This is a genomic window from Amycolatopsis sp. PSD-21, from assembly GCF_055561455.1.
This window is the reverse complement of the sequence record NZ_CM145712.1, coordinates 167488-221348: the sequence shown is the minus strand read 5'-3', so window position 1 is coordinate 221348 and position 53861 is coordinate 167488. Positions and strand designations below refer to the sequence as shown.

Genomic DNA, 53861 nt, shown 5'->3' with positions numbered 1-53861 from the left:
AGCCGGAGGCCCAGACGTTCGTGCGGAACGTCGAGCAGGCCATCGTCCACTACGGCGACAACACGCTGACCTTCCTGACGAACCTGCAGAAGGCCGACGACCGCGGCGCCGCGATGTCGTACATCTCGGCGGTGACGGTCGAGGAGAACTCGCTCGTCGGCTACAACCAGGGCAATCCCACCAACGACCCGGCGAAACGCGGGCAGCACGCACCGCCGAAGGTGCCGCTCGTCGGGATCTACCCGAGCGACGGCACGCTCAACTCCGATCACCCGTTCACCGTGCTGAACTGGGCCGACGACCTCCGCAAGCAGGTCGCGGCGGACTTCCTCGCGCATCTGCGCGGCGCCGAAGCACAACAGAAGTTCAGCGACATCGGTTTCCGCACGTTCGACGGCAAACCCGGCTCGCAGACCACGAAGGAGAACGGCGCCGAGCCGGATTCGAAGCTGAACCTCATCCGCCCGCCGAGCCCGCCGGTGCTGACCGAGGTGCTGAAGTCGTGGAAGGACCTGCGGAAGAAGGCGAACGTGCTGCTGGTCGTCGACGTCTCCGGATCGATGGGCGACGGCGTCGACGGGACCGGGAAGAACAAGATGGATCTCGCGAAACAGGCGGCCGTGGCGTCGTTGCCGCAGTTCAGCGACGTGGACAAGGTCGGGCTGTGGATGTTCTCTACGAAACTCGACGGCGACAGGGATTACGTCGAGCTGCGGCCGGTGTCGCCGATCGGCGGCGAGCCGGGCAGGCAGGAGCTGGCGTCGCGGCTGAACGGGCTGACCCCGCAGAACGGGACGGGGCTTTACGATTCGTCGCTCGCCGCCTACGAATTCATGAAGCAGCGGCTGGATCCGGACGCGATCAACGCCGTCGTCGTGCTCACCGACGGCCGGAACGAGGATCCGGGCGGAATCGATCTGCCGAATCTCGTCGGCCGGTTGCGGACGGAGGGCGGCGGTGAGGCGGTGCGGATGTTCACCATCGCCTATGGCTCCGACGCGGATTTGGACATCCTCAAGGAGATCGCCGAGGCCACCCAGGGCGTCGGGTACGACTCGTCCAAACCGGACTCGATCGACCAGGTCTTCACCGCCGTGATCTCGAATTTCTGAGATCCTGGGATATGCGCTTCGTCCGTGAGCTGACCGAACCGTGGGGACTGCTCCTCGCGGCGACGTCGGCGGGTGCGGCCTGGGCGGTGCAGCTGCCGGTGCTCGCCGCGCTCGGCGTCGGCGTGACCGTGCTGGCCGCCCGGGCGGGCGTCGCCGCCGCCACGCGGCCGAAACCCTTGCCAGAACCCGAAGAACGACCGCTCCCGGACGTCGAGCCCGGTTCGCCGGAGGCGGATTGGCTACGGCGCGCGGAAGCCGCGGCCGACGGTTTCGGGTCGATTTCCGCTTCGCTCGACACCGGACCGCTCGCCGACCGGGTGGCCGACATGGAGCCGGTGGTGCGGGAGACCGTCGACACCCTCCGGCGGCTGGCCGCCCGGGCGTCCGCCACCGGAAAGGCGCTGGCGCGAGTGGATCTCGGCGCGGTGTCCGCCGAGAAAGCCCGGCTGCGAAAGGATCTCGAGTCCGCCGACGACGACATCCGCGGCGACCTGATCCAGTCGCTCGAAGCCGTGCAGGCACAGGAGGACGTGCACGCGCGCCTGTCGAGCGCGCAGCGGAAACTGCTGGCACAGCTGCGATCCGGGGCGCTCGGCCTCGACGGACTGGTCGCCAGGGCCGCCGAATTGTCGGCCGCCACCGGCGATTCGCTGCTCGACACCACGACCATCGGCGAGCTGAGTGAACAACTGGAAGGGATCCGGCGAGGCGTCGTGGAGACCGAAGAAGCGACGCGGCGCTCCCTCGGCTGACGTCACCGGCCGAATCGGACCGGCCCGAAAACGGCGTGACCGGGCATTCCGGCCTTCGCCGTCTTCCCGGCGACGGGCACGCCGAGCACCCACAACCGCCCGGTCGCGGCGATGTTCGCGGCCAGCGACGGATCCGAACCACCGGCGGTGACGGTGACCTCGCGGCCGTCTGGGAGGACGGTCCGGCCCTTGACGGTGACCATGCCGAAGAAGCTGATCGACGCCGGCCCGGACACGACGGCGAGTTCGGTCCATCGCGGCTCGGGCAGCTTCCTGAGCAGCACCAGCGCGACGACGGCGAGGCCGAGCGCGCCCGCCGCGCAGCCGTAGCCGAAGTAACCCGAATACCGCACCACGACGCTGTCCCGCTTCGGATAGTCCGCCGACGTCCAGAAGGCGAACGCGCTCATGACGAGCAGCATCACGACACTGATCAAGTAGTACGCCGAAAGCAGTCGCCGCTGCGTCGCGAGCATCCGGCCCGGTGACACCGGCTCGAAGGCGAACGGGACGGAGCCCTTCACCGGAGCGTCGCGGAAGGCGCCCCGGCGCGGGACGACGACGCCGGGCAGCATGACGAACGGGCCCAGCACCCAGAGCCGTCGCTGTGCCGCGAGTTGCGTCCGGAGCGGGATCGGGAGCCGCACGACGAGCCACCGCCCGTCCAGGGGAACGCTCACCCGTGCACCCGCGACGACAGCGTCGTCCAGCCCGCTCACCAGGCGGAACGGCTTGCCGGTGAGCTTCCTCATCGAGGACGATCCGGCAAGGGCGGAGTAGCCGAAGAAGAGCGAAGACGGTGTCATGAAGACCAGAAGGGCCAAGGGCACGGCGATCCCGTGTCCCCCGGACACCGCGAGCACGACGCCCAGCGCCACGAGCAGTCCGGTCGCGACGGCCATCGTCCCGGCGGTGACGGTGTTGCGATCGAGAAGAGGGGTCAGGACCGGCATGTTCGTCGCCGGAATCCCTTCGGGTGGTTCGAGCACCCGGATTCTGTGGGCTTCCACCTGGTCAACCTATACGGGCGCGGTGAGACGTGATCCAGGCTACTTCCGCTCGGCGGCCAGATCAGGTTAGGCTCACCTAACTAGGAGGTGAGCCGTGACCACACCGACGTCCATCCGCCGCCCGCCGGCGCCGAACCCCGCCGAACGCGCGAAGACGATCGCCACCCGCAATGGGCCGGCGACGCTGATGCCGACCGCGGAGCAGCGTGACCAGCCAGGACAGTGCGGCCGGGTCGTCCCCGTGCTGCACCACGTGCACACGAGCGGCAGCGTCAGCATCCTGCTGCCGGACGAGCACCACCTGGTGAAACGCGCGCACGAGGCCCAGCGCGGCGAGCTCGCGGTGATGGTCGAACTGACCGATCAGGCGCCGGTCGACCTGCGGGAACCCATCCGCGGGCTGCTGTGGATCACGGGCTGGCTCCGCCCGCTGTCGGAGGTTTCGGCGCGGGCCCGGGCGGTCTCCATCGCCGAGACCAGGCCGGACGAGCGGCTGCTGGACGTCGGGCACGGCGTGACGTTGCTGCGGCTGACCCCGGCGTCGCTGGTGCTCGCCGACGCCGAGGGCACGCATTCGCTCCGGCCGCATATGTTCAGCGCCGCGCCGCCGGATCCGTTCCACGACTACGAGGCCGCGTGGCTGCGGCATCTGGAGACCGACCACGCCGACGTCGTCCAGCAGCTCGCCAAACACGTGCCCGCCGAACTGCGCGGCGGCTGGATCCGGCCGCTCGGGCTGGACCGCTACGGGCTGCGGCTGCGGGTCGAGGCCGACTCCGGCGACCACGACGTCCGGCTCGCGTTCTCGCGTCCGGTCGAAGGGCCGCAGCAGCTGAGCGGGGAGATCCGCCGTCTCGTCGGCTGCCCGTACTTCCCGCAGGGTTAGGCGAGTTCCGCCGGGAAACCGCCCTTGGCGACCGGGCCCCACGACTCGATGGTGACGCGGATGATGCTCTTGCCCTGTTTGACCATCGCTTCGCGGTATTCGTCCCAGTCGGGGTGCTCGCCGGAGATCGCGCGGAAGTAGTCGACCAGCGGCTCGACCGAGTCGGGCAGGTCGAGCACCTCGGCGGTGCCGTTCAGCTGGACCCACTGGTCGTTCCACTCGTCGGAGAGGACACAGGCGGACACCTTCGGCTCGCGCCGGATGTTGACCACCTTCGCGCGCTTCGGGTACGTCGAGATGACCAGCCGGCCTTCTCCGTCGACACCGCAGGTCACCGGGGAGAGCTGGGGGCCGCCGTCGGCCTTGGTGGTCATCAGGATGGCGCGGTGGCGGGTGGACAGGAAGTCGACGAGCGCGGCGCGGTCGACGGTTTCGTTGGTCGCGATGCTCCTTGGCATGACTCGACGGTAACGTGCGGCCGATGAGCTGGCTGCGTCCCGAACGCCCGGCGCTGCCGGAATTCGTGGAAGATCCGGCGCGCCGCCGCGCGATCGTCATCGAACTGGTCGTCGTCTTCGGCATCACCCTCGGCCTGTCCGGGTTGCGCAGCCTGCTGTCCCTTGTGGACTCGCTGCTGCAGCCGGTGCCGCTGGCGCAGCAGCAGGCCCAGCTGAACGTCCCGCAGGCGACACTGAGCCTGGTCGACCTCCTCAAGCAGCTCCTGAGCGCCGGCCAGCTGGTCGGCTGGGGCGCGCTCGGGCTGTACCTGTTGTGGCGCGGCGGGATGAAGCTCGCCGAGATCGGCCTCGACAAACAGCGCCCGGGCCGCGACGTCGTCCACGGGCTGCTGCTCGCCGCCGTGATCGGGATTCCGGGACTGGGGCTGTACTTCCTGTCCTACGGCCTCGGGTTCAGCCTGTCGGTGCAACCGTCCACTTTGGGCGAGACGTGGTGGCGCCCGATCACGCTGACGTTGTCGGCCTTCGGGAACGCGTTCGCCGAAGAAGTGCTCGTCGTCGCGTACCTGCTGACCAGGCTGCGGCAGCTCGGCTGGCGTGAGAACACCGCGCTGGTCGCGTCTTCGGTGCTGCGCGGGTCGTATCACCTGTATCAGGGTTTCGGCGGTTTCGTCGGCAATGTGGTGATGGGCCTGGTGTTCGGCAGGCTGTGGCAGAAGACGAACCGGCTGTGGCCGCTGATCGCCGCGCACACCGCGCTGGATTTCGTTTCCTTCGTCGGATACGCGCTGCTCAAAGGGCGAGTTTCCTGGTTGCCCTAGCTAGGGTGAACCAGTGATTGACGAGACGACTCCACCCCGAGTTGACAGCGAAGTCGGCCCCCTGCGTGCGGTGCTGCTGCACAGGCCCGGCAACGAGCTCAAAAGGCTCACGCCTCGCAACAACGACCAGCTCCTGTTCGATTCCATCCCCTGGGTGGACCGCGCGCAGGAGGAGCACGACGCGTTCGCCGAGGTGCTGCGCGGCCGAGGTGTCGAGGTGCTGCTGCTGGCCGACGCGCTGCGCACGGCGCTCGCCGACCCCCGCGCCCACACGGCGGGCGTGCACGCGGCCGTCGACGAGCGGCGGCTCGGGCCCGACCTCGCCGATTCGCTCCGCTCCCATCTGTCGAGCGTCACCCCGGCGACACTGGCCGAGGTCCTGATGGCGGGGATGACCTTCGAGGAACTGCCCGCCGCCGAGGGCGCCTCGCTGGTCCGGCTGATGAACCATCCGAACGACTTCGCCGTCGATCCGCTGCCGAACCTGCTGTTCACCCGTGACTCGTCGGCGTGGATCGGCGACCGGGTCGCGGTCTCCTCGCTGACCATGCCCGCCCGGGTCCGCGAGACCGCCGTGCTGGACCTCATCTACGCCTACCACCCGTGGTTCCGCCACGCGTCCCGCGCGTACGGCGCGCATTCGGCGCCGATCGAGGGCGGCGACGTCATGCTGCTCTCGCCGGGTGTGCTGGCCATCGGCGTCGGCGAGCGGACGACCGCGGCGGGCGCGGAGTCGCTGGCGCGGTCGGTGTTCGCCGACGGGATCGCGCACACCGTGCTCGCCGTGCCCATCCAGCAGACCCGCGCGACCATGCATCTGGACACCGTCTGCACGATGGTCGACGCCGACGCCGTCGTCATGTATCCGCTTTCCCGCGATTCACTGACCGCGTTCACGATGCGGCCGACCGACGACGGTTCCGTGAAGGTGGAAGGCCCGGCCCCATTCCTCACCGCGGCCGCCGAGGCAATGGGAATCGACCGGCTCCGGGTCATCGACACCGGGCTCGATCCGGTCACCGCGGAACGCGAGCAATGGGACGACGGGAACAACACCCTCGCCCTCGCGCCCGGCGTCGTCGTCGGGTACGAACGAAATGTGGAAACCAACGCGCGCCTGGCCGAAGCCGGTATCGAAGTACTGGCCATCACCGGCTCCGAGCTGGGCTCCGGCCGCGGCGGGCCGCGCTGCATGTCGTGCCCCATCCGGCGCGAAAGCATCTGACCCGGAAATTAAGTAAGCCTTCCCTAATCGATTTCAAATGATTAGGGAAGGCTTACTTAATTGAGGTGAACCTATTATCGGTAATACTAACCTAATAGGGGGCAGATCACCAGATAAAAGTGGAAATCGGATAAGAGGATGGCGTATCGTCGAACACATGGCCCTCCTCAAGAAGCAACCGCGCTCGAAGTTCTACGAACTGCTGCAGGCGCAGATCCACAACGAGTTCAACGCCTCCCAGCAGTACATCGCGCTGGCGGTCTGGTTCGACGCCGAGGACCTGCCGCAGCTCGCGAAGCATTTCTACAAGCAGTCCGTCGAGGAGCGGAACCACGCGATGGCGCTGGTCCAGTACATGCTGGACACCGACCATCACGTGGAGATCCCCGGCACCGGCGACGTGCGCAACGACTTCTCCGACGTCACCGAGCTCATCGAGCTCGCGCTGCAGCAGGAGAAGGACGTCGCGACCGACATCCAGCAGCTGGCCAAGGCCGCCCGCGCCGAAGAGGACTACATCGGCGAGCAGTTCACGCAGTGGTTCCTCAAGGAGCAGGTCGAGGAGATCTCCCAGATGTCCACGCTGCTCAACATCGTCAAACGCGCGAACGGCAACCTGTTCGAGGTGGAGAACCACCTGCACCGTGAATCCGTCGGGGACGGCGGCGCCGACTCGGGGATGCCCCCGGTCGCCGGCGGCGCGCTCTGACGCACCGACCAACGCTCCCACCACGGGAAAACCCGGGCTCTCCCCCTTGGAGAAGCCCGGGTTTTCTCGTTCCCGTCAGCTGAACTGACAGCTCTGGTCGACGCGGGTCAGCAGGATGCCGATGGCCGAGCCGTCGTCGGCGAGGGCGATCCGATACGCGCTCCCCGCGCCGGCGGGCGCGAAGTAGGCGCTGCCGTCCTTCGTGCTGCCGGGGTACGCGGCGAGGATGTCCGACTCGGTCGAACCGACGCCGATCCCCTCCGGGGTGTGCACCGTCCCGGACGGGTTGATGACGGTGATCCCGTCGGCTTCGGTCAGCGACACCGAAGCCGGCCCCGGAACGGCGGTTCCCTCCACATAGCCGTAGACGCAGGATGCCCGGTAGTCCTTCGCGCGCAGCGGGCCGACGGCGGCCTCCGCCTCCTCCTCGCTCATCCCGAGCCGGAGCTTGCCGAACCCGGCGGGAGTCAGCAGCGCGCCGGTGGTCACCTTGCGCTGTGTCGGCGGCTTCGTGGAAGCGGTGCTCTTCGGCGGCGGGGCGGGCTCGTCGTGGGATGTCGACTGCGGTTGCCCGGACGTGGGATTCGGCGGGGCGGCCTGGGACGAGACCGGCGGCGCCGAGCTCCCCGGCGCGGGCTGCGCCAGGCTCGACGAGGCTGCCCCGATGGTGAGCTGGTCGCCCCCGGGGAAGGCCGCGCCGTTGTCCCTGTCGTGGATCGTGAAGACCGTGAGCCCTCCGCCGAGCAGGACCACCGCGGCGGCCATCCCGCTGGTGGTCTGCATCAGCTGACGGCGGCGTCGGCGACGGCGGGCGCCCGCGACGATCGTCTCGGGATTCAGCGTGGGTCCCACGCCCAGCCGCTCATCAGAGAACAGGTCACGCAGCTTCCGCTGCACGTCCTCTTCGGACATGTTCATCCCGCTTCCCTCCCTTCGTCCTTGGGCGCGATCAGGGCGAGCTTCGTGCGCAGCGACGCGATCGCCTTGCTCGCCTGGCTTTTGACGGTGCCCTGGCTGACCCCGAGCGAATCCGCTATCTCGGCTTCGGACAGGCCTTCGTAGTAACGCAGGACCATCACCGCGCGTTGCCTCGGCGGCAGCGCGCGTAACGCCTGCCACAACGGCTCGTGCTCGAACGGGTCGGCCGGGCTGTACGGCTGGGTGTCCGGCGGATCGGGGACCAGGCTCTCGCGTTTGGTCCGGCGCCAGCGGCTGATATGCGCGTTGGCCATCGAACGGCGGATGTAGGCCATCGGGTCGCCGGTCTTGTGCTGGACGTACGACCAGCGGGAGCCGATCTTCTCCAGCACGGTCTGGACCAGGTCGGCGGCGTCGTGCGGGTTTCCGGTGAGGGCGTGGCCGTACCTCAGCAGGCCCGGGAGACTGGCTTTCACGAAGTCCCCGAAATCGGTGAGTTCACCCGGCACGTCACTCCTCCGGCTCTCGCCGGTCCCCCAGACGTCCGTCGCCGGCACGACCGTCGCGGCAGCGGTCACCGTATCGCCTCCTCCCGGGGTCACCCGGCCAGGTTCACCTGGCTCACCTCTCCCGAAACGCATGACCGCCCCCACAGGTTGTCTCTCGCCGCGAACCAATTCGAGGGACGCTTGCTCAGCGCCTCGACACGGAGTCGGGAATTCTGAACGAACCGTCCCCCTGAACAGGGAATTCGTGGACGGCCACCACGGCGTTACGCGGTATCGGCCCGTACACGTGGGGGAACTGGAGACCGGCCGGATGCGGCGGGTCGCCGTCCTCCCAGACGACGGGCGCGCCGACGAGCGCCGGGTCGATTTCCAGCAACAGCAGGTCGGTGCGGCCGGGGAACACGGCGTTGGCCGGGATATGCGCCGTCCCGGGGTCCGAGCAGTGGATGAAGCCATCGGAGCCGAGGGACGCGGCGGTGTAGACGCCGCCTTCGGGCACCTCGGCCCAGTCGGCCTTGGGGCAGATATGGAGGATCACGCGCCCATTGTCGCGTGAAGGCCCCCTTCCCTCGGCTGAGCCGAGGGAAGGGGGCCTTCACGCGAGTCAGCGGATGGTGAGCTGGCGGCCGATCAGGCCGTCGCGCGAGCGGCGCTCGGTGGCGTTGAGCGGCTCGGTGTCGAGGGACTTCAGCGCGGCGTCGAGCCGGACGCCGAGCTGCTCCTTCGCGTCGGCCCACTCGCGGGCGTGTGCCTCGGGGTCAAGGTCCCACACCGGGACGAGCAGCCCGTGCGCGCGGAACGAACCGGCGTAGCGGGAGCCCTCGCCGAGGCCCAGCTCACCGGCCGCGGACAGCCGCGCAAGCGCTTGCAGCAGCAGGTTCTCCGGCTCCGGACGAACCCAGCGCAGGTGCGCCTTCTCGCCGGCGAGCACCCAGTACGCGCCCGCGCCGAGGCGTTCGGTCGGCATGATCGCCGCGTTCGCGCGCTCGAGGGACAGCGCGACGTCTCCGCTCGCGTCGGCGTCCTCGGGCAGCCACCAGGCGAAGTCGTTGTAGAGCGTGACGTCGAGTTCGGCGTTCACATCGAGCAGGTCCTGGAGACGGGCCTTCTCGTCGGCCGTGGGCGGCGTCGTGGTGTCCGGCACGGACAGCACGTCACCCTCCTTGGCGTCCAGCACCCACCGCAGCGCGCGGCCGAGGTCGCGGCTGATGTCCGAAGACCGGGTCTGCACCTGCATGCCGACGTAGCGCTCGCCGTCGGACCGGACGAACGCGGCCGCCGCCATCGGCAGCACCGTGCCGAGGGTGACCTTCTCGCCGGAGCCCAGCGTGAGCGCCGCCGTCGCCGACGGGACGAACTCGCGCAGCGCGATCAGCTCCGTCTCCGCCGCGAGCCCCTCGAGGTCGAATGGCGGGTGATCAGCCTGCCGTTTCCCCCGTACCGCACCGAATACTCGATCAAGGCGCCATCCCGGCGCCGCAGTGCGGAGAAGGGAACACAGATGATCACCTCGAAGCACCGGGCCGCCTTGGCCGCGGTTCCCGTGGCACTCGGACTGATGCTGGCCGGGCCCGCGGTGGGCACGGCTTCGGCCGCGCCGGAGTCCGGCAGAGCGGAGCAGGCGCGACATTGCCTGCTGCTGTGCGTCGGCCATCACCACGGGCATCACCACCACGGCCTGCACCTGCACCTGGGGCTTTGGCTGCATCTGTAGCTCCGTGCCGCGCCGGGGCGGCCACCCCGGCGCGGGTTACAGTCGGCGAGTGTTCGACCTCGCCGACCCGGCCTTCCTCGCGAATCCGTACCCGTATTTCGCCGACCTCCGCGAACGCGGCGACGTCCACCGGCACGACGGCCTCGGCATCGCCGTGGCGGTTTCGCACGCGGCGTCGGCCGCCGTCCTGCGGCATCGGGGACTCGGCCGGATCTGGCAGGACGCGCTGCCGGTGGAGCGGTTCGCGTCGTTCAACCTGCTGCACCGCAACTCGCTGCTGGAGAACGAGCCGCCCGCCCACACGCGGCTGCGGCGGGTGATCGCGGGCGCGTTCGGGCGCGGACACGTCCAGCGGCTGCGGCCGATGGTCGCGGAACTCGCCGACGGCATGGTCGCCCGCCTCGCCGCCGAAATCGCCGAAACCGGCTCGGCCGATCTGCTGACGCATCTCGCGCAGCCGCTGCCGGTCGCGGTCATCGCGGAACTGCTGGGCGTCCCGGTCGAGGACGGCCCGCGCATGGTGACCCTTTCGAACCACATCGTCAAGATGTCACTTAAAACCACTACTACGACGGGGCAGGCTCGCGTTACGCGGCAGGCTGCCACTTCGGCACGATCTCGATGCGAGACGGTGCGTACTTCTTGTCGGCAGGGTAGACGTTTACGCACTTCAGGAGCTGTTTCAACAGGTCGCGCTTTCGCGCTACAGGGAGGATGTCCCAGTCTTTCAGCAGTTCGACCGCCACGTCGCGCGGCGGACCGACGTGCTTGCGCTGCTCGTCTTCGGCCTTGTGCAGCTTGATCTCGATCTCGCGGATTTCCGCCGTCAGGTCGTCTCGCACCTGTACGTAGGTCGCGTCCGGGATTAGATCGGCCAGGTTCTTCCGGGTCGCGGCAGCGAGTTGCTTGCGCAACTCCACAGCTTCGGCCGTGAGCATCTTGATATCCGTGCGCACGCGGACCTCGCTGCGCTCGACGACTGCGGACTCGGCCGACTTGTCGACCTCGGCAGCGAACTCCTCGAGCCATTCCAGCACAGCCCGCTCGATACGCTGGAGCGTGACACCGACGTAACGAACTGCCTTCGTGCGCTTCCACTGCCCGCAGACGAGGGAGACCTCGCCGGTCTTTTTCTTCGAGCTGATCACCAACGTGTACTTGCTGTCGCAATCACCGCACCGGGCGACACCAATAAGCGGGTAGCGGGGCTCCCGGTTGCGGTTTGGCTCCCTGGTGCGCGCTGCTCGAGCACGGAGGTACTCCGGCCAGGTGGTTTCCGGATCGATGATGTGTTTGTGAGCGCCCTTGTCCCACGTCCGCCGAGCCAACGGGACGTAACGCGAGTTGGAGTCTGAGCCCTCCGTGCGGTTGAGCAAGCCGGCCGCGAACCCGCTGTCGAGCAGTACGCGTACCGACATGTCCGCCCAGGCCCCGCCTCGCGAAGTCGGGACGCCCCGCCGATTCAGCTCTTGCGCGATCCACGGGAAGCCGTGTCCGTCGAGGTACTGCTCGTACATCCATCGGACGACCTTGGCCTCTTTCTTCTGGATCTCGTACCGTTCGTCTTCGCCCTTCTTCCGGATGTGCCGATACCCGTAGCGTTTCCCGCCAGTCGCTGGGAGGCCGCGGTCGCGGCGGTTCTGGTGAGCTTCGCTCCACCCTTCGCCGATCCGATCCGACTCGAACTCGGCCATGTCGACCAGGACGTTCCGCGAAAACCGGCCCGATGCCGTGGTGACGTCGGTCGGCTCGGTTGCCGAGTGGATCTCGCCGCCGAGCTTCTCGACTTTGTCCTCGGCGACGGCCCAGTGCAGCCGACGACGCGAGAGGCGAGACCACTTCCACAAGAGGATGATGTCGGCTTCGCCAGCCTCGATCATGCCCATGGCCTTGAGGACACCCTTGCGCTTGTGCCAGATACGGCCGGTCTGCTGCTCCCAGATCTCGCCGACAATCTCGATCCCGTGGCGGGCCGCATAGTCCTCGCAGGCGGCGCGCTGGATCGCGTCGGAGATCGTCTCTTCCTTCGCCGCCGATTGCCGGAGATAGAGGATGGCCCGCCTTGGTCTGTCGGGTACCGCGCGTAGCGCGCGAGCTGCCACTTACTTGCACTCCTTCCGTGTAGGCACGACATGCAGTCGCCGGCGAGGTGCGTCGGCGAGCTGGTCGAGCTGGTCAAACAACCCTTGTGCCTCGAAGACGTCGAGGCGGTCGGAGAACTCCGAGCGGATACTCTCGATTTCCTGCGTGATCGCGCTTTGACCTGCGAGAACCTTGCCGCAGCAGACCGACATGCCGTGCAAGATCCATCCGACGGCCGCGGCAACAACAACGATCCACAGCACCGGCGACGGCATGAGCGGCTGGTCGCCATCCACGATGAGCGCGGCGGCGGCGGTAGCCGCAACCGTCGTGGTCACCAAGGCGCCCGCCAGAGATGCCGACCGAAGCTGAACTGACATCAATCCCCCTACTAGCCTCTCAGAATCGAACACATGATCGATCCCCCTCGCTAGGCTCATCGGCAACATGAAAGATCTTGTTTCTCGGCCGAACGAGTGAGTCACTCGTTCTGACCTGCACGGTTACCGCTCCCCCGCATCCGGCAGCGCGCCAATCCAGCCCTGCACCTCGGCAAGGAACCCCAGCTCGCGAGCCTTTTCCGTCACCCTGCCCAACTCGGCGTAGTAGACGTCAACGCCGTAGAGACGCCTGTGCGCAGGCAACAGCTCGACAATCCGGCGAATGGCCTCGAGTTGCCCATCGCGAGTGTCAAGATCGAGCCGAGCGGGCTCGGCGACCTCGTCGTCGCCGGGCACGAACGCGTGCGGCTCACCCCCCGCGAGCAGGTGGTCGACCATGCCTCGAGGCCATTCGAGAGCAGCCTCGAGAGCGCGGCGAGTGCTCGCGCGCATCTTGGTCTGCCCAATGCGGAGAAGTCGCAACGACTCGCGCGACATCTTCATGCGCGCGGCTACCTCGTTCCAGGTCAGCTCGAGAGCTGCCCGGCGTTCGTCGAGCTGATCGGCGAAACGCTGCTGTCCGGGGTCCATGCGCGCCATCCTTGTAGGCAAAAGTTGGCATGTCTAGGCACGGTATGCCAAATCACCCGACTGGACACCTGTTGAAGCGCCAACGTAAGCAAACTGTTGCGACCTCAGCCGCCAAGTTGTGACAAAAACTGGTCAAATCAAGGTCGATAAGTTGGCATCGCTTGGCATATGTTGGCTAGGTGCTAACCAGGACCATCGACGGCGCCAAGCTCCGCGCCACCCGCGAGGAACACGGCCTTACCGGCTACGCGCTTGCTGCACTGACCGCTGAGCAACTGCGCCGACCCGTCCACCCGTCCACCGTCTACCAGCTCGAGAGCGGGCGCCGGCAACCCTCGGCGCCGTTGTTCGGCGCGTTGTGCCGCGCCTTGCAGTGCCCGGCCGGCGAACTGCTCGTCGAGAACACGAAAGCCGAGCGCGCAGCATGAGCCCGACCGTCACGCGCGAGCAAGCCATCGCCGGCGCCGGCCGAGTGCTGGCGCTCGCTCGGAGAGACCTGCTCGAGCGCAGTCCGCGCGAGTCCGCTTCCGCCGCCTATGTCCCGGGCGGTCCCTCTCTCGACGAACTCGAGCAGCGCATCGCCGCCCGGCTCGGCCTTAGCGAGGCCGCGTAATGGGCGCCGCGAAGCGCGTCGGCACGTTCGAGCCCGGCTCGCCGGCATGGCTCGCCGCACGTGTGTCCGCCCTCGGCGGGTCCGAGGTCACCGCAGTGCTCGGCCTCTCGCCGTGGGAATCGCGGTTTTCGCTGTGGCATCGAAAGAAGGGCTACGCCGGCCAAGCCGACGACACCGAGGTCATGCGGTGGGGCCGGTGGCTCGAGGACCCGATCGCCCGCGCGTTCGCCGAGCTGCACCCCGAGTACCGGGTGCGCCGGACCGGAACATGGGCCAGCCGGACACGGCCGTGGCAGCTCGCGACCCCCGACCGGCTGCTGTCCAGCCTCACCGGGCGCGCGCTGCTCGAGGTCAAGACCGCGCACAACGCCGACGAGTGGGGCGAGCCGGGTACCGACGAGGTGCCGATCTACTACCGGACGCAAGCCCTGTGGCAGCTTGACACGCTCGGCCTGTCCCGCGCGCACATCGCCGTGTTGATCTCCGGATCGGACTACCGCGAGTACTTCGTCGACTGGAACATCGCCGAGGTTTCCGTGCTCCGCGACGCCGCCCGCGAATTCCTCGACACCCTCGAGCGCGACGAACGCCCGGACATCGACGAGCACACCGCGACCTACCGGACGGTGCGCGCACTGCACCCGCTCATCGACGACGTCGAGATCGAGATCGCTCCAACGCTTGCCGAGCGCTACCGCACCGCGGTAGCCGAGCACAAGGCCGCCGAGAACGCCAAGCGGCGAGCGGCCGCCGAGGTGCTCGACGCGCTCGGCTCCGGCCGGCGCGCCGTAGTCGCCGGCGAGTCCATCGCTATTCGCGTACCGGGCGCTGGCGACTCGCCGCCGTCGCTGCGCCCGTCTCCCATCCGTTCGACATCGCAGAAGGTGAGCGCCGCAGCATGACCACTCAGACCGTCACGTCGGCCGTCGCGCAGCAGCGGGACAGCTCGCCGGCCGCGCTGGTGCGCAAGTACCGCACGGACTTCGCGACCGTGCTTCCCAGCCACATCAAGCCCGAGACGTGGCTGCGTATCGCTACCGGTGCCCTGCGCCGGAGTCCGCAGCTCGCGCACGCCGCGGAGAAGAACCCGACGTCGTTGCTCGTCGCGCTGCTCGATGCCGCGCGCAAGGGGCTCGAGCCGGGCACGGAGCAGTACTACCTAGTGCCGCGCAAAACCAAGCGCGGTCCCGAGGTCCTCGGCATCACCGGGTATCAGGGCGAGGTGGAACTCATGTACCGGGCCGGGGCGGTGTCCTCGGTCAAGGTCGAAGTCGTGCGCGAACACGACACCTTCGCCTACAACCCGGGCGAGCACGACCGGCCGGTGCACGAGATCAACTGGCGCGCCGACCGCGGCGACCTGGTGCTCGCCTACGCCTACGCGAAGATGCGCGACGGGGCGACCAGCAACGTCTCGGTGCTCTCCGCCGACGACATCGCCGTCATTCTGTCCAAGGCCGAGGGCGCCGACTCGCCGTTCTCACCGTGGCAGTGGAACCCCAAGGCGATGTGGCTCAAGTCGGCCGCGCACCAGCTCGCGAAGTGGGTGCCGACCAGCGCCGAGCGCGTCTGGCAGCCCGACGGGCCGCCGCCCGAGGCGCCACCGGCCGCGCCGGTCACCCTGCCCACCGGCGACGACGTCGTCGACGCCGAAGTCGTCGAGGACTGGCCAGCCGCGCCGGCGGACACCGCGGACGGTGAACGATGACCGCGACCAGCGCGAAGGGGCTCGAGGTGATTGCCGACGAGCCCACCGAGGCGCCAATGCGCGCCAAGGGCGGCGCGCCGGTGCTCTGGCGGCAGACGCGAACGCTGCTGCTCGCCGACGGCTCGACGACGTACGGGTGCGTCCATTGCGACTACACCTCGGACAACATGCACTCGATCCGGCCGCACCTGAACAAGCACCGGACCACGCCGGCCGCCGAGGTCGAGGTCGACCCGCTCGACGGGCTCACCCTCGGCGAGATCCGACAGCAGCTAACCGCGGCAGCCGAGTGGAAGGCGCGCGCCGTGCGCGCCGAGCAACACCTGTCGATGCTGCGCTCGGCTCTGCGGGAGGTGACCGCGTGACCGCGTCCGCGCTCGTGCCGACTGGCCGCGTTGTGCTCTGCTGCGCCGAGCACCTCGGCGCCGGTTGCTGCGACCCGACCGACTGCTCGACGTGCTGCCCGGAGTGCCCAACGTGCCCGGTAGTCACCGGACGAACGCCGGGGCAGCGGATCTACGACATGTCCGGGCACCGCGAGCTACTCGCCGAACTGGCCGAGTGGGCTCGCGAGATCCGGTCACGACCGTGGGAGGGGTCCAAGCCGTGGCCGACCAGCTCGCCCTAGGGTTCGCCGACCGGCACGCCGGGCAAGAGGCCAACCTCGCCGCCGCGGTCGCCGTGAACCGCGACTACCGGGCCGCCGCCGAGGCCGCGCTCGCTGAGCTGGTCCGCGAAGGCCGGCCGTTCACCGCCGAAGACGTCCGCAAGGCCGTTCCCAAGGACGTCGAGCCGCACTCGCCGAACGTCCTTCCGTCCGTGCTCGGCACATGGGCCGCGCGTCGGCTGATCGTGCCGTGCGGTGAGTACCGCAGCCGCCGGCGAAGCCGCCGCGCGAGCCGTAACCGGGTGTGGATTGCTCGCGGGCCGGTCGTGGAAACGTTGTCGTAGAGCGGTTTCTTGTCACTTTGTTGTCACTTCACGCCCAACTTCTTCCTTAGCGTTTCGAGCCAACACAGCAACAGCAGCACGTCACCGACCAGTGGCGGGCGCGGTGGAGCGCGCCCGCGTCCGCCACTGCACCACCCCAGGGGGACCCGTGATCATCGAATTTCCCGGCACTAAGACCGCGGCCGCGCCCGTGCGCAAACTCGACGCGCTCGCCGTCGAGGCAGCGCTCAACGGCCGGCGCACGTACGACGAGTTGCACCCACGCGAGGTGTTCGAGGTCGTCCGGATCGCTCGCCGGCGCGGCGACACCCTCGACCAGGTCGCCGCACTGCTCGACGTGGATTTCTTCATGATCGCCGAAGAGTACGAAGCCGCGGCGGGGTCCTGGTGAGCGTTCAAGCCCTGCGTTGGGCCGCCGAGCAGCAGGTCGGCGGCCCCATGCCGAAACTCGTGCTCTACGCCCTGGCCGAGCACGCCAACCGCGACGGCTACGCGACGACGTCAGTTACCACGCTCGCGCGTGAAACCGAGGCGTCGCGCCGCACCGTGCAGCGGGGGCTCGACACGCTCGTCGAGCGGCGACTCATCGCCCGCACTCGACGCCAGCGAGGCACCGGTGCCGACACGTCCAGCGAGTACCGCCTCATGCTCAACCGGTCTAGCGACGGTGCCACACCGACACCCCAGGGGGAGGGACACACCGACACCCCCGAGTGTCAGAACGACACTCCCCCCGTGTCAGAGCGACACCCCGAGAGTGTCGGACAGACACCCCACGCGGGTGTCACAGCGACACCCCAAGGTGAACCGGAACTACTGAACCGAACTACGGAACCAGGCCGTCACGCGCGCCCCCGCACGCGAGGCACCACCACCGCGGCGGAACTTTCGGCGACCGCGTCTCGACCCGACGCCTACCGGCTGGTGACCTCGTGGCGTGACCAGACCGGCGCCGCCTACCGGCCGGCGACGATTCGGGCTCTCGCCAAGCAGGCTGACGGCATTTTGCGCGACGGTGGTGCGCTGGTTCCGTTGCGTGCCGCGCTCGACGAATGGGACCGCCGCCCTGACGCTCGGCCCGGTCTGCTGCCGCACCTGTACGACGACGCGGTCAAGGCCACCCGGCGCGCAGAGCGGCCGGCCGCGCGTCCACCGGTGCGCAGTGCTCGAGGCGAGAAGGTCCGCGGGTGGCTCGCGCTCGCCGCCGAGCCTGCGCCCGTCGACGCCGAGCCCGTCGAGCAGCTCGTCGAGGGGATGCGCGCATGAACCGAGCCGAAGTCGCGACCCTGCTCGGCGCCGCCGCGGCCGTCGACCCGAAGGTGCCGCAACCTGATCCGGACGTGCTCACGATGTGGGCCGGCATCCTCGACGACGTCCCGGCCGACGTCGCCGGCGCCGCGGTCCGAGCGCACTACCGGCACAACGGCGAGACCGTCATGCCGGCCGACATCGTCGAGTACTGGCGAACGATCCGTCGCGACGCCGCCGAGCGCGAGCACAACGCGCAGTTGCGAGCCCGTGCCATCGAGCGCCCGCCGAACCTGCGCGCCATCCGCAACGGGGTCGCCCGAGTTACCGCGGCGCTCGCCATCACCCGCGGAGTCGATCCCGAGTACGCCGAAGCCGAAGTCGAGGCCCGTCGCGCCTACCTCGCCGTGGCGTGCACCTGGTGCAAAGCCCGACCAGGCGCACCGTGCACCGGTCCCGGTGGCAAGCCGCTCACCAAGCAGCCCGCGCACGACGCCCGGCTCGCCGACGCGCTCGCGTCCACACGTTGAACACCAGGGGGAAACGATGAACAACCACGACGAGACCACCGCGGCGACCGGTCGCCGGCGCCTCCGCGCGCACGCGCGCGTCGACGCCGGCTCGGTGGACTCTTCCGGCGCGGGTTACCCCGGACCGGCGCCGGTCGACTCGTCGGCGCTCGACCGATTCGCCGCGTTGCTGCGCCAGGCCGGCAAGCGCGCGCCGGCCGTCGTCGAGGGCGACCTCGGCCGCCGGCTCGGCATCGCGCTCGAGGGGCTCGCGCGGCAACCGGGTACGGGGTTGCTGCCCTACCGGCTTCGTCGGCTCGCCGAGGCCGTGCTCGCCGCGCCGCTTATCGACAAGGCGCCGCAGTGACGCGCCGGCCGCCGTGGCGCGAGCGCGCAGCGTGCCGCGGGCGCCTCGACCTCGATTTCATCGACCCTGCCGACGAGCAGGTCGACCAGTGCCGGGCCGTGTGCGCCGAGTGCCCGGTGCGCGAGCTGTGCCTCGCCGACGCGCTCGCCTCCGGGGAAGCGTGGGGGATCTGGGGAGGGCTCGCTGCCGACGAGCGGGCCGCGGTCGCCGAGCAGGGCGGCCACCCCGCGCCGACGGTTCGGCCGGCGCACGGCACGAACGCGCGGTACGCGAAACACCGGTGCCGCTGCTCGGCGTGCACCGCGGCGCACGCCGAGTACGAACGCGAGCGCCGTGCCCGTCTGCGGGCTCGCCGGCGCGGCGCGGTGTCGCGCGCGTACGTGCTCGCCGAGCCGGTCCGGTCCGGCCGCACGTGGGCCGGTGCCGGTCAGTACGTGCTAGCGCTGCCCGGTCTCCCGATCCCTGCCGAGGCCGAACTCGACGAGCCGCTCGGCGCGGCCGCGTGAACGGCACCGGTCGTAGGCTGTCCCGACTCGACACGAAGGAAGGTTCGTTGAGCGCACGCGCATTCGCCCGAAGCACGCTCATCGCCGGTGACCCGGTGAACTGTCGCCACGAACACCCGCACAAGCCCGGCCGCGTGTGCCTACTGGCCAAGGCGCACGGCGGACTCGGCGCCGCGCCGCACCGCTCGGTCGAGGGCGACGAGTGGTTCGACGCCGTGTGCCGCGAGTGCCACGGCGCCGGTTCGGTCGACGGCATCGAGTGCGTGCCGTGCGCCGCGGGCGGGTGGGTGCTCGTCGACCGGGCGGCCGGCGCCGCGTAGTCGTCGCGCCCGGTCGGTGACACGGCCGGCTCGAGGCTCGAGTGCATGATCGACACGTGCGCCGCCCCGTTCTGCGCCAACGCCACCACCGGCGGCACGGTGTGCCCGTCGTGCCTCGGCCGGCTCCGTTCCGACCTGGTCGACGTCGCCGAGCTGGTCGACTACCTCGAGGACACCGTCGCCCGGCTCGCGAACACCGGGCCGCCGCGGGTCGGCTCTCGGCCGGCCGAGACCGGGCTGCCGTTCAACGTCGGCGCCGCCGAGGTCCGCGACGTCGTGCACAACGTGCTATCGACGTGGGTGCGCGACCTGTGGGAGACACACGGCCTACGCCAGCAGGTACCCAGCGGCGAGACCGCGCCGGACGGCTCACCACTCACCGTCGCCGAGCTGGAACCGCTCGACCTCGACGACACCGTGCCCGAAATGGCCGCGTGGCTGCGTCGACACCCGTCGTGGGTCGAGTACCACCCGGCCGGCGGCGAGCTGGTCGACGAGATCGGCGACGCCGTCGAGCAGGTCCGCCGGGCCGTCGACCTCCCGCCGGCGCGCTTGTACTGCGGGCCGTGCCCGGACTGCTCGGCCGACCTCTACGCCCGCCCCGACCGGGCCGTCGTCGCCTGCCGTGAGTGCGGAATGCACCACGACGTCGAGGCTCGGCGCGAGAAGCTGCTCGACGCCGCCCGGGATGTCGAGGCGACTGCGGCGGAGATCGCCCGCGCATTGCCGAAACTGCTCGGCCGCGAACTGTCGGCGAACACGCTGCGCACGTGGGCGCGCGCCGGCAAGCTCGACAAGCGCGAGCCCGACGAACACGGCCGGCCGCGGTACCGCGTCGGCGACGTCATCGAGCTTGCGCTCGTCACCCCCGCGCGAAAGCGTGTAACCCGCGAACCGGCCGGTTGTGCTTAAACTGGCGATTAGCAGCGGGTGAGCTGTACCCGCACCACGATCCGACAGCCCCGGACTACCCTCCCCCTCGGTCCGGGGCTGTCTGCTGCCCGGGGGCGAGGTGACCACCTTGCCGCGCAATCTGATCACCGACGCCGACCGGGAGCGCGTGCGCGAGCTGCACGCCGAAGGCAAGACCCGCAACGACATCGCCCGGGAGATCAACCGCTCGCCGTCCACGGTGACCGGCATCGCCCGCGCGCTCGGCCTGTCCTTCGACCGCTCGGCCACTGCCGCCGCGACGCACGCGCGCCAGGTCGACAACCGGGCTCGCCGTACCGAGATCGTCGGCCGGCTTTACGGCCGTGCCGAGCGCATTCTCGGCCGGCTCGAGGCCGATCGGTACACGTTCACCGCGACCACGATCAACGGCATTGAGTCCAAGGTGCTCGACCACGTGCCAGCACCGGACGAGAAGGCGCTCGCTTCGGCGATGTCGACGCATCTCGGCGCCGCGGCCAAGCTCGAGCAGGTCGACGCCGACACCGGCGCCGAGGGCGCTCGGTCGATGCTCGGCGGGCTCGCCGTCGCGCTCGGCATCGCGACAGGGCCGGCGAGTGGGTGAGCCCGCGCTCGACCTGCCGCTCTCGCCGGCACAGATCGAGTCGATGCGGGAGTCGCGTGCCCGGGTGAACATCTGGTCGGGCGCCATCCGGTCGGGCAAGACCATCGCGAGCTTGTTGCGTTGGTTGATCTACGTCGCGCACGCGCCCCGCGGCGGACAACTCGTCGTTGTCGGGCGCACCCGCGACTCGGTCGCGCGCAACGTTTTCGCGCCGCTGCAAGACCCGACCCTGTTCGGCGCGGTCGCCGACCACGTCCGCTACACGGCGGGCGCGCCGTCCGGCTGGATTCTCGGCCGGCAAGTGTTCGTGCTCGGCGCATCGGACAGCAAGGCCGAGAAAGTCTTGCGGGGGCTCACGTGCGCCGGCGCGTACGTCGACGAGGTGACCGTCGTTGCCCGGGAGTTCTTCAAGCAGCTACTAGGCCGGATGTCGGTTCCGGGCGCGCAGTTATTCGGTACCACCAACCCGGACAACCCCGCGCATTGGCTGAAACACGACTACCTCGACCGGCTCGCCGAGCTGCCCGACTGGCGCTCGTTCGCGTTCACCCTCGACGACAACCCCTCGTTGTCCGCCGAGTACCGCGCGAGCATCCGCCGCGAATACACCGGCTTGTGGTTCCGGCGCTTCATCCTCGGCGAGTGGGTCGCCGCCGAGGGCGCCGTGTTCGACATGTGGGACCCCGACCGGCACGTCGTGCCGTGGGCCGAGCTGCCCGACCTGCGGCGACTGCTCGCCGCCGGCGTCGACTATGGCACCACGAACGCAACCGCGGCGCTGCTGCTCGGCCTCGGCGCCGACGACCGGCTGTACCTGGTCGACGAGTGGCGCCACGACCCGGCGCACGCGCGGACCCGGCTCACCGACTCCCAGCTCGCCGCCGGACTGCGCGAGTGGCTCGGCCTCGAGCACCACCCGCGCCAGCAGGGCCGGCCCGAGTTCGTCGTCGTCGACCCGGCCGCCGCGTCGTTCCGGGTGCAACTCCAGTCCGACGGCGTGCTCACCCAAGCCGCCGACAACGACGTCGCCTACGGCATCCGGACCGTGTCGAGCCTGCTCGCCGAGGACCGGTTGCGCGTCGCCGACCGGTGCCGCGGCTTCATCGCCGAGGTACCCGGCTACTCGTGGGACGACAAAGCGACCGCCGCCGGCGAGGACAAGCCGATCAAGATCGCTGATCACTCGCTCGACGGCGGTCGCTACGCCGTAACGACTACTGAGGCGCTCTGGCGGCCTGCTCTCGCCGCCGCCTGAACAGCGGATACGCCTCCGGTCTGCCTTGCTTGTCCTGGCCGACCGACCACTCGGACAGCACCCACCCGGCGCGCTCGATCGCCTCAATCTGGATGGACCAGTCGGCGACCTCGCCAGACAAAAAGTGGTGCGTCGCCGGCCAGTTCAACCGGGCGGCGAAGAAGAAGCGGCCTTCCTCGAACGCCTTGCGCGCTTCGCCGGCGACGTTGTCCGCCTTGGCCTGCTTGATGATTCCCACGTTTCTCCCTGCTGTGGTGAAAGGGGGTGCGTCATGCCGTCTTCCTGGCCTCCCCCGCCGTTCGACGACGCGCACACGCGTATGCGCGAGTGGGATGCCTGGTACACGGGCGATCCCGAGCGGCTCGTCGAGATCTACACCGGTGAACGCCGGCGCGCTGTTACACCTCGACTCCGGCCCTCGACCTACCGCGGCGGCCTGGTGGGCGGGCTCGCCCGGTTCTTCTGGGGCCGCCCGGTCCCCGTTGGCCAGACCCGACAGCGATTGCACGTGCCGCTCGCCGCGGACATCGCGACCGCCTCGGCCGACCTTCTGTTCTCCGAACCGCCACGCATCATCGTCGACGACACCGCGGCGCAGGCTCGGCTCGACCTCGCGCTCAACTCGCCGGCGATGCACTCGCGGTTGCTCGAGGCGGCCGAGATCGCCTCGGCGCTCGGCGGCGCCTACCTGCGCGTGGTCTGGGATGCCGACGTGGCCAAGCACGCCATGCTCGACGCCGTCCACGCCGACGCCGCGGTGCCCGAATGGCGTTGGGGCGAACTGGCCGCGGTCACCTTCTACACACGGGTGCGCGTCGACGGCCCGGCCGTGTGGCGCCACCTCGAGCGCTACGAACCGGGCCGGATCGTGCACGCGTTGCACGTCGGCACCGACACCGAACTCGGTCGGGCCGTGCCGCTCACCGAGGACTCTGCGACCGAGTGGGCGGCGCCGCTGGTCGACGCCGAGGGCAGCATCGCCACCGGCACCGACCGGCTCGCCGCCGCGTACGTGCCCAACGTCCGCCCTAACCGGGTGTGGCGCGGCACGCCGCAACTCGCACCGCTGGGCCGCTCGGACTTCGACGGGGTCGAAGGTCTCTTCGACGCGCTCGACGAGGTCTACACGAGTTGGATGCGCGACGTCCGGATCGCCAAGGCCCGGCTACTGGTGCCCACCGGGTACTTGCAGGACAACGGCGCCGGCCGCGGCGCGAGCTTCGACGAAGACCGCGAGGTCTACACCGAGTTGAACGCGCTGTCGCGCGGCGGCTCGGACACCCTCACCGTCTCCGCGCACCAATTCGCCATCCGGGTAGCCGAACACCGCGACACCGCCGAAGACATCACCCGGACCGCGCTCCGCGCCGCTGGCTACTCACTGGCCACCCTCGGCGACAACGACGGCGACGCCTCGATCACCGCGACCGAGGTCACCGCCCGCGAGAAGCTGTCAAACCGCACCCGCGACAAGAAGGCCCGGTACTGGGCATCCGGGCTCGCGCACGTCTCCGCCGCGCTGGTCGAGATCGACCGGACCGTCTTCGGCGGCACGGCGACCGTGTCCGACCTGCCGAAGGTCGAGTTTCCCGACCGGACACAACCGGACCCCGAAACGCTCGCGCGCACGGTGCAGGCACTCGGCGCAGCCGAGGCCGCCTCGACCGACGTACGGGTGCGGATGATTCACCCCGACTGGGACGACGACCAGGTGCGCGACGAGGTCGCCGCCATCCTCGCCGAGTCCGGCCGAACCGTGCCCGATCCGGCGACGTTCCGCGGGCTCGACCAGTTCCCCGACCCGTCGGCACCCGGCGACGACAAGGTCGAGGGGGCCGCCGATGCCGTGGGAACCCCCGCCCGGAGTTGATCCGGCCGACGTCGTCGAGCGGCTCGCCGCGGACATCCTCGCCCTGTACACGCAGGCCGAGGCGCGGTTGCTCGGCGACATCGCCCGACGGGTCCGCGCCGGTCAGGACGTGCCCGAGTGGGCCGCGCAGAAGGCCGCCGCGGCGCGTGAGCTTCGGCTCGCCGCCGAGCGGATCGCTACGCAGGTCACCGGGCAGGCAGGCCAGGCGGCCGCCGATTCCGTGTTCGCCGCGTGGCAGGCCGGCGCCGAGCAAGGGCTCGCGCAGCTCGCCGAACTCGGCGCACTGTCGCCCGAGCAGCTCGAGCAGCTCGCCGGCGTAGTGCCCGGAATGCAGGCGGCCGCCATCCTCGCCGCGGACCTCACCAACCGACTCGAGGCCCTGCCGCTACGCGTCCTGCGCTGGCAGCAGGACGCCTATCAAACGGCGGTCGCCGCCGCAGCGCCCGATCAGTTGCTCGGTACCGGCACGATCCACTCGGCGCAGCGTGCCGCGTGGGACCGGCTCGCCGCCCAGGGCGTGACCGGGTTCGTTGACCGCGCCGGCCGCGACTGGAATCTCGCGAGCTACGTCGAGATGGCCGTGCGCACCGCGACCGGGCGCGCGTGGAACGACGGGCACCTCGCTCGCATGGCGTCCGCCGGCGTCGAGCTGGTCACGATCACTCGCTCGCGCCATGCCTGCCGGCTCTGTACTCGCTGGGAAGGGCGGGTGTTGGCGCTGTCCGGCCCGGCCGGCGAGCGCCAGGTCGAGCACACCCTCACCGACGAGACGGTCACCGTCGACGTCGCCGCGACCGTCGAGCAGGCGCGACTTGAGGGGCTCATGCACCCGAACTGTCGGCATCAGTTCGTGCCGTACCTGCCGGGGGTGACCAAGCTCGACGAGATCCGCGAGCACGATGCCAAGGCCGAGCAGGACCGCGAAGACCTGCGCGCGCTCGAGCGCAAGGTGCGCCGGAACAAGCGCAAGGCCGCGGCCGCGCTCACCGACGACGAGCGCCGGGCCGCCGAGCGTCGGGTGCGCGAGACGCAAGCCGAGATCCGCGAGCACGTGAAGCGGACCGGGCTCAACCGCAAGCGCTACCGCGAGCAAGTCAACCTCGGACACGGCGGCCTCCGGGCCGCCGAGCACCGACGCGACCAGCTCGCCGACCAGGTCGCCGAGGGCAGCGCCGAGCAGAACCGGCTCGACGCCATCGCCGCCGAGCAGGCCCGCCGGCGCGAGGCCGCACGGCTCGCCGCGGAGAAGGCCGCGGCCGACAACGCCGTCGCCGACGCGCTCGCCGCGCAGCAGCGCACGCCGGCCGAGTTGAGCGACGACGAACTCGCCGTCGCCGACCGGGTTTTCGCCGAGCGTGCCGAACTGCTCGGCAAGCCCGGTCAGGTCAGCCGGACGCACCAGGCAGTACGCGACGAGATCGAACGGCGTATCGCGCCGCTGGCCGCACCGGTGGACCTGCGGGAGCTGTCCGACGAGCAGCTCGGCGACCGGCTCGCCGAAGTCGGCGACGACGAGGACGCGGTCGCCGCGGTGCTCGCCGAGCTGGACCGGCGCGAAGCCGACCAGCAGTACGCCGACGCGGTCGCCGACGACCCGGACGCCGAGAAGTGGGCCGAGGTCGATCGGCTCGTCGAGACCGGTCTCGACTACGAACAGGCGTACGCCGAGGTGTTCGACAAGGACGTCGAGAAGATGCGTCGCGAGGACGCCATCGCCCGGCTTCGGCGCGAGGGCTACCGCGGCCGCGGGTTCGACGAACTCGCCCGCGCTGCCTACGCCGACCGCCTCGAACGCGACTACTTCGCCGCCGAGGCAGCAACCAACGGATTCCTACTTACTCCGGAAGGCCAACGCGCCGGGCTGGACCCGCGGAACCTGTGGCGCCAGAACGAGACCTACGCCCGCCGTTGGGCGTCCGACGAGCTAAAGCAGTGGTGGGACGAAAACGGTAGGGTCACGTTCGACCAATTCGTCGCCGAGCAGCTCGGCGGCGGCAACGGCGAACGGTTCCGCACCGGGGGTGAGTCGTGGCTGCAATAACCGCCGAGCAGGTCCGCGCCGCCCGCGACCAGGGCTACGCGGCCGGCTACGGGCTCGCGCCACCGACACCGAACCCGTACACGCCGGCGCACGTGCCCGAGTGGCTCGGCCCACGAACGCCGGCCGAGCGTGCCCGCCGACAGACCGCCGAGCGCGGACCCCTCGCGCTCGCGCGCGTATGGCGCCAGGGCTACCAAGACGGACAAGCCGCTTACGCCCTTCAGCAGGCATCGGCGTAGACCTCGTGTACGCAACACGATCTCATTACGTTGTGTAACAACGAGCCTGGTTTTAAGCGATCTACCTCGAGCTACGCCGTCTGCTCTAAATCGAGGGGTCATGACCACATACCAGCTGGTGCCGTACCTAATGTCGGTTGCCGTGCACGGCAGCCCGACCGATCTCCGACCGACGAAGGACATCGACGGGAACGGGACTCACGTGCTCGACGCACTTGCGAAGATCTTCGCTGCATCCCGGGGCATCCTGTTTCGTGACCCAGACGACCAGAACCGTCACTTGATCATTTCAAAGCTGCACCGGGGGAAAGAAGCGATCTTCGTAGAGATCCAACCCGGGCGGTCCGGGATCAAGAGCGAGATCCGCAAGGCGGACGGCACTCGCATGAGCCGTGACGAAGTCGATACCGAATTCACCCCGGTACGCCACTGCTACTACTGCCCACCCGGTGGCCACCACGTTATCGTGATCGCCGAGCGCGTCGGCCTGGCTGGCGCTACGACCATGTCCTACACGCTACTGAGCAAGACTTTCGATAAGTACTTCGACGGATTGAAGCTGAACAACTTGCCCGCGATGACCGAAGACCTGCTGCGAAAGTCGGTCGAGGAACAACCAGTGAAGGCACTGGTGTTCAAGCGGCCGCGGGCCAGCGAAGGTAGCGATAAGTTGATCATGGTCTCAAACGAGTCCGTCGAGGTCGAAGTGCGCCTGACTCCTCGACGTCGCAAGTTCTGGAAGTCCAAGAGCTTGCCCCAAGGAGCCGAGGACCGCCCTACCCGCGAAAGCCTCCTGGGAGCGCTCGTACCCGTACTGAGGCCCGGCGCAAGCGAGGAAGACGCCGTCAAGTCGCTGCTTGACGAAGGCTGGGAATCATCCCTTGCGGTCAAGATGCCTGGCGGGACTCAGCGGCTCGTGAACGTGCATTCGTCACGAGCAGTAAGCATGTCGTTCCCTATCGTGTCAGACGCGGACGATGGGGTGACGTCTAGTCGTCCCAGTGACGATGAGTTCAAGGCCGGCTGCGTCGAGATCCTCGAACTACTGAGCGGCCAGTATGGCTTGACCGAGCGATCTGCGGGACAATGTAAGTGGGACACACACGAGTGGAACGACGCTTCAGCCGAACCATGGGAGGTGGTCTGGGATGAGCCGAATGGGTCAACGACTTCTCGTACGTGACCAATTCACTCAGATTGCCAAGAGTCCGTTTGGAACTTCCGCCGATCCTGCCTGGTCAGAAATTTGCATCGTCGCAATCGCCTTGATCCCTGCGGCCTGCGTGTTCTTCTTCTCTGTGAGGATTCCGGCACTATCCGGCCTGCTCACAGCAACATCGATCCTAACCGGCCTAACTTTCACAATGGCATTGAGGTTCTGGGAGCGAAGCATTGATGCCAGGACCAATGTTGACACCCTAGCCGATGGCCCACGTCTTCAAGTCCTTGACAAGATGCGCGCACATCTCGTCTGGACCGTATTGGTTGGCGTTGCCGGCACTGCTTTCCTAGCGCTCGGCGTGATCTTCACGGCTACTACGCCGTCCGTGTGGCTTTCCGCAGTCGCAGCATTCCTAGTTATCTACCAAGTTCTGCTCGTCGGGGGCGCATTGCTTCGTTTTTACGAACTTGCGTACGTGCTTCGCCCCTAACTTCGAGCCTGCCCGCCTTCGAGTTCTACATAAGGCATCCGAACGCAAGCGGCCCATAAAACAGGGCCGCTTGCGTTCGTTGCATGCAACAGTCGCTCACTGAGAATTCGGGCCGCCGTCGAGCGGGTCACGCTCCCAGGTATCAAGGTCAGATACCGCAGGCGACTCACAATCTTTCAGTAGACGCACGGAAGGGCGGCCGCCTCCGGCGCCACGTCCAGGCATTCCAGCCCGCCACTGCTCAATTTCCGGCAGCCGTTCCGGCAACCAGCCCGGCACCCCTCCGTCGATTTCGGCGTCAGGTTCGGGAAATGGGTGCGCCGAGTCTGCCGGGTAGCGGCGACGCCACTTGTCGACAGCGTGGCGCGTGACGCCGAGGCGCTCGGCTAGACCGTTCATGCCGAGGTAGCGAACGGTGCTCACGAGAGCACCACTCCGCCGAACAGTTCGTCGCGCACATACAGCGGCAGAGCACCAACGGGCTCCGGCCACGCAAACGGCTCCGGAGCGATGACGGCACGCTCGGCCGCGACCTCGGCGCACGCTTCCCAGATGTCGACCTGTCCGGGGATCTGGTCGGCGATGTGCTTGCGCAGCGCTTCGGCCTCAAGCAGCGGCGCGACCTCGAAAAGTGCCTGCATCACAATCCCCTCAAAACGTCGTCTCGGAACAAGACAAAGTTAAGGCTCGCCGATAAACCTTGTCAAGAATCGAGACGAGGTTTCTGACTTGGCCAGGTGCCGAGTTTCCCCATCCCACGACCGCCCAGGAGGCAACCGTGTCCGCACCCATCACCCCGGCCGGCGCCGGCGAACCGACCGCCACGCCCGGCGAACCGAGCACGACCGGCCAGCCCTCGACCGGAGAGCAGCCGTCGGCCACCGGTCAGCCGGGCGCACCGGCGCCGGCCGAGCAGGGCGCGGCCGCGGACGATCTCGCCGCGCTGGACCCGGCGACGCTGGCGAAGATGGTGCGCGAGCTGCGCACCGAGAACGCCGCGGACCGCACGACCGCGAAGACGAAGGCGGCCGACGAGGCGCGGCAGCAGCTCGCGCAGGACATCGGCAAGGCCCTCGGCTTGGTCGCCGGCGACGACGACAAGGCGGACCCGGCCAAGCTCGCCGAGCAGGTCACCGCCGAGCAGCAGCGCGCCCGCGCCGCCGCGGTCGAGCTGGCCGTGTTCAAGTCCGCCGGCCCGCTCGGCGCCGACCCGGCCGCGCTGGTCGACTCGCGCGCGTTCCTCTCGGCGGTCGAGCAGCTCGACCCCACCGCGGCCGACTTCGCCGACAAGGTCGGCGCAGCGATCACCAAGGCCGTGACCGACAACCCGAAGTTGCGCGCCGCCGGCCAGGTGCCGCCGCGCAGCAGCGGGCAGCACGCCGGCGGGTCCGGCGAGAAGCCCGCCGCGAAGTCGCTCACGGACGCCATTTCCCGCCACTACGGCAACTGAGCATCTAGGAGAGTTCCATGCCCGTGACCTTGGCCGAGGCCAAGAACAACGCACAGACCGACTACGACCCGGCCGTGATCGACGAGTTCCGGAAAGAGTCGGCGATCCTCGACTCGCTGATCTTCGACGACGTCGTCAACCCCTCCGGTGGGGGCGCAACGCTCACCTACGGGTACCGCCGGCTGATCACGCAGCCGACCGCGGATTTCCGCGCGCTCAACTCTGAGTACGCGCCGCAGAACGTCACCACCGCACCGTTTTCGGTCAACCTGGCCGTGCTGGGTGGTGCGTTCGAGGTTGACCGGGTTATCGCCAAGGTCGGCCCGGCCGCGTCCGCCGCGGTGTCGCTGAACATGTCGCAGAAGATCAAGGCCGCGAACACCCGGTTTCAGGATGCGGTGATCAACGGTGACACCGCCGTCGAGAGCAACGGTTTCGACGGGCTCGACAAGGCGCTCGTGGGTTCCACCACGGAGTTTCGCGCCGGCCAGGTGACCGACTGGACCGACTTCGACACCAACGCGCGCGCCGAGCACAAGGCGCTCGACGCCGTCGACGAGTTCCTCTCGCTGCTCGACGGTGCGCCGTCGGTGGTCATCGGGAACGCGAAGTCGCTTGCTCGAGTCCGGGCGGCCGCGCGCCGCGCCGGCATGTACACCCGGGACCCGGTCGAGGGGCTGATCGGCGTCAACGGCCGGCCGGTGGTCCGCGAGACCTACGGCGGGGTGCTGCTCGTCGACGCCGGCGCGAAGGCCGGCACGAACAACCCGATTGTGCCGATTCTCGGCCGGACCGTGGGCGGTACCGCGGCGACCGGGCTCACCGACTTGTACGCCTACCGCGTGGGGCTCGACGGGTTCCACGGGGTCGCGACCGTCGGCACGCAGCTCGTTGAGAGCTGGCTGCCCGACTTCACCGTCGCCGGCGCGGTCAAGAAGGGCGAGGTGGAGCTCGGCCCGGTCGCCGTCGCGCTCAAGGCCACGAAGGCGGCCGCCGTCTTCCGCAACATCAAGGTGCAGTGATGCCACGACACATCATCGAAACCCCGGTCGCCGACTACACGGGCACCGTCGCCGGCGTCCGGTTCACCGCCGGCCGCGGCGAGGCCGACGACGAGAACGCGGTCGCCTACTTCCAGCGGCACGGCTACACCGTGACGCCGGTCGAGGACGACGTCGAACCCGCCGAGCCGGCCGTCGACGACCCGCCGGTCGACACCGCGCCCGCCGACGAAACGGCGGCCGAGAACGCTCCGGCCGAGCCGGAAGGGACGAAACGCACCAGCCGCCGCACGCCGGCGAAGTAGCCGCCGCGGCCGGCACCCGTGCCCCGACCGGGCGCCGGCCGCGGCTTCCACAACGAGAGGGGGTCGCCGTGGCACGCGCGTACGCGACCGCCGAGGACTACGCGAACTGGCTCGACATCACCACCCCGCCCGAGGGCATCACCCGGCAGCTCGCCCGCGCGTCACAGCTCGTCGACTGGCTGCTCGTCACCGCGGTCTACCTCACCGACCCGGCCGGCTACCCGGCCGACCCGGACGTGCGCGCCGCGGTACGCGACGCTACATGCGCCACCGTCGCATGGTGGGAAGACACCGGCGACGACTCCGGCGCAGCCGCCCGGTTCACCTCCGCCGGCATCGGGTCCGTGAACCTCACCCGGGCGACCACCGCGGCCGCCGGCACACCGAGCGGCGCGCAAGCCGCCCGGCTGTCGCCCGAGGCCATGCAGATACTCACCGCGGCCGGCTTGCTCGGCGACGGCCCGGTCGAGCAGGAGGTCGCCCGGTGGCGCTGACCATGCCCGCGTTCCTGCTCCCGCACACCGTGACCGTCAAGCCCTACACCGGCACCGGCGCGTACGGCCCGACCTTCGGCCGACCCTTCACCGTCCGCCGCGCCTACGTCGAGGACCGCCGGCGCCTGGTCCGCGCGACCGACGGCGCCGAGACCATCAGCGAAACGACCGTGGTCACCAGGCCCGGCCCCGCAGTACCGGCCGGCTCCGAGGTCACCGTGTGGCCCGGCACGCCGGCCGAGCGCACGGCGACCGTGATCACCGCGAGCACGTTCGACCACCCCAGCGCGCCGGCGCACCTCGAGATCACCCTCACGTAAGGGAGGTACCCGCCGTGCGGCTCAAGACCGAGTTTCACTGGCAAGGCGATCACGTCCTCGAGGACTTCACCCGCGGTGCCGAGAAGGGCGTCAAGCTCGCCGCCGAGCACGTCCGCAGCGTCGCCGTAAATCGGGCGCCCAAGGACACCGGCGCGCTCCGCAACACCGGCACGGCGACCACCGACGGACTCACCGGCGCCGTCTCGTTCGACACCGAGTACGCCGTGCGCCAGCACGAAGAGACCACCTGGCACCACGAAGACGGCGAAGCGAAGTACCTCGAGACCGCACTCGATGACGAGATCGACGTTGCCCGGCAGATCATCGCCGCGCAGATCCGCAAGGCCACCCGCTCATGAGGTTTGTCGTCGAGCTGGGCGACCTCATCGCCCGCCACCTCGCCGCGGCCGGCGTCGGAACCTACCGGGCCGACGCCGGCTACGCGGCCAACGAAACCGGCATCGTGTTCGGCGGCCTGCCCGCCGACCCGGCGCGCGCGGTCGCCCTGCTGCTCTACCCGCTCGCCCACGACACCGACGCCGACGCCGAGTACGGCCTGCGCATCCGCTTCCGCTCCGCCGGCCAGGACCCGCGCGACCTGTTCGACCTCGTCGACGCCGCGTTCGACGCGCTCGCCGGCGCCGGCGAGCAGCAGCTTGGGCTCGGCGTCCACCTGGTCACGCGCGAGACCTCGAACCCCAGCGGCATCGACCAGAACGGCCGCTACGTGCACACCGACACCTACCGGATTCGGGCACACCACCCGACCCGCTACCGCCAATAGGAGGCGCCGCAATGGCCCTACGTTCCATGCTCGCCAGCGATTGGGCGCTCGACGTCGACACGGCCGCGAGCGGCGCCACTACTCCGCAGTGGACGCCGGTGCGCGGCCTGTCGAACTTCTCGGAGAGCACCGACGACAACACCGAGGACGACTCGACCAATGACGCGCCCGGGTGGGGCGCGGACGTCATCACGCAGCGGAAATGGAAGATCGAAGCCGAGGGCAAGCGCAAGCGCGATACCGCGGCGACCGCCTACACCCCCGACCCCGGGCAAGAGTTCATCCGTAAGGCCGCGCGCAAGGTCGGTTTCTCGGCCGACGTGCATGTGCGGTGGTACCGCCGCGACGGTTCACCGGACGCGTCCGAGGGGTACGCGCAGGTGTCCGAGTTCACTAAGGGCGGCGAAACGACCGACCTCGAGCCGTTCAACTTCACGTTGCTGGGCCAGGGCGAGCCGCTCGAGATCACCAACCCCGTGACCACGCCGCCGGCCGGCGGTGCCTCGGTCGCCTCGACGAGCGGGGGTAAGTGATGGCGTATCGGGATCTCGACGAGCTGCTCGACGGCGGGCTCGAGCTGCCCATCGGCGGCAAGGTCTACGCCGTTCCGCCGGTCGACGCCGAGACCGGTCTGCGGTTGCAGCGCCTTCACGACTGGATGTTCGGCGTGGCGGCCGCGGTCAAGGCGCACGAGGACGACCCCGACGCCGGCGAGCTGTCGGTGCCGGAACCGGGCGGCGAGCTGCTGTCGGATGCGCAGGAAATCGACATGTACCGCAAGTCGCTCGGCACGGCCTACGACGAGATGGTCGCCGACGGGGTCGCGTGGCCGCGGTTCAAGGTCGCCGGCATGACCGCATTTCTGCACCACACGCAGAGCCCGGAGGCCGCCGAGGCGTACTGGAACGCCGGCGGCCGCCCGGAAGCCTCGGCGGGGAATCGGGCGAGCCGTCGCGCGGCGGCCCGATCGACCCCGCAACGGGCATCCGGGAGTGGTACGCCCCGGACACGGAAGGCGGCGCCGGCGACGGCCCGCGCTGGTCGGACATCTTCGCGCGCTGGTCGCTCGTCGAGCTAGACCTGCACGAGGTCTACGGCCTCGACCTCGAGGTGCCCGGCCTGCTGCGCGCCCGCTCGTGGCGCTGGCTGCGCATCCGCATCGCCGGCTTGTTCTCCACCGACGCGAGCCGGCTACGTCGCGCGCTGTACCCGGAGGCTGACCGCCCCCGCCCCTGACGAGCAGCGGGCGGGGGTGGTCGCGTGGCGCTCACCATCGGCGAGCTTGTCGGGTATCTGCGCATCGACGACAAGGGCGTCGCCGGCAAGCTCGCGCAGGCCCGCGCCCGGTTCGCCGCCGCAGCACGGGACACCGACGTCTACGACAACGCGCTCATGCGCGCGGGCAAGTCTGCGCGCGACCTGGCGCTCTCCGCGGGCGCGAGCGCGCTCAGGGTCGGCGCGCTCGCCGGTGCCGCGAACCTTGCCGGTGGCGCGCTCGGTGCCCTCGGCGGCGGCATCGTCACCGCGTCGGGCGCGCTGCTGATCCTGCCCGGTGCCGCGGTCGCCGGCGGTGCCGCGCTCGCTTCGCTCAAGGTCGGGTTGTCCGGGTTCGGCGACGCCTTGAAGGCGATTGACGATCCGGCGAAGTTCGCCGAGGCCACCGCGAAACTCGCCCCCGCCGCGCGCGACACGGCGAACGCCGTGCGCGACTTGGCGCCGGCGTGGGACGCGGTCAAACGCTCGGTACAGCAAGAGCTGTTCTCCGAGATGGGCGACGTGGTGCGCCAGCTCGGCGCGCAGTACCTCCCGATTCTCAAGCGCGGTATGACCGACGTCGCCTCGAGTTTCGGCGTCGGCGCCGCCGGCCTGGCCGCGTTCCTGCGCGAAGCGCAGACCGGGCGCGACGTGGCGACGATCTTCGACAACAGCTCGACCGCGGTGTCGAACCTGGCCGAGGTCACGCAGCCACTCGCGCAGGTCTTCCGCGACGTCGCGGCCGTCGGCTCGACCGTGTTCGCCGACCTCACCACCGGTGCCGGCTCGGCCGCCGAGCGGTTCGCCGCGTTCATCGCCGCGGCGCGCGAGTCCGGGCAGCTCGAGGCGTGGATGCGCAACGGACTCAATGCGCTACAGCAGCTCGGCCAGCTCGCCGGCAACGTTGGCGGCATCATCTCGGCCGTCTTCTCGGCGATGTCGACGAACGGCGCGTCGACCCTCGACGTGCTCGTGCAGGCAACCGGCGCCGTGCGGGACTTCCTCACCTCCGCGCAGGGCGCCACCCTGCTACAACAGGTCTTCGGCGGTATCGCCGCGGCCGGCCACGGCCTGGCCCCGGTGTTCGCCGAGATCGGGCGCGTTCTGGTCTCCGACGTCGGCCCGGCGCTAGCCACCCTCGGCCCGCAGCTCGGCGCCGCGCTCGCGTCCCTGGCCCCCGCCGTCGCGCCGCTGGGCAGCGTGCTCGCCGCCCTGGCCCCGGTGGTCGCCGCGGTCGCGCAGAGCTTGGCCGGCGGACTGGCCTCGGCCGTGACGTCGCTCGAGCCCGCCGTCGTCGCCCTGGCTCCCGGTCTGGCCACGCTCGCGAGCCAGATCGGCACCGTTCTCGCCGCCGCACTCCAGGTCGCCGGCCCGCTTCTGGCGATGCTCGCCGGTTTCCTGTCCGACAACATGACGTGGCTCGGCCCGTTGGCGATCGGGTTTGCCACCGTCGCCGTGGCCGCCGGTCCGCTCACGACGCTTATCGGTGGCCTCTCGACCGCTTTTCGTTCAGTGACAACGGTTTTTAACGCCTTGCGGGTAGCGATGATGACCAACCCGTTTATTTTGATCGCAACGGCCGTCGCGCTTCTCGCCGTGTTGATCATCTCGAATTGGGACACGATCAAGAACGCGATTGGCGCCGCGCTCGATTGGATCGGAAATTTCATTTCCGGCGCGGTCGACTTCATCGTCAATCTGTTCTTGAACTGGTCACTTCCCGGGCTGATCATCAAGCATTGGGACACCATCGTTGCCGGTGTCCGTACCGCGGTGAACTGGGTCCTTGACGCGGTCGCCTGGCTCGGCTCCCTGCCGGGGAAAGTGGCCACCTGGTTCGGAGATCTAACGCGGGCTGCGATCGGCAAGGCGGCCGAGCTGGTCAACTGGCTACGCGGCTTGCCGGGGCGCGTACTCGACGGACTCGGCAATTTCGGCTCGCTTCTCCTAAACGCGGGACGCGACTTGCTCACCGGTTTGTGGAACGGGATTCAGAATGCGGCGAGCTGGCTCAAAAACAAGGTGCTTGGGTTCTTCGGTGACTTGCTCCCGGGATGGGCTAAAGACATTTTGGGGATCAACTCGCCGTCGACGGTGTTCGCCGGAATCGGCCGGTGGATTCCGCCCGGCCTGGCCGGCGGTATCGACAAGGCGGCCGGCGTCGCGCTGCGCTCGGCGTCCGATCTCGCGACGCGCGTGTCGGACACGATGGCGGCCGGCCTGACCACGCCGGCGCTCGCGTTCGCCGGCGCGCCGAACGCCGGCACCGGTGGCGCGGCCGGCGCCTACGCGGCAACCGCGAGCCGGCCCACCGTGCACATTGACCAGTTCCACGCGACGCCGGCGCAGTCGCCGGCCGACATCGCCGGCGAGCTGGACTGGTTGAGCCGCGGGGGTGGGTAGTGGCTGCCGGAGACCTGATCACCCGCGACGGACAACTCGAGTGGCGCGGCATCCTGCTCGGCGCCGGCACGGCGTACGGATGGCGCGCCCTCGAGGGATGGCTCGACCTGCCGCAGATGCGCGGCGGCGACGTCGATCGGCCCGGACAACACGGCGCGTTCCCCGGGCAGTTGCTCGCGCAGTCGCGCACGATCACCTACTCGTTCGTGATCTCGGCGCGGCGCGCCACGCGCGAGCAGTACGCGGCCGCCGTCGAGCTGCTGCGCGCGGCCACCACGCCGACGGAGAACCCCGACGAGGAACCGCTCGTGATCCGGCTCGCCGGCCGGACCTGGCAGGCGCTCGCCCGGTGCACGCGCCGGTCGGTGCCGACCGGGCTCGCCTACGACGCTGGTTACGTGGCCGGTGCGGTGCAGTGGGTCGCCACCGATCCGCGGTTGCTTGAGCTGCCCGGCTACGCCGCCTCGACCACGCTCGGCGCGGTGGGCTCCGGCGGACTCGCCTTCCCGGTGCGGTTCCCGATGCCGTTCGGCGCGGCGGCCCGCGGCGGAGTCATCACCTGGACCAACACCGGCACGGCCGAGGCGTGGCCGGTCTGGCGCATCGCCGGCCCGGTCCGCGGTCCCTCGATCACCCGGCGCGACACCGGGCAGGCCCTCGAGTTCGATCCGGACTGGATCATTCCGGCCGGTCAAGTCGTCGAGGTCGACACGCTCGCCCGAACCGTGTTGTTCGTCGGCAGCAACGTCTCGGCCTCCGACCGCCTGTTCACCCGCGGGTGGTTCAGCTTCCCACCCGGCCGTGAGATGCAAGCCGTTTTTGCTTCTGCTGCAACGAGTTCCGACTCGCGCCTGTCGGTGACCGTGCACAACACCGCGATGTGAGACGGAGGTTTTCCCATGCCTGAAAGGAATTCGTGGGCCGTCGGTTCCGACACCGCGCCACTGATCACCACCGAAGATGCCCGGCTCGCGGTGTCCGCGCTGCTCATTCCCGGGCCGAGCGGGGTCACCGCGCGCGACGGCATCCGGCCCGGACCCGGCACCCCGGGCCGTGTGCACGCGGCCGGCACGGCAAGCGGCTCGATCGTGGTCGAGCCGTTCCAAGGCAGCATCCGCGCCTCGCGCGGCATCGGTTCGTACCTGGTGTCGCTGGACAGCCCGAAGACGCTCGACGTGCTCGCCGTACCGGCCGACCCGGCCAACGACCGTCACGACCTGGTCATCGCGCAGCAGTCCGACGAGTTCTACCTCGACACCGCGACGAAGTTCGAGGTTCGGCTCGTGCGCGGGACCGCCTCGGCGACGCCCGGCGACCCCGTCGTCGACGGCTCGCGCGACTGGTTCACCCTCGCCCGGGTCCGGGTGACTGCCGGCGCGGACAAGATCACCGACGCCATGATCGACCCGCTACCGCCCGGGTGGACGGTAGCCCTCGGCGGCCTGCTGCCCGTGGGCAGCGTCGCGGCGCGCAACGCGCTCACCGCCTACCCCGGGCAATCGGTCTACCGCATCGACAAGGGATGGACCGAGGTTTACGACGGCGCCGCGTGGCGTGTCCACGGACAGGTGACCGCGGGCGCCCTGGCCGACATCACAGACCCGTACCCCGGGCAACTCGCCGTGCTCGCCAGCACTGGCCGGCTGTACCGCTGGAACGGCGAAAAGTGGCTGTACGCCGCGATGCTCAACGGAGCAACCCCGGGTGGTGACTGGACGATCACCACCAACCAGCCGACCTCGAACGCTCCGACCCTGCTCACCTTCCCGCAGGTCAACCGGCCCCCGGGCGGCATCACGCTCGCCGGCGGAGTGTTCACCATCGAAGAACCCGGTTGGTGGGATCTCTCGCTGAACCTGCGGTACACCATCGTCAACACCGACAAGTACGCCATGATCGGCGGCTCGTCCGCGGGCAACCTGTTCGCCAAGGACAGCGTTGCCGGCGGCGGCAACAACATCTCGGCCAACACGTCGAGGTGGCTCGACAAGGGCGCGCAAATCCGGTGCTACGGCTACTCTGGCGCACCGAGCGCGGTCACCAAGGAATCGGCCGGCGACCTGATCAGCGGGTTTACCGCGGTGTGGCGGGGTCCGTGATGCGGCTGCCCACCTACGCCTACTTGGTCGCCGACCTGCGCAGCGGCCGCGTGCTCGACGAGCTGCCCCTCACCGGCGTCAAGTACAACAAGCCGTTGAACGACTCCGGGAAGTTCTCCGGCACCTGGGATCTCACCCGGCACCCGTCGAGCACGCGACGCGACCCGTACGAGCTGACCATGCCGGCCCGCCGCGCGCTCTACGTGATGCGCGACGACCGGCCGATGTGGGGCGGGATCATCTGGACCCGCAAGTACGACAGCAGCTCGCACAAGGTCGAGGTGGCCGGCGCCGACTGGTGGAGCTACTTCGATCACCGCAAGGTGCTCCCGGTCCTGCCGGCCGCGCCGCTCCCACTCGACCACGTCGCCGGCGTGAAGATGGCAGCGAACGACGTCGAGCAAAACGACCTCGCCCGCGCACTGGTGCAGCTCGCGCAGACGCACGCCGGCGGCGATATCGGCATCGAGTTCGACGACTCCCGCTCGTTCATCTACCGCGACCGCACCTACACCGGACACGAGTTGACCTCGGTCGGCGAGGCTCTGCGCCAGCTCGCCGCGGTGATCAACGGCCCCGACATCATGTTCGGCGTCACGCCTGGCACCGGCGGCCGCGTCCGTCGCGTCATGCGTGTAGGCACGCCGCGGCTCGGCCAGACCGGGACCGCGCACGTGTGGGAGACCGGCGGCAACATCGTCAACTACTCGTGGCCCTCGGACGCAACCCGCATGGCAACCCGCACGTTCGCCAGCGGCGACGGCATGGCCGAGGGAACCCCGATCGCCGTCGCCGAGGACGTCGGCAAGTACGCGCAGCACTGGCCGTTGCTCGAGTCGGAACAGGGCTACACCAGCGTTTCCGACGCTGACACGCTGCAAGGCCACGCCGACGCCGACCAACTCGTCGCCCGGCTGCCCGTCGCGCTGCCCACGCTCACCGTCCGCGGGAACAGCGCGCCCTATGTCGGGGAGTGGGACACCGGCGACGACGTCCGTGTCGTCATCCGCGACGAGTTCATCCGCCGCGGTCTGGATACCGCCATGCGGATTGTCGACGCGCAGTACGCGCCGAGTGAAGCCGCCGAAACCGTCACCATCACCATGAGCCCGCTCATTGAGGACGCCGCCTAATGCAGGTCAACCAGCCTTCCAACATCATCGACCGCGTCATTGCCCTGGAACGCGAAGTAGCCGCCGTCCGCAAGAAAGTTGGCTTGTCCTCGGCCATCATCACCCGCGGCGGCTTGACCCTCGCCGACGACAGCTACATCAAGATGACCGATTCCGACGGTGTCGAAATCCTCTACGTCGGCCCGGATTCCGAGGGCAAGCAACGGTTTGTGCTTCGCCGCGAAGGTGGCGCAACCCTCATGTACACCGCGGGTTCGTCGCAGTGGGGCCGCGACTACTGGGCGATGACCGACTCGTCGGGCCGCATCATCGTCTCCGACAGCGCCGAGACCGGCGTCGGCCTCGCCCGCCCGTGGCTGCCAGTCGTGCTCTATCCGCAGTTCATCCCGCACACCTTTTCGCCTGACCCCGACCTCGGCGAAACCGGCTATTGGAGCATTTCCACCCAACGGCTCACCGGTGAAACCACGCTGTGGGAAGGCCGTGCGTCGGTCTCGCACGCGTGGATGAGCATCGATGGCGTCTGGGGTTGGGCCAACGACCAACCGAACATCACCTACCGACTCAAGCTCGACGGAACCGAAGTCGGCGCGTGGAACGTCAACGCCGGCGCCGTCGTCGCCCGGCAAGGCCGCTACAGCGTCGCCGAGTTCGTCGGGCGCGATTGGGTCAAGGTGGAGGTGACCGCCTCGGCCACCGGTTCCGGCGTCCTGGCCTGTCAAGTCCTCGGCTGCTACTTCCTCTGACCCTGTCCGCTCGGCCTGCCGCGACCCGCGGCCATTTCGTCATGCCCTGACACAGCAAGGAAACCGCCCCCGTGAACCTCGCCGACCTGACGGCGCTCGACATCGCCGGGACGGCGGGTGTCGCTGTGGCCGCCTATCTGATCATCCGTCGCATTTGGACCGCCGGCCGCAACGCCGGCCGCGGCCTGCGCAAGCTCGTGCACTTCGCCGACGACTGGTTCGGCGAGCCCGAACGCGACGGCGTCCCCGCACGCCCCGGCGTCATGGAACGCATATCCGCCATTGAAACCGACGGCGCCGCGACCCGCGATGACGTCCGCGGCCTGGTCGAGCGGGTCGACCGCGTCGAGCACGAACTACGCCCCAACTCCGGCGCGAGCCTGCGCGACGCAATCGACCGCGTCGAGAACGCCGTCGCCGACACCCCGAACACCAAGCCAGCAAAGGAAAAGAGGTGATCCGATGCTCTGGGGCATCGACATCAGCCGCCACCAGGGCGGCTCGTTCGACCTCGCGCGCGCCGCCCGCGAGGGCATCGCCTACGCGATTTTCAAGGCCACCGAGGGCAACACGTGGCGCGACCCGCAGTTCGAGCGCAACCTCGCCGCCGGCCGTGACGCCGGCCTGATCGTGGCCGCCTACCACTTCGTACGTAGCGATTCCTCGACCGCCGCGCAGCTCGCGAACATCGCCCGCGTAGTCCCGAAAGACGTCCCGCTGATTCTCGACGTCGAATCCATCAAGCAGAACGGCAAGGTAGTCAGCGCGCCATCCCTGGCGCTGGTGCGCGAGCTGTACGGCAAGGTGCTCGCCGCCGGCTACCGCTCGCCCCTGATCTACCTTCCCCGCTGGTACTGGCAGACCTGGGGCGCGCCCGCGCTCGATGGACTGCCCCCGCTGTGGAGTTCCCGTTACCTGGACTACAACGGCGGCACCCCGGCCCAGATTTACCAGCGCATCCCGGGCCGTTTCTGGCTCGGCTACGGCGGATTGTCCGTGCCGCTGCTCCAGTTCACCAGCTCGGCCACCGTCGCCGGGCACGCACCGGTCGACGCGAACGCCTTCGACGGCACCCGCGAGCAGTTCGCCGCCTTGCTCGGTTCCTCATCCCATTCAGAGAAAGAGGTCGATATGCCCGCCATCCCCGTGTCCCTGCCCCACTCGGCCGACTGGAATTACGTTGCGCTCCCGTTCGAGAGCAACGTCAACTCGACGGTGGTCGGCGACGCCTGGTTCACGATCTTTGCCGCGTGGGGTGAGGTCGAGTACGAGGTCGTCACCATCGGCAGCGGGCTCAAGCTCGTGGGCCTGACCGGCACCGCCCCGACGGGCGGCCGGCTCGCCGACCGGCAGCGCAACTACTGGCAGGTGCCCAGCGGCATCGAGGGAATCGCGCTCCGGTACCGCTCGCGCGACGCCGCCGGCAACGTCACCAACGGCCGGCTTGGCTACTCGTTCCCGCAGAAGGCGAAGTGACCATGACCGAACCCACCCCGCAGCGCCAGCTCGGCGAGCGGCTCGCCGCGTGGCTGCGCTCGGACCGCGTCACGTCGTGGGTGCGCACCATCGTTCCCGGGCTCTGGTCGGCCGGCGTCGCCTACCTGGTCGCGCTCGGCCTGCCCGCCTGGCTGGTCGAGCCGGCGAACGGACTCGGCCAGACGGCCGCCGTGCCGATCGTGCTCGGCGCCGTGTACGCCGGCCTGCGCTGGCTCGAGCCGCGGGTGCCGAGCTGGCTCGCGCGGTTCCTGCTCGGCTCGACCCGCCCACCCACCTACCCGCAGGAGTAGCCCGTGCCCGCCCTGCACGACGACGTCGTGATCGAGAAGGGCGCCGAGTGGGGTCGAGCGTGGCCGGTCACCTCTGGTGGCCGGCCGCTCGACCTTTCCGGGTGGACCGTGCGCGCGCAGGTCCGCGAACGCATCGACGCCGGCGACGTGCTGCACGAGTGGTCGACCGCGGCCGGCAACGCCAGCACCGCCGACTCGCGGGTCACGCTCACCGTGACCGCGGCGACTTCGCGCGCCTGGCCGTGGCTCGCCGGCGTCTTCGACGTGCTGCTCATCGACCCCACCGGCCGCGTCGCCCGGATCGTCGAGGGCACCGTGCGCGTGTCTCGGGGGGTGACCCGTGACAGCCCTTGAGCCCGAAGCCGGCCCGCCGGTCGCGCTCGACTGGCTCGCCATCGGCGCCCCCATCGACACCGCCCCGCCCGGCGAGCCGGGCGACGTCCTCGAGTTCGGCCACCGACACGAGCAGACCATCGCCGCCGCGGTCTGGAACATCTTCCATCCGCTCTCGTTCACCCCCGCCGGCGTGCACGTCATCGAGTCCACCGGCGAGCCGCTGCTCGGCGTGGTCACCTACCCGGCCGCCGGACACGTCCGCATCGAGTTCTCCGCGCCGTGCTCCGGCGTGGCCTACCTGAGCTAGGAGCCCCCGAACATGGCCGACTTGAAGTTCGGCACCCACACCGACCACGGGCTCAACGAAGCCCGCAACCTGGTCGCGCACAAGGTCGCCAGCCTGCCCGCCGGCGCCGAGGCGCAGGTCATCTACCACAACGGCCGGTTGAAGATCCGCGACGCCGCCGGCAACTGGATCGACCCGACCGCCCGCGCGAACCACACCGGCAACCAGCCGGCCTCGACTGTGTCCGACCTGCGCGCGACCGTCACCGGCTACCGGCTCGACGAGTTCGCCGCCCCCACCGCGCCCGTCAACGCCGGCGCCCAGCGCATCACCAACGCCGCCCCGGGCTCGGCCGCCGGCGACCTCGCCACGTACGGGCAGCTCCAAGACGCCGTAGCCGCCGCGGCCGCCGGCGTCTCGTTCAAAGCCGCCGTGCGCCTGGCCACCACCGGCCCCGTCACCCGCACCGGGCTCGCCGCCGTCGACGGCATCACCCCGAACGCCGATGACCGGGTGCTCGTCAAGGCGCAGGCCGACCCGGTCGAGAACGGCATCTACCTCGCCAAGGCGGGCGCGTGGGCGCGCGCCGCGGACGCCGACAGCCCCGGCGACCTGCGCGGCGGAGCCGTCGTCGCCGTCGAGGAAGGCGCCACCAACGGCGACCGGCTCTACCTGCTCACCACGAACGGCAGCATCACCCCGGGCGAGACCGGGCAGACGTGGGCCGTCTACGGCACCGGGTCGGACGGCTTCACCCTCGCCGGCGCCGGCCTGCTCGCCGTCGGCGCGGACACGATCGCCGTCGGCGCCGGCCCCGGCATCGTGGTCACCGTGGACGCCGTCGCCGTCGACACCGCCGTCGTCGCCCGCAAGGTCATCGCCAACGTCACCCCGACCGCGGCCGGCCCGGTCACCATCCGGCACGGACTCGGAAATCAGTTCGTCGACGTCTCGGTCTACGACATCAGCACCACCACCCCGGCGCTCGTGCTCACCGGCGTGGACCTCACCGACGCCGACAACGTCGCGCTTTCGTTCGGCGGCGCCGGTACCTACCGCGTGGTGGTGGTCGGGTAGTGGCCGGCGCACTCGAGTACCGCGGACCGGCCCCGGTCGACGGGGTCGACGTCGCCACGATGGGGCAGCTACCCACCGCCGAAGCACAAGCCACCGACACCACGCTCTACGGCGACCAGGTCTCGACACTCCGACGCGCCGATGCCATCTGGGGCGAGACCCTCTCGCCCGGCTACCTCACCGTGTGGGCGACCATCGCGTCGCGCTCGCTCGCCTCGACCCTGGCGAAGTTCTGCGTCTATGCCGTGCACACCGGGCTCACCGGGTTTGACTTCGGCGTCTACGTCGGGCCGACCGTGTCCAGCCTCGACCGCAAGGTCACCGTGTCCGGGCTGAGCTGGATAGCCACCGCCGGCATGAAGTCGGTCAACCTCGGCACGGTCCCCGTCAACCGCGGCGACGCCGTCGCCTTCGCCGGCCTCACCACCGGCAGCGGGACCGCGCCGAGGCTCGCCTCGACCACGCCGGCCACCGGCGCCGGCGCATCCGCGCTGCTCAACGAAACCCCGTACAGCGTGTACCGCTCCGGGCAAGTCGCGCCCTTGCCGTTGACGCTCAACCTCAACGATGCCGTGTGGACCAGGGCAAATCAGAAGTTCTGGGGCTCGCTGCGCTGAGCAGCCGGTCAGACGAGCATCGGTCGTTGCGGCGCAGGCCAGCCGAGCAGGCCAAACGAGTCGCCGTCGCGGTAGGCGCGGATGCCGGCGAGCGGGTACGGGATCACGTCGTCGGGCAGGTCGTCGAGCGGGAACCACTCGACCGCCGAGCATTTCTCAGGCTCGCGGTTGCGCGGTTCCCCCGACCAACGGCGAGCCTCGAAGAACACGCCGAGGCGCGGCACCGGTCCGGAGTTCGCAACGTGCACCGTGTGCACGTGGCGCAGGTCCGCCGGGTCGACGAGCACGCCGACCTCTTCGGCTGCCTCTCGCGTCGCAGCGGCCGGCAGCGATTCGCCGGCGTCGAGCTTGCCCGACGGCAAGTGCCACATGCCCCCGCCGTAGTCGCCTCGGCGCCGGATGAGTAGCAGCTCGTCACCGCGAACGAGCAAGACGTGCACGTCAATGATGGTGTGTTGGCCGTCTGGCATCCGGCAAGATCCTCACGAGGTGGCGGTGTTGAGCCTGCGAGCCCGCCCGCGCCGGCGGGCTCGCAGGCAGGCTACGCCGTTGCTGAGTCGACGGCGGAACCGTCTACCAAGTCGGCGATTCGGTTGGTGAGGTACGTCGCGACGTCAACCGGCCCAGCCTCGCCGGTGTCGACGGCAACGACTGGATACCGCCACTGTGTGAGCCGCTTCGCAGCTTCTTCGTACAGCCCGCTCTCGAGCTTGCTGCTTTCCTCGCCGGCGTGGAATCGGTCGTGAGCACCACGAGCGGCGACTCGTGCCGCGGTCACGTCGGGCGGTGCTTGCAAAATGAACGCGAGGTCGGGCCGGTCGGCAGCCGAGTTGATCGCCTCCACGAACATGAGCGGGACGCCGTCCATGCGTTGCAGCACGTAGGACGAGGCGACGTAGCGGTCGCACACGACGATGTACCCCTCTTGCACATGGGGCCGCACCTCGGTCTCGATGTGGTGATACCGGTCGGCAGCGACCAGGCACGCGAGCGTGTACCCGCGGTAGGTGTCGGTGCCATGCCGGGCCGTCTTGCCGAGCACACCGTGCGACGGCTCGGTCGTCGCGTGCACCTTGTACCCGCGCTTGCCGAGGTACTCGCGCACCAGGCGGGTTGTCGTGGTCTTGCCAACGCCGGCCGGTCCGTCGAGGGTGACGAACGCCCCGCGGTGAGTGGTGGTCACGCGGCCGCCTTCCGGTCGAACTGCGCACGGGAGATCGTGACGAGGTTGCGGCGGACGTAGTCGATGGGCGCCTCGCTCAACTGGATGTTGACGGAGAAATTGAACTCGTCGCGCTCGCGCATCGACTCGTCGACGCCGTCGGATGTGAGGTCAACGGCGCTGTAGTTGAGCAGTTGCTCGGCCGTGAACTTCCCGGACTTCATCAACTCGCCCCAGTCGGGCGTACCCGGGTACGGGCGGTACTCGAACGCCGAGGCGCGGAACCCGCCCGGCTGGTTGTCGGTGAGGTCCCACAGGTCGTGAACCAGCCGCACCGTGTCGTCGATCTCGGCACGCGTCTCGGTCGGAAACCCCAGGATGAAATAGCCCTTGACGTTGACCCCGCGCATGGTGAGCCGCTCCACCACCGAGCGCGCCATGTCGGGAGTGATGCGCTTGTCGATCCGCTCGAGCATCCGCGCGTTGCCCGACTCGACACCGAGCGCGACCTCACGCAGCCCGTTCACGGCGAGGGTGTCGAGCATGTGGTCGCTCATGCGGTTCAACACGTTGATTCGGCCCGTTGCGTCCCACTTCGCCCAGTCGCCGACGTGGTCCGCGGTGAACGCGGTCATCATCGTTTTGATGACGCGGGGGACGCCGAGGAACAGGTCGTCGACGAACCGGAACGCGTTCACACCGGTTCCGCGAAGTTCGTCCATCTCGTTGAGGATGTTGTGCGGGTCGCGGGTGCGGATGGTGATATCCGGGTTCGCCGAGACCGCGGCGCCGCAGAACGAGCAGTCGTAGGGACAACCCCGGGCGCCGACCATGTTCGCCTCAAGGCGTCCGTTGTCGCGGTGCGGGTCTTGCGTGAGGTAGCCGCGGTCGACGAACGGCAACGCGTTGATGTCCGGCACCAGGTGATGCCCGTTCTTCCCGATTCCGCCGGTGACAGGCTCGCGCATGATGGGGTCGAGCCACATCACCCCGGGCAGTTCGGTCCGCCCCTTGTGGTCGTCGAGCAAGGCGGCGACTCGCGTCTCGCCTTCGCCGATCACCAGGGCTTCGCACTGGCTCATCCGCTGGTCGAGCAGGATCTCGGTCGGCATGGCTTTCGCCTGGTGCCCGCCGAGCATGAGCATGATGTCGCGGTCGAGCCGCTCGGCAATCCTGGCGCTGATCTCGTACGTCGGGGCTAGCAGGTTGAACCCGACCCACCGCGGCGCGGCCGCGTTCACCAGGCGGGCAGTCTGCTCGATGCCGAGCCCGTGCGCCTCGGCGTCGAGCACGCCGACGTTGAACCCCTGTGCGGCCGCGTAGGTGGCGATGTAGGCCATGCCGAGCACCGGCAACGTGAAGTCGTTCACCCGCGGGCGCTCGTCGTAGTCGCGCAATGGCGCGTTGACGAACAGGATGTCGATCTTTCGGCGGAGGTCGGCGCCGGCGATCAGGTCAGAGGGCAACTCCGGTTGCATGTCGAACTCCCCAAGCGAGGGTGAGCAGCGTCCACTCGGACAACTGCCCGCCGGCCATCGCTTGCCACAACCGCCCGAACTCAGGTTCGGGTTTCGGCCAGTCGACCGAAGGGGCGAGCTTGCCCGCCCAGGTGCGCACGGCGAGGTCGGCGAAGGGATAGAGGCTGTAGTCGTTGGTGACGTCGGCGACCGTGGCGCCGGCCGTCCAAGGGCCGATCCGGCGAACGCTTTGCACCGCGGCGACGAGCTGCTCGCCCGTCATGCCTGCCCAGTCGTCGGCCGCCTTGAGGCTCGCCTCGGCGGCCGAGCGCAAGCCGCCGCGGAAGAACTTCATCCGCAGCACGTCGAACTCGGTGTCGGACAGGGCGAGCACAGTCTCAGGCGGGGGGAACAACCACGCCGGGCCGGCCGCGGTGTCGTACCGCTCGCCGTAGGTTTCGCAGAACCGGCGATAGTTCTCGCGTGCGGTCGCAGCCTTGATCACTTGGCGGGTGACCGCAGTACCGAGCGCTTCCCACACGTCCGAGGTCCGCACGCGCGCGACCGGGCCATCGGCCCGCAGCGGCTCGCACACGACCGCGTCGCCCACCAGCGTTCGCGGGTCGACGGTGTCGACGACCGGCGCGACGTCCGTGTCACCGGCGAGCCGGACAAGGTCGACCAGGTGCCCGCCAGCGGCCACCGGCGTACAGATCACCGACCACACCGAGCCGGCCGACCTGAGCACGCGCCGAGCGCGCCCGTCGTCGCCACGCAGCCATCCGGGATGGTCAAGCATCATGTTCGGTTGCCGCACGTTCGGCCCTTCTCGCGTTGGTTCCCGGCATTCTCGCGCGGGCGGCGCTCGCCCGACTTGACGATGCGTGCGTGTCACGCGACCAACTCGAGTTGGCCGCTGACGCTTTCGTATTCGTCGTCCGTGTCGGCCCACGCGAAGGCCGCAAATTCTATTGTCTGGTCGACCAGGTGCCGACCCGACGTACGCCAGTACTCCTCGAGGTACGGCCTCGCGCCAATGAAGTCGGATGGATAGTCGTCATCTACACTCAACCCGACACCGTAATCGTCGATGATTTCCGGCCCAACCGGAGCAAGAACCACTTCGCCCAACTCAGGACTTTCAATCGGACATACCTGATCCTCCCGCAGAACACCGAGGGCGTGCCGACCGGAACTCGAGGCAAAAGCGAAGCATCGCAGGAACAACACGGCACAAACCGCGAGCGCAACAACGAATACGGCGCCGATGATCGTAACGGAAGACATAGAACACCCCACAGTCAGAGAACGACGAACGCTATGCGTGAACTTCGGTTCGAGCGCCAGGCGGGAGCCAAAGTGTGCCCGGCGTGGGGATCACAAGCTTTGGCGCCTTCGGGTTGGCCGGGTGCGGAAGATGAAAGATCAACTCGTCGACAACCTCGACGACTGAACCGTCGGTGTACCAGACGTAATCTTTGCGTTCGAGGAAGTCGACGCCATCCACAAGACGGCGCCTACACGCCGTCGCGTCGTCTTCGGCCCTGACTATCACCTCGTCCATAAAGGGCTCTTCCCACCCTCGCGAGAACAACATCATTTCGGGCTGCCCAGGAGAACCCGCGAGCTGAATAGCACGGAATTTGCGGGAGACCAGTTCCTTAAGCGCGTCTTCACTCGTCCACATGATCTTCTCCTTTAAGTGCGACCACGTACACGCCGGCCGACAGGTTGAGTGCCTGCCACGCGATACGATGCAGCTTGACCGCCGGAAGCCCCACAAGGATCGCGCTAACCGTCAATGTTGCGAACAGAAAGAAAGGCGAATAGTCACCAAAGAGAGCAACCACGGAACCCGCAAAAAACAACATGCCAAGCGTGAACAGCTTGCCGAAGCTTGTCGCCCAACGGTAAGCGATGCGGAATGGTCGACTCTCTTCGGTGAGTTCGCGCCACACGATCACGCGATTACGTTCGGGAATAGACGCCGCGGCTCGAGCGAAGACCTCGCCAGTGTTGGCAACCTTCCGGCGTGCGGTCGCAGCGTTGGAACGTGGCGGATGCGAGAGGCCGGGGGGCACACTCCCCGCACCCGCCACGAATTCGAGAGGGTCGCCGGACATGCCTTCCGGCTTCCGACCGTTGCGCGGCTTCGTCGACTGCTGCTCGTCAAGGAAGCGAGCACGGTCTCGGCGGACGTGGCGCAGGTACGGAACCAAGGCAGCGACCACCGCGACGCCAGCAACGGCACCGATCACCGCGCGCACGGCAACCTCGCCGGCGCTCATGAGCGAAACCCGACAGTCGGGCTCGTCACCTGCTGCGACGTGGCGTTGTTACCGTGAGCTACCTCGTACATGCACTGAGCGTCCGCCGTAGACGGTCCGCAGAAAACGACAACGGCGTATGAGATCCGGCAGGTACAGCGCCTTAACGCCGGATTCCATACATGCCCCGCATGGAATCTGTGACATAGCGTGCCGAGTCACATACACTGCGCGTTGGACGATGAACGAGGGGTGACCACGGTGCGGAGAGCAGCGCGAACGTGTGAAGCGTGCAGCGCACGACTGGCTCGCGACCGCGTAAGCGACTACTGCGGCTCCTGCACTCGTCGGCTGATCTCCCATGTAGCGCAGCCCCAGCCTGAACCGTTCTGGGAAGCCGACAGCATCCGCACCGCGCTCAAGGCGCGTCACTTCGGCTGGTTCTTCGCGGCCTACCGCCAAGAACACAAGCCCCACGTCTCACAGGCCGCGCTCGGCCTGTGGCTCGGCCTCACGCAAGCGCAGGTGAGCCGCCTCGAGGCACCCGACGCCAGGCGTCCGAGCGATCTCGAGAAGCTCGAGCGTTGGGCAACGGCTCTGCACGTGCCGCGCTCGCTGCTCTGGTTCAGCGTTTCCCATACGCCCGAAGAATCGGCCGAGCCGACAGTCGCGGTTAGCCTCGATGACGTGCAACGGCGACAGTTCTTCAAGACCGCAAGCGTAGGCATCACAGCAATTGGCGCGTCCCTGCTCGGCTCGCCCCCGGCGGCCGCGGCTGGATCGGCAAAGCCCAGAAGCACCGACGCAGAGATCGTCCGACACATGACGGAGACGTTCCGCCAGCTCGACAACCGATTCGGTGGCGGACACAGTCGCGGAACGACCACGATCACCAGCTACTTGACCTCGAGCGTGACGCCGATGCTGAACGACACCAGCAGAACGACAGCCGCTCGAAACGAACTGTTCGCCGCAGCCGCTGAGCTACACCAGGTCGCAGGGTGGAGTGCTTACGACGTCGGTAACGCAGCGGACGGGCAACGGCACTTGCGCGACGCGTTGAAGCTGTCGCAGGACGCCGGCGACGATGCGCTCGAGGCCGAGATGCTCGCCGCCATGTCGCACCACGCGGCGTTCAACCGGTCCCGCGACGTCGCGGTCGACATGGCGCTCGCGTCCAGGCGAACGGCGAAGCGTTCCGGCCTGGTCGCGCTGCAAGCCGAGGCGGCTGTGTTGGAGGCTCACGGCCAGGCGCTCAAGGGCAACACCGGGGCGTGCTTCGCGGCGCTCGGTGAGGCCGAACGGGCTTTCGAGCGGTTCGTGCCTGGCTCCGGGCCGGCTTGGCTGAGCTACTTCGACAACGCCTACTTGTCGGCCAAGTTCGCGCACACCTTCCGCGACCTCGGTCACCTCGCGGAAGCTGAGCAGTTCGCCCGTCGGTCGCTCACCATGAGCGACGGGTACGACCGCGGCCGGTTGTTCAACACCGCACTTCTCTCGTCGATCCTGGCTGGCCAAGGCCGCGTTGAGGAAGCGTGCGCCGAGGCAGCGAAGGCAGTGCGGATGAGCGAGAACGTTCGGTCGATTAGGGGCGGCGCCTACCTCGCCGACGTTGGCCGGCGCCTTGCTCCCCACCGGACCGACGGCCGAGTGCGCTCCGTCTACGCGCAGATGAGCGCCGTTGGCGTTCCCACGCCGGCGTAGGGCTCAGCGGTAGAAGGCGAGGATGTGCAGTAGCGCGACCTGCGATGCTGCACCGACAATCTCGCCCTTCAAGATCCGGTCCCGGACCGTGTCGAGAGGAATCCACGCGACCCGCTCGGCCTCGTTGATATCCGCGGGCTCGCCGATGTACTCGGACCGTCGAGCCACGTACAGCCGGTTCTCGGCGTCCGCACTGCCGATGATGGGTTGCAGCGAACCGAGCGGCTCGACGTCGAGCGGACGCCAGCCGGTCTCTTCCTCGACCTCGCGCGCGGCAGTCACCGCAGGGTCTTCGTCCGGGTTGACGTAACCGCCGGGCAGCTCCCACACCCACCGATCGATGATGAACCGGTGCCGCCACAGCATGAGCACCCGGTCTTGATCGTCAAGAACGGCCATCATCGCGGCCGGGCGGATGCGGAACACCCATTGCTCGAACTTCACGCCGTCGGGCAACTCCACCGAGGCGATGCTCACGCGGTCGCGACGCGTGTCGTCGACGAGTCGCTCTCCGTGGATCGTCCAACGTGTCAGCTCTTGCCCATCCGCTTCGGTAGCCACGTGACGACATGCTACGGCCCAACAGAGCTACAGTCGGCGGGTGTTTGACCCCGCCGATCCGGCCTTCCTCGCGAACCCGTACCCGTACTTCGCCGACCTCCGCGAGCGCGGCGAGATCCACTGGCATGAGGGGCTAGGAATGGCCGTCGCGGTGTCACACGCCGCGTCTTCCGCCGTGCTCAGGCACCGGGGACTCGGCCGCATATGGACCGACGCACAACCCCTTGAGCGGTTCGCGTCGTTCAACCTCCTGCACCGGAACTCTCTACTTGAGAACGAGCCACCAACGCACACGCGCCTCCGGCGTGCGATCTCTTCGGCGTTCGGCCGCGGTCACGTCGAGCGACTGCGACCGATGGTCGAGCAGCTCGCTGAGAACATGGTCGAGAAGCTTGCCGACAAGATCGCCGCAGATGGCGAGGCCGACCTACTCGAGCACCTCGCGCAGCCGCTACCTGTCGCCGTGATGGCCGCCCTGCTCGGCATCCCTGAGCAGGACGGCCACCGTGTAGTGGTTTTAAGTAACTCGATCGTGAAGATGTACGAATACGGGCTCGCCGAAGAGAAGCGCGACGCCGCCGAAGCCGCGTCCGCGGAGTTCGTCGAGTACCTGCGCGGTGTCGCGAAGCAGCGCGCGGACTCCCCCGGCGACGACATCGTCAGCGATCTCCTGCGCAGTGAGCTCACCGAGGACGAACTGGTCGCGACCGCCGTCCTGCTGCTGATGGCCGGGCACGAGGCGACGGTGAACGTCATCGGGAACGGCGTCAACGCGCTGTTGACCCACCGCGACCAGTGGGAGCGGCTGGTGGCCTCGCCGGAGCTGCTGGACCCGTGCGTCGAGGAACTAATCCGCTTCGACGCGCCGCTCCAGCTGTTCGAGCGGACGGCGACCGCCGACGTCGAGATCGCCGGATTCCGGGTGGCCGAGGGCGAGAAGATCGGCGCGCTCCTCGGCGCCGCCGCACGGGACCCGAAGGTCTTCGACCGGCCCGACACCCTCGACATCGGCCGCACGCCGAACGCACACCTCGGCTTCGGCATGGGCATCCACTACTGCGTCGGCGCCCCGCTCGCGCGCGTGGAGATCGCGGCCGCGCTGAGCTCCCTCGCCGCGAAACTGCCGGGACTGGAACTCGCCGAAACCCCGGAACGGCGGCCCGAATTCGTGATCCGGGGGCTGCGCTCGCTCCGGGTCACCACGCGTTAGGCCGGGTCCGGTAAGCCTGTTCGATGGGCTTCGTGATCCAGGCGCGAAGACCGCGGACAGGCTTACCGGACCCGGCCTAGGGGTACTCGACGACGACTTCGTAGAGCGCGGCGTTAGGGGTCGCGACCTGAGCGGCGCGTTCGGTCGACGCCTGGAAGACCTGGTTCCTGCCCGCCGCTTCCCAGGCTTCCTTGCTGTCGTAGTGCGTGACGTTGACCAGCTGGAAGCGCGAATCCGGCAGCAGGGCCCGGTGGAGCTTGGCGTCGCGGAACCCGGGCGCGTCCCGCATCAGCTTCGCGCGCTCTCGCCACGTCTCGACGAACTCGTCCACCTGGTCGGCGGGGATCTCGAAGACGTTGATGAAGGTGACGCCGTCGTCGCTCATGAGCACAGTCTCGAACCTCCAGCGAACTGGAGGTCAACGGTGACCTGGCTCACCCCGCCGGCCCGGGCGGTAGCAAAGGTCCCTTGCTCTCTTTTCGCAGGTCAGGGCCCACAGGTCCACAAGGGACGCTTCTCGGTACTTGAGTGACCGATTCAAGGCTTTTGCGCGGTTCGCAAAGCGGGTCGTGAGTGGCAATGCGGGTTAGAACCCGCATTGCCACTCACGACCCCCGCCACAGACCTCGCTAATCGCCCAAAACGGGCACGTTCGTCTCGACACGTGTCCCTTGTGGACAGACAAGGCTCTTCGGCGACTTCGCGTGATCAGACGGACGACACGCGTGATCAGACAGACGACACGCGTGATTGAACGGACGACACGAGTCGCGTCAGCGCACCGAAGAGGTCGGGCGCTCTCGCCGCTCAGGATCCGGCGCCCCGTCCACCTTCAGCACGCGAAGCAGCCGAAGGCGCTTCTCCGCCACAGGAGCGAGCAGGCCGGACATGCGCTTCACGAGCAGCGCCGTCACCACCGCCAGCCCGGCCGCGGCCAGGTCGGTCAGCGCGACCAGGACGACCCCGTCGGCCAGGGCCTGGACGCCGTCACGGAACCGCCACACGATGACCAGCCCGAGCAGCACCCAGTTCAGCATCCAGACGCCCCACCAGATCAGCACGAGCCGCGACGGCTTCGGCCGCGTTTCCCGCGTCCGGCGTAGGACGGCGTGTTCGAGTTCCGCGACGATCGGCAGCACCATGATCAGGTTCACCACCGGCACCAGCACGAACACCAGCACGTGCCACAGCCGCCTTGGCGGCATCTCGCCGCGGGCGTCCGCGGCGGCGTGCCTCGCCACGAGCAGCCACCACACGGTGAGCCCCGACGGCAGCAGCGAAAGGATCGTCGTGAGCAGGCCCGCGGTGATCACGAAGCTGTCGGACACCGAGACGACGGACGTCGACAACGCGGAGTCGCGGCTCTGCACGAGCAGGACGTAGCGCCAGATTTCGGCGGCCGAGGCCACGACGGCGAGAGCGGCGAAGGTCCACAGCACCGGCAGG

The 53861-nt window shown here is 69.0% G+C and carries 72 protein-coding genes and 1 pseudogene (2 of these 73 only partly in view); 51 read left to right on the top strand and 22 right to left on the bottom strand.

Annotation, left to right across the window (positions count from 1 at the left end; translation table 11 throughout):
• Together ACZ1DY_RS01195 and ACZ1DY_RS01190 are read left to right on the top strand one after the other, a co-directional pair.
• Window positions 1-1112, top strand: partial view of a substrate-binding and vWA domain-containing protein gene (locus ACZ1DY_RS01195; protein WP_465483377.1) — the 3' portion only. It extends 706 nt beyond the left edge of the window; only the last 1112 of its 1818 coding nucleotides appear in the window; its start codon lies off the left edge, out of view; its stop codon occupies window positions 1110-1112.
• Window positions 1113-1123: 11 nt separating this feature from the next.
• A complete protein-coding gene (locus ACZ1DY_RS01190) occupies window positions 1124-1864 on the top strand; it encodes a hypothetical protein (RefSeq protein ID WP_465483376.1) in 741 nt (246 codons plus the stop codon).
• Window positions 1865-1866: 2 nt separating this feature from the next.
• On the opposite strand, the gene ACZ1DY_RS01185 is transcribed toward ACZ1DY_RS01190, so the two are convergent.
• The gene (locus ACZ1DY_RS01185; RefSeq protein ID WP_465483375.1) at window positions 1867-2874 is read right to left on the bottom strand and encodes a hypothetical protein; all 1008 of its coding nucleotides are present in this window, start codon (window positions 2872-2874) and stop codon (window positions 1867-1869) included.
• 94 nt (window positions 2875-2968) lie between these two features.
• On the opposite strand from ACZ1DY_RS01185, the gene ACZ1DY_RS01180 reads away from it, so the two are divergent.
• Window positions 2969-3760: a DUF2470 domain-containing protein gene (locus ACZ1DY_RS01180; protein ID WP_192747425.1), complete on the top strand. Its 792-nt coding sequence runs from the start codon at window positions 2969-2971 to the stop codon at window positions 3758-3760.
• Here ACZ1DY_RS01180 and ACZ1DY_RS01175 read toward each other — a convergent pair.
• Window positions 3757-4218: a PPOX class F420-dependent oxidoreductase gene (locus ACZ1DY_RS01175; protein WP_126732507.1), complete on the bottom strand. Its 462-nt coding sequence runs from the start codon at window positions 4216-4218 to the stop codon at window positions 3757-3759. The two genes, ACZ1DY_RS01180 and ACZ1DY_RS01175, sit on opposite strands and share 4 nt — an antisense overlap.
• A 23-nt stretch (window positions 4219-4241) precedes the next feature.
• Between ACZ1DY_RS01175 and ACZ1DY_RS01170 the strand changes: the two genes are divergently transcribed.
• The 3 genes from ACZ1DY_RS01170 to ACZ1DY_RS01160 all read left to right on the top strand — a co-directional run bounded on the left by ACZ1DY_RS01170 (window position 4242) and on the right by ACZ1DY_RS01160 (window position 6973).
• Window positions 4242-5039, top strand: a complete 798-nt coding sequence (locus ACZ1DY_RS01170) for a CPBP family intramembrane glutamic endopeptidase (protein ID WP_126732508.1) — start codon at window positions 4242-4244, stop codon at window positions 5037-5039.
• Between the two features lie 13 nt (window positions 5040-5052).
• Window positions 5053-6264: an arginine deiminase gene (locus ACZ1DY_RS01165; RefSeq protein WP_257483644.1), complete on the top strand. Its 1212-nt coding sequence runs from the start codon at window positions 5053-5055 to the stop codon at window positions 6262-6264.
• 157 nt (window positions 6265-6421) lie between these two features.
• Window positions 6422-6973: a ferritin gene (locus ACZ1DY_RS01160; RefSeq protein WP_034309611.1), complete on the top strand. Its 552-nt coding sequence runs from the start codon at window positions 6422-6424 to the stop codon at window positions 6971-6973.
• A 75-nt stretch (window positions 6974-7048) separates the two neighbouring features.
• On the opposite strand, the gene ACZ1DY_RS01155 is transcribed toward ACZ1DY_RS01160, so the two are convergent.
• From ACZ1DY_RS01155 to ACZ1DY_RS01140, 4 genes are all read right to left on the bottom strand, one after another.
• Window positions 7049-7891 carry a hypothetical protein gene (locus ACZ1DY_RS01155; protein ID WP_257483643.1) on the bottom strand — a complete coding sequence of 281 codons (843 nt, stop codon included), beginning with the start codon at window positions 7889-7891 and terminating at the stop codon, window positions 7049-7051.
• On the bottom strand, window positions 7888-8400 hold the full coding sequence (locus ACZ1DY_RS01150) for a SigE family RNA polymerase sigma factor (protein ID WP_465485804.1): 513 nt from the start codon (window positions 8398-8400) through the stop codon (window positions 7888-7890). Before ACZ1DY_RS01150 ends, ACZ1DY_RS01155 begins: the two co-directional genes overlap by 4 nt.
• 184 nt (window positions 8401-8584) lie before the next feature.
• Window positions 8585-8938, bottom strand: a complete 354-nt coding sequence (locus ACZ1DY_RS01145; protein ID WP_465483374.1) for a DUF952 domain-containing protein — start codon at window positions 8936-8938, stop codon at window positions 8585-8587.
• 66 nt (window positions 8939-9004) lie between these two features.
• Window positions 9005-9919, bottom strand: coding sequence for a DUF5926 family protein (locus ACZ1DY_RS01140; protein WP_465483373.1), 915 nt, complete (start codon window positions 9917-9919; stop codon window positions 9005-9007).
• Here ACZ1DY_RS01140 and ACZ1DY_RS01135 point away from each other — a divergent pair.
• Window positions 9902-10114, top strand: coding sequence for a hypothetical protein (locus ACZ1DY_RS01135; RefSeq protein WP_465483372.1), 213 nt, complete (start codon window positions 9902-9904; stop codon window positions 10112-10114). The two genes, ACZ1DY_RS01140 and ACZ1DY_RS01135, sit on opposite strands and share 18 nt — an antisense overlap.
• Before the next feature lie 49 nt (window positions 10115-10163).
• Window positions 10164-10718, top strand: a pseudogene (locus ACZ1DY_RS01130) (cytochrome P450); the annotation flags it as partial.
• On the opposite strand, the gene ACZ1DY_RS01125 reads toward ACZ1DY_RS01130, so the two are convergent.
• The 3 genes from ACZ1DY_RS01125 to ACZ1DY_RS01115 all read right to left on the bottom strand — a co-directional run bounded on the left by ACZ1DY_RS01125 (window position 10702) and on the right by ACZ1DY_RS01115 (window position 13167).
• Window positions 10702-12216 carry a recombinase family protein gene (locus tag ACZ1DY_RS01125; RefSeq protein WP_465483371.1) on the bottom strand — a complete coding sequence of 505 codons (1515 nt, stop codon included), beginning with the start codon at window positions 12214-12216 and terminating at the stop codon, window positions 10702-10704. The pseudogene ACZ1DY_RS01130 and the gene ACZ1DY_RS01125 sit on opposite strands and share 17 nt — an antisense overlap.
• A complete protein-coding gene (locus tag ACZ1DY_RS01120) occupies window positions 12217-12534 on the bottom strand; it encodes a hypothetical protein (RefSeq protein WP_465483370.1) in 318 nt (105 codons plus the stop codon).
• A 165-nt stretch (window positions 12535-12699) separates the two neighbouring features.
• Window positions 12700-13167, bottom strand: coding sequence for a hypothetical protein (locus tag ACZ1DY_RS01115; RefSeq protein ID WP_465483369.1), 468 nt, complete (start codon window positions 13165-13167; stop codon window positions 12700-12702).
• Window positions 13168-13346: 179 nt separating this feature from the next.
• Here ACZ1DY_RS01115 and ACZ1DY_RS01110 point away from each other — a divergent pair, with 179 nt between their 5' ends.
• The 16 genes from ACZ1DY_RS01110 to ACZ1DY_RS01035 all read left to right on the top strand — a co-directional run bounded on the left by ACZ1DY_RS01110 (window position 13347) and on the right by ACZ1DY_RS01035 (window position 22160).
• Window positions 13347-13595, top strand: coding sequence for a helix-turn-helix domain-containing protein (locus ACZ1DY_RS01110; RefSeq protein WP_465483368.1), 249 nt, complete (start codon window positions 13347-13349; stop codon window positions 13593-13595).
• Window positions 13592-13780: a hypothetical protein gene (locus tag ACZ1DY_RS01105; protein ID WP_465483367.1), complete on the top strand. Its 189-nt coding sequence runs from the start codon at window positions 13592-13594 to the stop codon at window positions 13778-13780. The genes ACZ1DY_RS01110 and ACZ1DY_RS01105 overlap by 4 nt, the downstream gene beginning before the upstream one ends.
• On the top strand, window positions 13780-14682 hold the full coding sequence (locus ACZ1DY_RS01100; RefSeq protein WP_465483366.1) for a YqaJ viral recombinase family nuclease: 903 nt from the start codon (window positions 13780-13782) through the stop codon (window positions 14680-14682). The genes ACZ1DY_RS01105 and ACZ1DY_RS01100 overlap by 1 nt, the downstream gene beginning before the upstream one ends.
• Window positions 14679-15488: a recombinase RecT gene (locus tag ACZ1DY_RS01095; RefSeq protein WP_465483365.1), complete on the top strand. Its 810-nt coding sequence runs from the start codon at window positions 14679-14681 to the stop codon at window positions 15486-15488. The genes ACZ1DY_RS01100 and ACZ1DY_RS01095 overlap by 4 nt, the downstream gene beginning before the upstream one ends.
• Window positions 15485-15853 (top strand): hypothetical protein, encoded by a 369-nt coding sequence (locus tag ACZ1DY_RS01090; RefSeq protein WP_465483364.1) that lies wholly within the window; start codon window positions 15485-15487, stop codon window positions 15851-15853. The genes ACZ1DY_RS01095 and ACZ1DY_RS01090 overlap by 4 nt, the downstream gene beginning before the upstream one ends.
• Window positions 15850-16116 (top strand): hypothetical protein, encoded by a 267-nt coding sequence (locus ACZ1DY_RS01085; protein WP_465483363.1) that lies wholly within the window; start codon window positions 15850-15852, stop codon window positions 16114-16116. Before ACZ1DY_RS01090 ends, ACZ1DY_RS01085 begins: the two co-directional genes overlap by 4 nt.
• Window positions 16095-16439 (top strand): hypothetical protein, encoded by a 345-nt coding sequence (locus ACZ1DY_RS01080; protein ID WP_465483362.1) that lies wholly within the window; start codon window positions 16095-16097, stop codon window positions 16437-16439. Before ACZ1DY_RS01085 ends, ACZ1DY_RS01080 begins: the two co-directional genes overlap by 22 nt.
• A 148-nt stretch (window positions 16440-16587) precedes the next feature.
• Window positions 16588-16830, top strand: coding sequence for a hypothetical protein (locus tag ACZ1DY_RS01075; RefSeq protein WP_465483361.1), 243 nt, complete (start codon window positions 16588-16590; stop codon window positions 16828-16830).
• Entirely contained in the window at window positions 16827-17705 is an 879-nt protein-coding gene (locus ACZ1DY_RS01070; protein WP_465483360.1) for a helix-turn-helix domain-containing protein, read from the top strand. Before ACZ1DY_RS01075 ends, ACZ1DY_RS01070 begins: the two co-directional genes overlap by 4 nt.
• Window positions 17702-18217 carry a zinc finger domain-containing protein gene (locus ACZ1DY_RS01065; protein ID WP_465483359.1) on the top strand — a complete coding sequence of 172 codons (516 nt, stop codon included), beginning with the start codon at window positions 17702-17704 and terminating at the stop codon, window positions 18215-18217. The genes ACZ1DY_RS01070 and ACZ1DY_RS01065 overlap by 4 nt, the downstream gene beginning before the upstream one ends.
• Before the next feature lie 16 nt (window positions 18218-18233).
• Entirely contained in the window at window positions 18234-18563 is a 330-nt protein-coding gene (locus ACZ1DY_RS01060) for a hypothetical protein (RefSeq protein WP_465483358.1), read from the top strand.
• The gene (locus ACZ1DY_RS01055) at window positions 18560-19069 is read left to right on the top strand and encodes a WhiB family transcriptional regulator (RefSeq protein ID WP_465483357.1); all 510 of its coding nucleotides are present in this window, start codon (window positions 18560-18562) and stop codon (window positions 19067-19069) included. The genes ACZ1DY_RS01060 and ACZ1DY_RS01055 overlap by 4 nt, the downstream gene beginning before the upstream one ends.
• Window positions 19070-19116: 47 nt before the next feature.
• A complete protein-coding gene (locus ACZ1DY_RS01050; protein WP_465483356.1) occupies window positions 19117-19389 on the top strand; it encodes a hypothetical protein in 273 nt (90 codons plus the stop codon).
• Between the two features lie 45 nt (window positions 19390-19434).
• Window positions 19435-20301 (top strand): hypothetical protein, encoded by an 867-nt coding sequence (locus tag ACZ1DY_RS01045; RefSeq protein WP_465483355.1) that lies wholly within the window; start codon window positions 19435-19437, stop codon window positions 20299-20301.
• 109 nt (window positions 20302-20410) lie between these two features.
• Window positions 20411-20905, top strand: a complete 495-nt coding sequence (locus tag ACZ1DY_RS01040) for a helix-turn-helix domain-containing protein (protein WP_465483354.1) — start codon at window positions 20411-20413, stop codon at window positions 20903-20905.
• Window positions 20898-22160: a PBSX family phage terminase large subunit gene (locus tag ACZ1DY_RS01035; RefSeq protein ID WP_465483353.1), complete on the top strand. Its 1263-nt coding sequence runs from the start codon at window positions 20898-20900 to the stop codon at window positions 22158-22160. The genes ACZ1DY_RS01040 and ACZ1DY_RS01035 overlap by 8 nt, the downstream gene beginning before the upstream one ends.
• Here the strand turns inward: ACZ1DY_RS01035 and ACZ1DY_RS01030 are convergent.
• A complete protein-coding gene (locus ACZ1DY_RS01030; protein WP_465483352.1) occupies window positions 22120-22398 on the bottom strand; it encodes a hypothetical protein in 279 nt (92 codons plus the stop codon). The two genes, ACZ1DY_RS01035 and ACZ1DY_RS01030, sit on opposite strands and share 41 nt — an antisense overlap.
• A gap of 33 nt (window positions 22399-22431) precedes the next feature.
• On the opposite strand from ACZ1DY_RS01030, the gene ACZ1DY_RS01025 reads away from it, so the two are divergent.
• The 4 genes from ACZ1DY_RS01025 (at window position 22432) to ACZ1DY_RS01010 (ending at window position 27493) form a co-directional block, all read left to right on the top strand.
• The gene (locus tag ACZ1DY_RS01025) at window positions 22432-24030 is read left to right on the top strand and encodes a phage portal protein (RefSeq protein WP_465483351.1); all 1599 of its coding nucleotides are present in this window, start codon (window positions 22432-22434) and stop codon (window positions 24028-24030) included.
• Entirely contained in the window at window positions 24002-26071 is a 2070-nt protein-coding gene (locus tag ACZ1DY_RS01020; protein WP_465483350.1) for a phage minor capsid protein, read from the top strand. Before ACZ1DY_RS01025 ends, ACZ1DY_RS01020 begins: the two co-directional genes overlap by 29 nt.
• Entirely contained in the window at window positions 26059-26310 is a 252-nt protein-coding gene (locus ACZ1DY_RS01015; RefSeq protein WP_465483349.1) for a hypothetical protein, read from the top strand. The genes ACZ1DY_RS01020 and ACZ1DY_RS01015 overlap by 13 nt, the downstream gene beginning before the upstream one ends.
• Before the next feature lie 100 nt (window positions 26311-26410).
• Window positions 26411-27493, top strand: coding sequence for a hypothetical protein (locus tag ACZ1DY_RS01010; RefSeq protein ID WP_465483348.1), 1083 nt, complete (start codon window positions 26411-26413; stop codon window positions 27491-27493).
• Window positions 27494-28058: 565 nt separating this feature from the next.
• Here the strand turns inward: ACZ1DY_RS01010 and ACZ1DY_RS01005 are convergent.
• Both ACZ1DY_RS01005 and ACZ1DY_RS01000 read right to left on the bottom strand, forming a co-directional pair.
• Window positions 28059-28385, bottom strand: a complete 327-nt coding sequence (locus ACZ1DY_RS01005) for a hypothetical protein (protein WP_465483347.1) — start codon at window positions 28383-28385, stop codon at window positions 28059-28061.
• On the bottom strand, window positions 28382-28603 hold the full coding sequence (locus ACZ1DY_RS01000; RefSeq protein WP_465483346.1) for a hypothetical protein: 222 nt from the start codon (window positions 28601-28603) through the stop codon (window positions 28382-28384). Before ACZ1DY_RS01000 ends, ACZ1DY_RS01005 begins: the two co-directional genes overlap by 4 nt.
• Window positions 28604-28740: 137 nt before the next feature.
• Between ACZ1DY_RS01000 and ACZ1DY_RS00995 the strand changes: the two genes are divergently transcribed.
• From ACZ1DY_RS00995 to ACZ1DY_RS00895, 21 genes are all read left to right on the top strand, one after another.
• Complete coding sequence (locus tag ACZ1DY_RS00995; protein ID WP_465483345.1) at window positions 28741-29412, top strand: hypothetical protein; 672 nt, start codon at window positions 28741-28743, stop codon at window positions 29410-29412.
• Between the two features lie 17 nt (window positions 29413-29429).
• Complete coding sequence (locus ACZ1DY_RS00990) at window positions 29430-30434, top strand: major capsid protein (protein ID WP_073846172.1); 1005 nt, start codon at window positions 29430-29432, stop codon at window positions 30432-30434.
• The gene (locus ACZ1DY_RS00985; RefSeq protein WP_465483344.1) at window positions 30434-30718 is read left to right on the top strand and encodes a hypothetical protein; all 285 of its coding nucleotides are present in this window, start codon (window positions 30434-30436) and stop codon (window positions 30716-30718) included. The genes ACZ1DY_RS00990 and ACZ1DY_RS00985 overlap by 1 nt, the downstream gene beginning before the upstream one ends.
• A gap of 68 nt (window positions 30719-30786) precedes the next feature.
• Complete coding sequence (locus ACZ1DY_RS00980; protein ID WP_465483343.1) at window positions 30787-31212, top strand: head-tail connector protein; 426 nt, start codon at window positions 30787-30789, stop codon at window positions 31210-31212.
• Window positions 31203-31532, top strand: coding sequence for a hypothetical protein (locus ACZ1DY_RS00975; RefSeq protein WP_465483342.1), 330 nt, complete (start codon window positions 31203-31205; stop codon window positions 31530-31532). Before ACZ1DY_RS00980 ends, ACZ1DY_RS00975 begins: the two co-directional genes overlap by 10 nt.
• A 14-nt stretch (window positions 31533-31546) precedes the next feature.
• A complete protein-coding gene (locus tag ACZ1DY_RS00970; protein WP_350573045.1) occupies window positions 31547-31891 on the top strand; it encodes a hypothetical protein in 345 nt (114 codons plus the stop codon).
• Window positions 31888-32316 (top strand): minor capsid protein, encoded by a 429-nt coding sequence (locus tag ACZ1DY_RS00965; RefSeq protein WP_465483341.1) that lies wholly within the window; start codon window positions 31888-31890, stop codon window positions 32314-32316. The genes ACZ1DY_RS00970 and ACZ1DY_RS00965 overlap by 4 nt, the downstream gene beginning before the upstream one ends.
• A gap of 11 nt (window positions 32317-32327) precedes the next feature.
• Window positions 32328-32849, top strand: a complete 522-nt coding sequence (locus tag ACZ1DY_RS00960) for a phage tail tube protein (protein WP_465483340.1) — start codon at window positions 32328-32330, stop codon at window positions 32847-32849.
• Window positions 32849-33394: a DUF7426 family protein gene (locus ACZ1DY_RS00955; protein WP_465483339.1), complete on the top strand. Its 546-nt coding sequence runs from the start codon at window positions 32849-32851 to the stop codon at window positions 33392-33394. Before ACZ1DY_RS00960 ends, ACZ1DY_RS00955 begins: the two co-directional genes overlap by 1 nt.
• A gap of 182 nt (window positions 33395-33576) precedes the next feature.
• Complete coding sequence (locus ACZ1DY_RS00950) at window positions 33577-35973, top strand: phage tail protein (RefSeq protein ID WP_465483338.1); 2397 nt, start codon at window positions 33577-33579, stop codon at window positions 35971-35973.
• The gene (locus ACZ1DY_RS00945) at window positions 35973-36857 is read left to right on the top strand and encodes a phage tail family protein (RefSeq protein ID WP_465483337.1); all 885 of its coding nucleotides are present in this window, start codon (window positions 35973-35975) and stop codon (window positions 36855-36857) included. The genes ACZ1DY_RS00950 and ACZ1DY_RS00945 overlap by 1 nt, the downstream gene beginning before the upstream one ends.
• 15 nt (window positions 36858-36872) lie before the next feature.
• Entirely contained in the window at window positions 36873-38072 is a 1200-nt protein-coding gene (locus ACZ1DY_RS00940) for a hypothetical protein (RefSeq protein ID WP_465483336.1), read from the top strand.
• The gene (locus ACZ1DY_RS00935) at window positions 38072-39205 is read left to right on the top strand and encodes a hypothetical protein (protein ID WP_465483335.1); all 1134 of its coding nucleotides are present in this window, start codon (window positions 38072-38074) and stop codon (window positions 39203-39205) included. The genes ACZ1DY_RS00940 and ACZ1DY_RS00935 overlap by 1 nt, the downstream gene beginning before the upstream one ends.
• Complete coding sequence (locus ACZ1DY_RS00930; protein ID WP_465483334.1) at window positions 39205-39951, top strand: hypothetical protein; 747 nt, start codon at window positions 39205-39207, stop codon at window positions 39949-39951. The genes ACZ1DY_RS00935 and ACZ1DY_RS00930 overlap by 1 nt, the downstream gene beginning before the upstream one ends.
• A 71-nt stretch (window positions 39952-40022) precedes the next feature.
• Window positions 40023-40409: a hypothetical protein gene (locus tag ACZ1DY_RS00925; protein WP_465483333.1), complete on the top strand. Its 387-nt coding sequence runs from the start codon at window positions 40023-40025 to the stop codon at window positions 40407-40409.
• 4 nt (window positions 40410-40413) lie between these two features.
• A complete protein-coding gene (locus ACZ1DY_RS00920; protein ID WP_465483332.1) occupies window positions 40414-41427 on the top strand; it encodes a glycoside hydrolase family 25 protein in 1014 nt (337 codons plus the stop codon).
• A 2-nt stretch (window positions 41428-41429) separates the two neighbouring features.
• Window positions 41430-41738: a hypothetical protein gene (locus ACZ1DY_RS00915; RefSeq protein WP_465483331.1), complete on the top strand. Its 309-nt coding sequence runs from the start codon at window positions 41430-41432 to the stop codon at window positions 41736-41738.
• Window positions 41739-41741: 3 nt separating this feature from the next.
• Window positions 41742-42092 carry a hypothetical protein gene (locus ACZ1DY_RS00910; protein WP_350573061.1) on the top strand — a complete coding sequence of 117 codons (351 nt, stop codon included), beginning with the start codon at window positions 41742-41744 and terminating at the stop codon, window positions 42090-42092.
• Window positions 42079-42381 (top strand): hypothetical protein, encoded by a 303-nt coding sequence (locus ACZ1DY_RS00905; protein ID WP_465483330.1) that lies wholly within the window; start codon window positions 42079-42081, stop codon window positions 42379-42381. The genes ACZ1DY_RS00910 and ACZ1DY_RS00905 overlap by 14 nt, the downstream gene beginning before the upstream one ends.
• Window positions 42382-42393: 12 nt before the next feature.
• Complete coding sequence (locus tag ACZ1DY_RS00900) at window positions 42394-43437, top strand: hypothetical protein (RefSeq protein ID WP_465483329.1); 1044 nt, start codon at window positions 42394-42396, stop codon at window positions 43435-43437.
• The gene (locus ACZ1DY_RS00895; protein ID WP_465483328.1) at window positions 43437-44054 is read left to right on the top strand and encodes a hypothetical protein; all 618 of its coding nucleotides are present in this window, start codon (window positions 43437-43439) and stop codon (window positions 44052-44054) included. The genes ACZ1DY_RS00900 and ACZ1DY_RS00895 overlap by 1 nt, the downstream gene beginning before the upstream one ends.
• Before the next feature lie 8 nt (window positions 44055-44062).
• Here the strand turns inward: ACZ1DY_RS00895 and ACZ1DY_RS00890 are convergent, their stop codons facing one another.
• The 7 genes from ACZ1DY_RS00890 to ACZ1DY_RS00860 form a co-directional block, all read right to left on the bottom strand.
• On the bottom strand, window positions 44063-44494 hold the full coding sequence (locus tag ACZ1DY_RS00890) for an NUDIX hydrolase (RefSeq protein ID WP_465483327.1): 432 nt from the start codon (window positions 44492-44494) through the stop codon (window positions 44063-44065).
• 101 nt (window positions 44495-44595) lie between these two features.
• Window positions 44596-45237 (bottom strand): dTMP kinase, encoded by a 642-nt coding sequence (gene tmk / locus ACZ1DY_RS00885; RefSeq protein ID WP_465483326.1) that lies wholly within the window; start codon window positions 45235-45237, stop codon window positions 44596-44598.
• On the bottom strand, window positions 45234-46694 hold the full coding sequence (locus ACZ1DY_RS00880) for a B12-binding domain-containing radical SAM protein (RefSeq protein ID WP_465483325.1): 1461 nt from the start codon (window positions 46692-46694) through the stop codon (window positions 45234-45236). Before ACZ1DY_RS00880 ends, tmk begins: the two co-directional genes overlap by 4 nt.
• A complete protein-coding gene (locus ACZ1DY_RS00875; protein ID WP_465483324.1) occupies window positions 46672-47490 on the bottom strand; it encodes a DNA glycosylase family protein in 819 nt (272 codons plus the stop codon). Before ACZ1DY_RS00875 ends, ACZ1DY_RS00880 begins: the two co-directional genes overlap by 23 nt.
• A 74-nt stretch (window positions 47491-47564) precedes the next feature.
• Window positions 47565-47960, bottom strand: coding sequence for a hypothetical protein (locus ACZ1DY_RS00870; protein WP_465483323.1), 396 nt, complete (start codon window positions 47958-47960; stop codon window positions 47565-47567).
• 31 nt (window positions 47961-47991) lie between these two features.
• On the bottom strand, window positions 47992-48360 hold the full coding sequence (locus tag ACZ1DY_RS00865; RefSeq protein ID WP_465483322.1) for a hypothetical protein: 369 nt from the start codon (window positions 48358-48360) through the stop codon (window positions 47992-47994).
• Entirely contained in the window at window positions 48347-48961 is a 615-nt protein-coding gene (locus ACZ1DY_RS00860) for a hypothetical protein (RefSeq protein ID WP_465483321.1), read from the bottom strand. The genes ACZ1DY_RS00865 and ACZ1DY_RS00860 overlap by 14 nt, the downstream gene beginning before the upstream one ends.
• Before the next feature lie 231 nt (window positions 48962-49192).
• On the opposite strand from ACZ1DY_RS00860, the gene ACZ1DY_RS00855 reads away from it, so the two are divergent.
• Complete coding sequence (locus ACZ1DY_RS00855) at window positions 49193-50644, top strand: XRE family transcriptional regulator (RefSeq protein ID WP_465483320.1); 1452 nt, start codon at window positions 49193-49195, stop codon at window positions 50642-50644.
• Between the two features lie 3 nt (window positions 50645-50647).
• On the opposite strand, the gene ACZ1DY_RS00850 is transcribed toward ACZ1DY_RS00855, so the two are convergent.
• On the bottom strand, window positions 50648-51205 hold the full coding sequence (locus ACZ1DY_RS00850) for an NUDIX hydrolase (RefSeq protein ID WP_465483319.1): 558 nt from the start codon (window positions 51203-51205) through the stop codon (window positions 50648-50650).
• A gap of 40 nt (window positions 51206-51245) precedes the next feature.
• On the opposite strand from ACZ1DY_RS00850, the gene ACZ1DY_RS00845 reads away from it, so the two are divergent.
• Window positions 51246-52415, top strand: coding sequence for a cytochrome P450 (locus tag ACZ1DY_RS00845; protein ID WP_465483318.1), 1170 nt, complete (start codon window positions 51246-51248; stop codon window positions 52413-52415).
• Window positions 52416-52491: 76 nt separating this feature from the next.
• On the opposite strand, the gene ACZ1DY_RS00840 is transcribed toward ACZ1DY_RS00845, so the two are convergent.
• The gene (locus ACZ1DY_RS00840; protein WP_465483317.1) at window positions 52492-52800 is read right to left on the bottom strand and encodes an antibiotic biosynthesis monooxygenase family protein; all 309 of its coding nucleotides are present in this window, start codon (window positions 52798-52800) and stop codon (window positions 52492-52494) included.
• A gap of 388 nt (window positions 52801-53188) precedes the next feature.
• Window positions 53189-53861, bottom strand: partial view of a DUF4328 domain-containing protein gene (locus ACZ1DY_RS00835; RefSeq protein WP_465485803.1) — the 3' portion only. It continues 254 nt past the right edge of the window; 673 of the gene's 927 nt are visible here — the last part of the coding sequence; the start codon falls outside the window, past its right edge — the gene reads right to left on this strand; the stop codon is at window positions 53189-53191.

Bases quoted from the DNA above. Each gene is read 5' to 3' on its own strand.
- ACZ1DY_RS01190 (WP_465483376.1), top strand. From the start codon at position 1,124: ATGCGCTTCGTCCGTGAGCTGACCGAACCGTGGGGACTGCTCCTCGCG.
- ACZ1DY_RS01175 (WP_126732507.1), bottom strand. From the start codon at position 4,218: ATGCCAAGGAGCATCGCGACCAACGAAACCGTCGACCGCGCCGCGCTC.
- ACZ1DY_RS01170 (WP_126732508.1), top strand. From the start codon at position 4,242: ATGAGCTGGCTGCGTCCCGAACGCCCGGCGCTGCCGGAATTCGTGGAA.
- ACZ1DY_RS01160 (WP_034309611.1), top strand. From the start codon at position 6,422: ATGGCCCTCCTCAAGAAGCAACCGCGCTCGAAGTTCTACGAACTGCTG.
- ACZ1DY_RS01155 (WP_257483643.1), bottom strand. From the start codon at position 7,891: ATGAACATGTCCGAAGAGGACGTGCAGCGGAAGCTGCGTGACCTGTTC.
- ACZ1DY_RS01135 (WP_465483372.1), top strand. From the start codon at position 9,902: ATGATCACCTCGAAGCACCGGGCCGCCTTGGCCGCGGTTCCCGTGGCA.
- ACZ1DY_RS01115 (WP_465483369.1), bottom strand. From the start codon at position 13,167: ATGGACCCCGGACAGCAGCGTTTCGCCGATCAGCTCGACGAACGCCGG.
- ACZ1DY_RS01105 (WP_465483367.1), top strand. From the start codon at position 13,592: ATGAGCCCGACCGTCACGCGCGAGCAAGCCATCGCCGGCGCCGGCCGA.
- ACZ1DY_RS01100 (WP_465483366.1), top strand. From the start codon at position 13,780: ATGGGCGCCGCGAAGCGCGTCGGCACGTTCGAGCCCGGCTCGCCGGCA.
- ACZ1DY_RS01095 (WP_465483365.1), top strand. From the start codon at position 14,679: ATGACCACTCAGACCGTCACGTCGGCCGTCGCGCAGCAGCGGGACAGC.
- ACZ1DY_RS01090 (WP_465483364.1), top strand. From the start codon at position 15,485: ATGACCGCGACCAGCGCGAAGGGGCTCGAGGTGATTGCCGACGAGCCC.
- ACZ1DY_RS01065 (WP_465483359.1), top strand. From the start codon at position 17,702: ATGAACCGAGCCGAAGTCGCGACCCTGCTCGGCGCCGCCGCGGCCGTC.
- ACZ1DY_RS01060 (WP_465483358.1), top strand. From the start codon at position 18,234: ATGAACAACCACGACGAGACCACCGCGGCGACCGGTCGCCGGCGCCTC.
- ACZ1DY_RS01045 (WP_465483355.1), top strand. From the start codon at position 19,435: ATGATCGACACGTGCGCCGCCCCGTTCTGCGCCAACGCCACCACCGGC.
- ACZ1DY_RS01025 (WP_465483351.1), top strand. From the start codon at position 22,432: ATGCCGTCTTCCTGGCCTCCCCCGCCGTTCGACGACGCGCACACGCGT.
- ACZ1DY_RS01020 (WP_465483350.1), top strand. From the start codon at position 24,002: ATGCCGTGGGAACCCCCGCCCGGAGTTGATCCGGCCGACGTCGTCGAG.
- ACZ1DY_RS01010 (WP_465483348.1), top strand. From the start codon at position 26,411: ATGACCACATACCAGCTGGTGCCGTACCTAATGTCGGTTGCCGTGCAC.
- ACZ1DY_RS01000 (WP_465483346.1), bottom strand. From the start codon at position 28,603: ATGCAGGCACTTTTCGAGGTCGCGCCGCTGCTTGAGGCCGAAGCGCTG.
- ACZ1DY_RS00990 (WP_073846172.1), top strand. From the start codon at position 29,430: ATGCCCGTGACCTTGGCCGAGGCCAAGAACAACGCACAGACCGACTAC.
- ACZ1DY_RS00985 (WP_465483344.1), top strand. From the start codon at position 30,434: ATGCCACGACACATCATCGAAACCCCGGTCGCCGACTACACGGGCACC.
- ACZ1DY_RS00965 (WP_465483341.1), top strand. From the start codon at position 31,888: ATGAGGTTTGTCGTCGAGCTGGGCGACCTCATCGCCCGCCACCTCGCC.
- ACZ1DY_RS00960 (WP_465483340.1), top strand. From the start codon at position 32,328: ATGGCCCTACGTTCCATGCTCGCCAGCGATTGGGCGCTCGACGTCGAC.
- ACZ1DY_RS00955 (WP_465483339.1), top strand. From the start codon at position 32,849: ATGGCGTATCGGGATCTCGACGAGCTGCTCGACGGCGGGCTCGAGCTG.
- ACZ1DY_RS00940 (WP_465483336.1), top strand. From the start codon at position 36,873: ATGCCTGAAAGGAATTCGTGGGCCGTCGGTTCCGACACCGCGCCACTG.
- ACZ1DY_RS00935 (WP_465483335.1), top strand. From the start codon at position 38,072: ATGCGGCTGCCCACCTACGCCTACTTGGTCGCCGACCTGCGCAGCGGC.
- ACZ1DY_RS00930 (WP_465483334.1), top strand. From the start codon at position 39,205: ATGCAGGTCAACCAGCCTTCCAACATCATCGACCGCGTCATTGCCCTG.
- ACZ1DY_RS00920 (WP_465483332.1), top strand. From the start codon at position 40,414: ATGCTCTGGGGCATCGACATCAGCCGCCACCAGGGCGGCTCGTTCGAC.
- ACZ1DY_RS00915 (WP_465483331.1), top strand. From the start codon at position 41,430: ATGACCGAACCCACCCCGCAGCGCCAGCTCGGCGAGCGGCTCGCCGCG.
- ACZ1DY_RS00900 (WP_465483329.1), top strand. From the start codon at position 42,394: ATGGCCGACTTGAAGTTCGGCACCCACACCGACCACGGGCTCAACGAA.
- ACZ1DY_RS00880 (WP_465483325.1), bottom strand. From the start codon at position 46,694: ATGCAACCGGAGTTGCCCTCTGACCTGATCGCCGGCGCCGACCTCCGC.
- ACZ1DY_RS00870 (WP_465483323.1), bottom strand. From the start codon at position 47,960: ATGTCTTCCGTTACGATCATCGGCGCCGTATTCGTTGTTGCGCTCGCG.
- ACZ1DY_RS00865 (WP_465483322.1), bottom strand. From the start codon at position 48,360: ATGTGGACGAGTGAAGACGCGCTTAAGGAACTGGTCTCCCGCAAATTC.
- ACZ1DY_RS00860 (WP_465483321.1), bottom strand. From the start codon at position 48,961: ATGAGCGCCGGCGAGGTTGCCGTGCGCGCGGTGATCGGTGCCGTTGCT.
- ACZ1DY_RS00840 (WP_465483317.1), bottom strand. From the start codon at position 52,800: ATGAGCGACGACGGCGTCACCTTCATCAACGTCTTCGAGATCCCCGCC.